Below are 45,699 nucleotides of genomic sequence, written 5' to 3'. Positions count from 1 at the left end.
ACGGTGGCAATAGCGGTAGGGTAACGCCCGGTCCCATTCCGAACCCGGAAGCTAAGCCTACCAGCGCCGATGGTACTGCACTTGAGAGGGTGTGGGAGAGTAGGACACCGCCGTCACCAAACTTGATAGGGGAGGGGGTCTGGTCATAATTGGCCAGGCCCCCTCTCCTTTTTCATACCCCGAGCCCGACGCAACTCGTGAGTATATCGGGCTACCTTTTTCTAATCGGGTCTGGCAGGTGCCAGAGTCACGAGTTGTATCGCGAAGTGGTTTGCGCTGGGCAGGATGCTTCTGGTGGTCGTCACGGCGCGGCGGAGGACTCAAGCTTGACCGTCCGAAGCGGCGCCGTGTACGCTGCCGCACCCGCCGAGCGTCTGATCTACCGTGCAGCCGGTGTCATGCGTCTTACAGCGATCGATCGGATTCGCAGGCGCTATCTCCGGTAGGCTAGAAGCGTTGAATGCTGTTGTTTGAAAACTTAAACCGTGAGGAATCTATGTCTCAATACGATAACTCCGACAACTCCCAGCGTGGCGAGCGCCGTTCCTCTGGGTGGAACTCGGCCTCGAAGCGTTCCGGAGGTCGGCAAGGCTTTAGGTCGGATCGTGACCGTCAGGGCTCGTGGAACCGCGACCGTAATGATCGCAATGATCGGCGTGGTTCGTGGGATCGCGACGACCGCCAGGGGCGGCGCGATGATCGTGGTAATTGGAATCGCGACCGTAACGACCGCCGCGAGGGTAACTGGAACCGCGACCGCAGCGAGCGTCGTAACTGGGACCGAGATGACCGCGGTAGCAAACGTGGCAACTGGAGCCGCAATGCCGACCGCAATGATCGTTGGGGTTCCTGGGATCGCAATGAGCGCTCCGAGCGCCGTAAGGATCGTCGTCCTTCCTACCGTGATGATCGGCGTGATGATCGTGGCAAATGGAACCGAGACCGTAACGACCGTCGTGATGGTAATTGGAGTCGGGATCGCAATGACCGCCGTGATGATCGACGGGGTAATTGGAATCGTGACCGGAACGATCGCAATGACCGCCGTGGGTCCTGGGATCGCGACGGCCGCCGGCACGGCAACTGGAATCGTGAACGAGACGAGCGCCGTGAGAAGCGTTTCGACGAGGCTGGCAATCAGGAGCAGGTCCGCCGCAATGTCGAGCAGGACAGGCTTGAGATCCCTGAATCCATCACGGCGGACGCGCTCGATGCCGGTGCACGCAAGCAGCTACGCTCGCTCAACAAGGACAACGCCGAGCGCGTTGCCCGCCACCTGGTTTACGCCGGCGAGATGCTTGATATCGACCCAGAGATCGCCTATGAGCACGCACGTGCCGCCTACAAGAGCGCGGCTCGCATCGATGTTGTGCGCGAGGCACTCGGCCTTACGGCCTACGCTACAGGGCGCTACTCGGAAGCGCTGCGCGAGCTACGCACCTACCGTCGCATGAGCGACGATTACACGCACGTTCCCCTTGAGGCCGATTCCGAGCGTGGCCTGGGCCGGCCCGAGAAGGCGCTGCGCTTCATCGAGGGCATCCCGCTGCAGCGACTTAAGGCGGAGGGACAGATCGAGTTGGCACTGGTGACGTCCGGCGCGCGTGCGGAGACCGGAAACTCTGAGGGCGGCCTGTCCGTCCTGGAGAAAATCATCGTGGAGAATCTGCCGGAGGAGCTTGCCGCGCGCGTCCAGCTGATCAAGGCCGACCGCCTTGAGGAGCTCGGCCGCGCGGACGAGGCCGAGGAGCTGCGCGCCACCTGGGCGCCGATTTACGAGGGCGAGGGTGGCGACATCATGGTTGACCTCGACGACGTGCTTGACGATGTCGAGCCCGTCGCCGGAGCTGACACCACCTCGGATTCCTCCAATGAGGCTGAGTCCGCCGATGTGGAGGATCCTGAGGCCGATGAGGACTCGGAGCTCTCAGAGGCCGTCGAGGTTAACGATGCGACCGACTTCGAGGCCGAGCTTGAGGAGGAACTCGCCCAGGAGCTAGCCGACGAGCTGGAGGATAACGCCGACGAGGTCGTGCGCGATGAGCTGGTCGATCCTGAGCTCGCACCTGTTGAGGCCGACGTCGTTGAGCCTGAGGCGCCCGCGGAAGAAGCCGAAGCGGAGGCAGAAGCGGACGAAGAGTTCGTCCAGGACGACCTTTTCGGTGACGCCCTTGACGTCGCGCTCGAGGAGGACCAGGAATTGGATCTGAATGAGGAGGACGCATGAGTCTGGGAAATACTGACAAGCCGCTGATTGACGCATTCGACTACCTGTTCCTCGACCTGGACGGGGTGTGCTACCGTGGCACGCTCCCGGTAGAGAACGCGGCGGCGAGCCTCGCGCAGGCGCGTGCCAAGGGCGTGGGCCAGGCGTTCATTACGAACAACTCGATGGCATCCCCACCGTCGGTCTCGAAGAAGCTTGAGGCCGTGGGGATCGAGGCGGCAGACGAGGAGATCTACACGAGCTCACGCACGGGCGTCGCCCAGCTGCTCGAGCACGTGGCGCCCGGTTCGAAGGTGCTGCCGCTCGGCACTGAGGGCCTCTTCTACGAGCTGGAGCGCACGGACCTGCAGGTGGTGGAGTCGGCCGACGATCAGCCCGACGCGGTGATCCAGGGCCTGTCGAAGGACCTGTCGTGGCGTGAGCTGTCCGAGGCCGCGCTGGCGATCCGGGCCGGCGCGCTGTACGTGGCCACCAACCTAGATGCGACGTTGCCGCTTGAGCGCGGGCAGTACCTGGGGTGTGGGTCGATGGTGGCGGCGGTCATCCATGCCACCGGGGTCCAGCCGTTGAGCTCGGGCAAGCCCGCACCGGACATGTACCGCCTGGCGATGAAGGAGACGGCGGCGGCCAACCCGCTGTGCGTGGGCGATCGCCTCAACACCGACATCGCGGGCGCGAACGCGGGCGGCCTGCCCTCCTTGCACGTACTTACGGGCGTGAGCCAGGCGCGCGACATCATGCTCGCCATCGACTCCGAGCGCCCCACCTACCTGGCGATCGACATGTCGGACCTGAGCGAGCCGGCCCCGGCCGTCGTCGCCGAGGGCGAGGACTTCGTGTGCCGCGGGGCACGGGCGCGCCTGGAGGCCGGCCGTCTGGTGATCAACGACGCCGATGCCGCGGCCACCGTCACGCTCGACGAGTACCGGGCGGCGGTGGCGGCCGTGTGGCACGCGATCGACGAGGGCACGCCGCGCGAGGAGCTGGCGTGGCTGCCGGAGCTGAAGGTCGTGCGCTGATGAGTACCCCGATGCCGCAGCGCATCAACGTGGCCCAAACCCTCGAGGCGCTCCCTAGCAAGGAGCGCGAGGAGCAGATCGCGGACCTGGAGAAGATTCACCAGGAGCTGACGATCCGGCTGAATCGGGCGCAGGCGTAGATGGCCAAGCTCATTCGGGTGGACGCCGAGTTGGTCCGCCGCAAGCTGGCGCGTTCGCGCTCGGAGGCGGCGGACCTCATCCATGCCGGCAGGGTGTATCTCGACGGGATGGAGGTGACGAAACCGGCCCGACAGATGGACCCGGCGTTGCCGCTCGTGGTCAAGGAGGGCGAGCGGGACGATTACGCCTCGCGCGGTGCCTACAAGCTCATCGGCGCGCTCGACTACCTGGGCGCGGACGCGCCACGGGTGAAGGGGGTGCGTGCGCTGGATGCTGGCGCCTCGACGGGCGGTTTCACTGACGTGCTACTGCGCCGCGGGGCGAGTGAGGTGCTCGCTGTCGACGTCGGCTACGGCCAGTTGCTGTGGCGGCTGCGGGAGGATCCGCGCGTCGTGGTGATGGAGCGGACGAACGTGCGCACGCTCCAACCCGAGGACGTGGCGCCGGCGCCGGACCTGGTGGTGGGGGACCTGTCGTTCATTTCGCTCACCCTGGTCATTCCGGCGCTTGCCCGCTGTGCGAGTGATACGGCGGACTTCCTGCTCATGGTCAAGCCGCAGTTTGAGATCGGCAAGGAACGCCTGGGCGCGGGCGGGGTGGTGCGCGACCCGGCCCATCATGTCGAAACGGTACTCAATGTGGCGCGCTCGGGGCGCGAGTCGGGCTTGGCGGTATGCGCGGTGGCGCCCTCCCCGCTACCCGGGCCGGCGGGGAATGTAGAATACTTCTTGCACATGAAAGCCGGTGGGACCGACCTGGGTGATCGGCTCGAGGCGGCCATCGAGGACGCGGTGGCCTCGGGGCCGGCCGGCGCGCGTTGGGAGGGCCAGTGAGTGTTTGCGTAGGAGTCGTCACGCACGAGCGCCGGGACGAGGCGCGCCACGAGGCGCGGGTCGCGCGTGACCGGCTCGCCGCCGCGGGCGCCGACTCTTTCTGGGTGGACGAGGACCTGGATCGCCTTCCCGACGCCGACCTCCTGCTCGTCATCGGCGGGGACGGCACGATCCTGCGGGCCGCCGAGCTGGCCCGCCCGTACGAGACACCGATCCTCGGCATCAACTTTGGCCACGTCGGCTTCCTCGCGGAGGAGGACCCGGAGGCCTTTGACCTGGTGGTCCAGGCGGTGGTGGCGCGCAAGTGGACGGTTGACTCCCGCCTCACGATCGACGTCACGGTCACCTTCCCCGACGGCTCCACGAAGACCGACTGGGCGCTGAACGAGGCCTCGGTGGAGAAGGGCCCGCACATGCGCATGATCGAGGCCGACATCGGGGTGGACCGCCGCGGGCTGTCCTCGTTCAAGGCCGACGCCGTGCTCCTGTCCACGCCCACGGGCTCCACCGCCTACAATTTCTCCGCCGGCGGCCCGATCGTGTGGCCGGACGTGGAGGCGCTCCTACTCACCCCGATCGCGGCCCACGCGCTCTTCGCCCGGCCACTGGTGGTGTCGAAGGAGTCGACGCTCGAGGTCTACATCCGCTCCGATAACGCCGTGGTGTGGTTTGACGGGCGGCGTAACATCGAGGCGCCGGAGGGCTCGCTCATCACGGCCGTCAAGGGCGGCCACCCCGTGCGGCTCGCCCGCCTCAACGATTCGCCCTTCTCCGGGCGGCTGGTGCGCAAGTTCCACCTTCCGGTTGAGGGCTGGCGCCGACCAAAGGATGAGGCGTGATCGACGAACTGCGTATCTCGAATCTGGGCGTCATCGAGTCCGCCCACGTTGATCTTTCGCGCGGGATGACCGCGATTACGGGCGAGACGGGCGCGGGCAAGACCATGGCGCTGACCTCGCTCGGCCTGCTCATGGGAGCCAAGGCCGAGCCTCACCGGGTGCGCCAGGGCGCCACGGCTGCGAGCGTCGAGGCCACCTTCGTGGTCCGCGCCGACTCGCCGGTGGTGGAGCTGGTGGAAAACGCGGGTGGCGTCGTCGACGTCGAGGGCGACGAGGCGGCCGTGATCTTGGCGCGGCACGTGCCGGCGAAGGGACGGTCGCGCGCGTATGCGGGTGGGCAGTCGGTGCCGGTCAAGCTGCTTGAGCAGATCGCCGAGCATCTCATCACCGTCCACGGCCAGGCCGACCAGCTCAAGTTGCGTTCGGAGGCCCAGCAGCGCCACGCGCTCGACGCGTTCGGCGGGCAGAAGCTCGCCGCGGCCCGCGCAGGCTACGAGACGGCGTGGGCGGCCTCGCGGGAGAGCGAGGAGCTGCTAGCGGACTTCAAGGCGGACATGCGCCAGGCGGCCGCCGAGCGGCTGGCGCTGGAGGCGTTGGTCAAGCGGGTGGATGCCGTCGAGCCGCGCGCCGGCGAGGAGGACGAGCTCAAGGCCCGCGCGCTCGTGCTCGAGAACGTTGAGGACCTGCGTTCGGCGATGGCGGGCTCGATCGCGGCGCTGTCCGGTTCCGACGACGCCGGGGCGCTCGGCGCGATCGACGCCGCGGCCGAGCTGCTGGCGCAGGTTCGCGACGCCGACGCTGAATTGGGCGCCCTATCGGATCAGCTGCGCGAGGTCTCGTTGCTGGCCTCGGACGTGACGAACGCGCTCGGCGTGAAGCTGTCGGGGCTGGACGCCGACCCGGAGGAGCTCGACTCCATCCACGCCCGGCGCGCCGAGCTGCGCTCCCTCCAGCGTGACCTCGGGATGACGGTCGAGGAGATCCTGGCCGAGCGCGGCGCGGCCGACGCCAAGCTCGCCCAGCTCGCGGCGCCCGAGGAGCACCTGGTACAGCTCGAGGAGCAGGTGCGCGCGGCACACAAGACGCTCATGGACGCCGGTCGCAAGCTCCGGGCCGCCCGCCGCACCGCGGGCGAGAAACTCGGGGCCATGGTCACGGCCGAGCTGCACGATCTGGCCATGAAAGACGCCACATTTAGCGTTGCGGTTGAGCCGCGAGAGGAGCCGGCGCGCCACGGCATCGATTCGGTGAGCTTCCTCCTGCGCGCCCACCGCGGAGCCCCGGACCTGCCGCTCAGCGTGGCCGCCTCGGGCGGCGAGGTCTCGCGCATCATGCTTGCCCTCGAAGTCACCCTCAATGCCGACCCGCGCCCCGACCACACCTTCATCTTCGATGAGGTGGACGCTGGAATCGGCGGAAAGACGGCGCTTTCGGTGGGTGAGCGCCTGGCGAAGGTGGGACGTGCCAGCCAGGTCCTTACCGTCACCCACCTGGCACAGGTGGCGGCGTACGCGAACCACCATGTCGTGGTCGCGAAGAAGAGCGAGGGCGTGACGACCTCCACGGACGTCGTGGTGGTCGAGGGCGAGGAGCGGGTGTCGGAACTGGCGCGAATGCTGTCCGGGCACGCCGAATCGGAGGTGGCGCGCACGCACGCGGCTGAGCTCATTTCGGGTGCTGTTGTGTCATGATGAAGGCATGATGTTTAAGCGTCGTCGTGTCGAGGAGATCGCAACGGGGGAGCTCACGGGAGTCGCCCGGGTCGATTCGCGCACGAAGAATCTAGTCAAACGCCTGCGCCCAGGCGAGATCGCGGTGATCGACCATGAGGATATCGATCGCGTGGCCGCCGAGGGCCTGGTGGAAAAGCAGCCGGCCGCGGTGCTGAACGCCGCCAAGTCCACCTCGGGCCGCTACCCCAACATGGGCCCGCAGATTTTGCACGACGCCGGCATCTGGGTGATCGATAACCTGGGTTCGGGGATCATGGACATCCACGAGGGCCACTCGCTACGCATTACGCCCGAGGGTGAGGTTTACCGCGGTACCACGCTTATCAGCCACGGCGACGTGCAGACCCAGGAGACCATCGACGCGAACCAAACCACGGCCCGGGCTGGGATGACCGTGCAGCTCAAGGCGTTCGCGAACAACACGATGGAGTACCTGGAAAAGGAACAGAGCCTCATCCTGGACGGCGCGGGAATGCCGGCCGTGCGCACACAGTTTGAGGGGCGCCACGTGCTGATCGTGGTGCGCGGGCACGATTACAAGGAAGACCTGCGCACGCTGCGCCCCTACATTCGCGAGTACCGCCCGATTATCGTGGGCGTGGACGGCGGCGCCGACGCCGTGCTCGAGGCCGGATACAAGCTCGATATGGTGATTGGCGACATGGATTCGGTGTCGGATGAGGCGATCCGCTCGGGCGCCGAGGTCGTGGTGCACGCCTACCGCGACGGGAACGCGCCGGGGGAGAAGCGCGTGGAGGACCTGGGCGTGGAGCACGTGATCTTCCCGGCGGCCGGCACGTCGGAGGATATCGCGATGCTGCTGGCCGACGGCAAGGGCGCCAGCATGCTGGTTGCCGTGGGCACGCACTCGAATCTCATGGACTTCCTGGACAAGGGCAGGCGGGGCATGGCTTCGACGTTCCTGACCCGTCTTCAGGTCGGTTCGAAGCTGGTTGACGCGCGCGGCGTGAGCCGGCTCTACAGGTCGCGCATCTCGAATTGGCAGATCGCGTTGCTAATCATCGCCGGGGTGGCCGGCGTGGTCGCGGCGGTGTCCGCCACGGAGCTGGGGCGGATCGCGTTCGACCTGAGTAACGTGTGGTGGTCTGATCTGATCATCTGGATCAAGAATCTATTTTAGGGTCTCATCGTGGTTGATTTTAGGTATCACTTAGTTTCGCTCATCTCCGTCTTCTTCGCCCTCGCGATCGGGATCATCCTGGGAGCAGGGCCGTTGCAGAACTCGATCGGCAACGTGCTGCAGGGCCAGGTGGCTGACCTGCGCGTGACGAACGAGAACCTCAAGCAGGAAAACGCGGACCTCGCCCAGGCCATCGACTCCCAGGACCAGGCATTCAATGAGATCGCGCCGAGCCTGGTGGAGGGCACGCTGACGGGCCGCACTGTGGCGATCGTCGTACTACCGGGCGTGGTGGAGGCCGATGTGAGCGCGGCGCGCGCCAAGCTTGAGCTCGCGGGCGCCAAGGTGACCGGCCAGGCGAGTGTGACGGAGGCATGGACGGCGGCGTCGACGACGTCGTTCCGCTCCACCTTCTCCGACCAGATCCGCTCCTACGTGCCGGGCGTGGCCGACGACGCCGATACAAACCTGGTGCTTGCGCAGGCGCTCAACGCGCTCGTGCGCGAGGGGGCCGCCAAGCACGACACGTTGGCCGGTCTCATGACGGGCACGGACACGCCGATGCTTGCGATTGACGGCCTGGGGGAGGCCGCTGACGCGGTGCTCGTCTTCGCGCCCGACGTCGACATGCCCGCCGACGCCGACGCCGACGCGGTGGCCCAGCAGCAGTACACCACCCAGACGTTGAGCGCGCTCGTCACCGAGCTCGGCACGCGCGGGCCTGCCGCAGTGGCGGGCGCGGCGAACTCGGACACGGACGTGGTGAAGGTGTTGCGCGAGGCCGGGGCGCCGGTGTCGACGATCGACTCGCCTGACACCGTGGTCGGCCAGATCAACGCGGCGATCGCGGTGGCGAACGAACTTCGAGACCAGCTGGTCCACCTTGGCCTCGACGCGGGCGCCCAGGCGATCATGGGAGCTCGCACGGAGGCCCCCGCCCAGGCGGCGCCTGCCGAACCTGCTGAGCCTGCCGAGGAGCCCGCGGCAGAGCCGAGCGAGGATTCGCAGCCTGCCGAGGAGCCCGCTGATGCGGGGGAGTCGGACGAAGCCGATAACGCATGATGGGTGTGGCCGGCGCGATAGCCGGTAGTGTCGTGGCGCGCCACGGGCTGGCGAGGCGGCTGCCGGGCTGGGAGCGGACGAACTTCGCCGGACGGAAGGTGTCGCTGACGGGCGGTCTGGAGACGGCGGCCGGCCTGCTGGCGGGCACGCTGGTGGCCGCGCTGCCCTGTCCCGTGACGGGGATGCGGGCGGGTGCGCGGCAGTCGACAGCTACGCTTGTTGCCACGCTCGCCGCGGCCGGCGCGGGCTACATCGATGACCATCTGGAGGATCGCTTTCCCGCCCAAGGCAAGGGTTTTCACGGGCACCTGGGCGCGCTGAAAGAGGGTAAGCTGACTTCGGGCCTGCTGAAGATTGCGGCGATCGGCGCGGGCGCGCTGGGCGCGGGGGCCCTTACGGGCACGCACTCGGGGGGGAAGGCGCTGGATGCCGCCCTCATCGCGCTCAGTGCCAACTTCATCAATCTGCTCGATTTGCGCCCGGGCCGCGCCCGCAAGGTTGCCTCACTTGCAGCCTGCGCCGCCCTTCCGGCCACGCCGTTGGCGCAGGTCTCACTTGGGGCCGCGCAGGCGGGCATCCGTGAGGACCTGCTGGGGAAGAAGATGCTCGGTGACCTGGGCGCCAACGCGATCGGCGCGCACCTCGGCGTGGCACTCACCGCGCTGCCGATGCGGAGCAAGTGCGCGGCCGTTGCCGGGCTCATCGCGCTGACCGCGGCCTCGGAAAAGGTCTCCTTCTCGGCTGTCATCGAGAACACGCCGGTGCTACGCGAGTTCGATAACCTGGGCCGGGCATGATGCGCTCGGGGCGGGCACTTGCCGGGGCGGCCGGGCTGGTGGCCGCCCTCACGCTTTTCTCGCGCGTCTTCGGCCTGCTGCGCAAGCTCTCCCAATCGTGGGCCCTGTCCGATTCCGCCATCGCCACCGCCTACGACACGGCAAACACCGTGCCGAACGTGCTGTTCGAAGTGGCTGCCGGCGGCGCGCTGGCCGGCGCAGTCATCCCCATCCTGTCCCGCTTCGTCACGCGCGGGGACAAGCGGTTGGTGGGGCAGACCGCCTCCGCGCTCGCCACGTGGATTTTGAGCGTGGGCACGGGCGTTGCGGTCGTCGTGGCGCTCCTCGCTGGCCCGCTCACCGCCCTGCTCCTGCCCCAGGCCGACCCGGCCACCCAGCACCTGGCCGCGCTCTTGCTACGTGTGTTCGCCGTCCAGGTGCCGCTCTACGGGCTGTCGGTGGTGGCCACGGGCGTGCTCCACAGCCACGACCGCTTTTTCTGGCCCGCGCTCTCCCCGCTCCTGTCCTCGCTGTCGGTTACCGCGATGTTCCTGCTCTACGCCACCCGGGTGCCGGCCTTCGCCGACCCCGGGGAGCTCACGGGCGCCGACGTCGCCCTGCTGGCCTGGGGGACGACGCTCGGGGTGGTGCTTTTCTCCCTGCCCCAGCTCGCGGTGGCAGGGCGGTACGTGCGCCTGCGGCCAACCTTCACGTTCCCGTCGGGTGTGGGACGCGAGACTCTGCGCCTCGGGGCGGCCGGCCTCGGGGCGCTCGCCGCCCAGCAGATCGCCATCATCGCGATCATGCTCAGCGCCAACCACTCGGGTGATTCGGGCACGTACGCCGCCTTCAACTACGCCTACGCCATCTTCATGGTGCCTTATGCCGTGCTGGCCGTTCCCATCGCCACCGTCACCTTCCCCCGGATCTCGGCCGCGATGGGGGATCAGCTGCAGCGGCTGGTGGCCCAGTCCACGCGCTTGGTGCTCGCCATGGGGATCGTCTGCGCGGCCCTTCTCATCGTGCTTGCGCGGCCGGCGAAGATCGTGCTCGAGGTGGGGCGCGACATCGCAGGGCTCGATGCCGCCATGCGGTCGATGGCCGTGGGCCTCATCGGCTTTTCGCTGCTCTACCACGGCGTTCGGGTGCTCTACGCGCGTGGAGAGGCGCGCCGTGTCATCCTCGCCAACTCGGTGGGCTGGGGCGCCGTGGTGGTCTGCCTCGCGATCATGCACGCGGCCGGGATGGGCGGACGCACGGGAATGCTCACCGGGATCGGGATCGCCATGTCAGTGGGGCTGACGGTCGGCGGCGTGGCGGTGCTCGCCATGATCCGGGCCTCGCTCGGCCCTCAGGCCCTCGCCGGGATTGCCCGCTCCCTGCTCCTCGCCCCGGTCGTGGCCCTCGCAGGAGCGGGTGCCTGGGCACTCGTCGATTGGGTCCTCGCCGGGAGCAGCTCGATACCTGCGGCGCTGGGCGCGGCGTGCGCGGGCGGCGTCGTGATCATTGGAGCCTCCGCCGCGGCCCTGTACGCCACCGACCGCCAGGCGCTCGCCAGTCTCACGCGCTAGGCTGGAAGAGTGAAACCTGAACTGCGCGATATTCCCGCCCCGGGCCACGTCCGCCTCACCGACCGTGTGGAGCGCTTCCGCGGCCCGATTTTCACCATCTTTGACGACGAGATCGAGTTCGCGGCCGGCGACCGGGCGCGCCGGCAGTGGATGAATCACGACGACGCCGTGGCGATTGTCGCGCTACGCCCCTCGGAGTCGCCGGGGGAGGACTGGGACGTGCTCCTCATTCGCCAGTACCGCCACGCGCCGCGGCGTATCATGTGGGAAATCCCCGCGGGCCTGCGGGATGCGGAGGGGGAGGCCGAGGTGCTGACGGCCGCCCGCGAGCTGCAGGAGGAGACGGATTACGTGGCCACCTCCTGGTACCGCGTGATCAACTTCGTCACCTCGCCCGGGGTGTCGGATGAGGACCTGGGGGTGTTCCTCGCCTTCGACCTCACCCACCGGCCCTCGCCGTCCTTTACGCGACGAGAGGAGGAGGCCGAGATCGTGGTCGAGTGGTTCGGGCTGAATGCGGTCACGAACGCCGTGCTACGCCAGGAGCTGTCCAGCCCCAGCCTGGTGGCGGGCATACTCGCCGCGAACGTCTCCCTCAGCCGCGGTCTCAAGGCCGACGACGAGGTTCGCCTCCCGCTGACGAACTAGCGCTCCGACGCCCCGAGGCGCGCGCCCGCTCTCGCATGAGGGCGGCTACTTGGCGCCTTCTTCGCGCACTGCGAATGTGAATATGTACGGTGTCGCTGCCCGCGGGTCGACTTGAGATTTCACATTAAAGCAACGATCATGTTTCTTAATGGCGCAAGGAGGTGAAGCGAGTGAATGACCAAGGAACGTACGGGCAGATTCTGCGTCTGATCGTCGAACGCGGGCCGATTACCGCCGGGGAACTTGCCAAGATCCTCGTCCTCACCCCCGCGGCCGTGCGTCGCCACATCGGAGTGCTCGTGGAGGACCGCTTCATCGAAGAATACGACGCCCCGGTGCGCGCTCACGCCCGGCGCGGCCGCCCGTCGCGCAAGTACGTCGCAACCGCCGAGGGTCAGAGCCAGCTTGGCCAGGGATATTCCGACCTGGCAGGTAACGCGCTCGAGTTCGTCCGCAACGCCATGGGCGAAGAGGGCCTGGAGGCCTTCATTCAGGCGCGCGCCGAATCGCTCGTCAAGCGCTACGGGCCGATCCTCGACGCCGCCGGCACCACCCCAGCTGTCCGCGCTGCCGCGCTCACTGACGCCCTCAACCGCGACGGGTACGTGGCCACCCTGCGCCGCGGCGGGCCGAACGCGCTGGCCATCCAGATCTGCCAGGGCCACTGCCCAATCCACGAGAGCGCCGAGGACTACCCGCTCTTGTGCGAGGCAGAAACCGAGGCCTTCGCGCGCCTCCTCGACGTCCCGATTCAACGACTGTCCACCATCGCCGCGGGCGGGCACGTGTGCACCACGAATATCCCGCTCGGGCTACCCAAGAATTTGCGAACTCGTTCGCGATCGTCGCGCTCTACGGAACGCGCAACAACTACACCGCCCCACGGCGGCGTCTCGGAAGGAAACTGATGACCCAAACCGCACCGGGTACAAACGAGGGTTTGACCCAGGAAGAAACGATTGCCTCCATTGGCAATTACCAGTACGGGTGGCATGACAAGGATCCGGCAGCTGAGTCCGCTCAGCGCGGCCTGAACGAAGATGTCGTGCGCAACATTTCCGCGCTGAAGAACGAGCCGGAATGGATGCTGAACAAGCGCCTGCGTGCGCTGAAGATGTTCGAGCGTCGGCCCATGCCCACCTGGGGTGCCGACCTGACCGGCATCGATTTCGACCAGATCAAGTACTTCGTGCGCTCCACGGAGAAGACCGCCACCACCTGGGAGGACCTCCCGGAGGACATCAAGCGCACCTACGACCGCCTGGGCATCCCGGAGGCTGAGAAGCAGCGCCTGGTGGCCGGCGTCGCCGCCCAGTACGAGTCCGAGGTGGTCTACCACAAGATCCGCGAGGACCTCGAAGAGCAGGGCGTCATCTTCCTGGACACCGACACGGGCTTGAGGGAATACCCGGAGATCTTCGAAGAATACTTCGGCACCGCGATCCCGCTGGGCGATAACAAGTTCGCCTCCCTCAACTCGGCCGTGTGGTCGGGCGGCTCGTTCGTTTACGTCCCCAAGGGAGTCCACGTTGAGATCCCGCTCCAGGCCTACTTCCGCATCAACACGGAGAACATGGGCCAGTTCGAGCGCACGCTCATCATCGCCGACGAGGGCTCCTCGGTCCACTACGTGGAGGGGTGTACCGCCCCGATCTACAAGTCGGACTCGCTGCACTCCGCCGTCGTTGAAATCTTCGTCAAGAAGGACGCGCGCGTGCGCTACACGACCATCCAGAACTGGTCGAACAACGTCTACAACCTCGTCACGAAGCGCGCGATGGTCGAGGAGGGCGGCACCATGGAGTGGATCGATGGCAACATCGGTTCGAAGGTGACGATGAAATACCCGGCTGTCTACCTCATGGGCGAGCAGGCGCGCGGCGAGACCCTCTCGATCGCGTTCGCCGGCGAGGGCCAGCACCAGGACACCGGTTCGAAGATGGTGCACAACGCACCGAATACGCACAGTTCGATCGTGTCGAAGTCCGTGGCGCGCAGCGGCGGGCGCTCCTCCTACCGCGGCCTGGTCCAGGTTAACGAGAACGCGCGCCACTCGAAGTCGAACGTGCTCTGTGACGCGCTGCTGGTCGACCAGATCTCGCGTTCGGACACCTACCCGTACGTGGACGTGCGTACCGACGACGTGGAGATGGGCCACGAGGCCACCGTGTCGAAGGTGTCGGCCGATCAGCTGTTCTACCTTATGAGCCGCGGAATCGAGGAGACAGAGGCGATGGCGATGATCGTGCGCGGCTTCGTCGAGCCGATCGCCCGCGAACTCCCGATGGAATACGCGCTCGAACTTAACCGCCTTATTGCTCTTCAGATGGAAGGATCCGTTGGCTGATGACTACCATTCAACCCGCAGCGTCTCGAGCGGAGCGTTTGCTCTCCTTTAACCTGGGGGACTTCCCGGTCCCGCAGGGCACGGAGGAGGAGTGGCGCTTCACCCCGCTCGAGCGCATGGAGGACTTCTTCGCCGACGAGGTCTCCGGCGAGCTCCCGGCCATCAGTGCCTCCGAGCCGTCGTTGCTGGAGAAGGTGACGCACGACGACGACCGCCTCGGCCGCATCATGCCCCCGGAGGACCGCGTGGCCGCCCTCGCCTGGAACAGCTCGAAAGATGCCTACGTCCTCACCCTTCCGAAGGACACGAAGCTGGAGCGCGAGGTCGTGGTGACCATCAACGGCTCCGGTTTGAAGGACGTGTCGGCCCTCCACTTGCTCATCGATGCCCAGCCGTTTTCCGAGGCCACTGTTGTGGTCAACCACGTCGGCTCGGCGCGGCTCGCCGAAGGTATCGAGATCGACGTCGAGTCCGGCGCGCACCTGACCTTCGTCACGATCCAGGATTGGGACGACGACGCCGTCCACACCTCCTCCAACCGCGCCCACGTGGCCCGGGATGGCAACCTCAAGCACATCGTGGTTTCGCTCGGCGGCGACCTGGTGCGCACCACCACGTCGGTGGACTTCGGGGGCGAAAACGGCGAGGTCAACCTGCTGGGCGCCTACTTCGTGGACGCCGGCCAGCACATCGAAAACCGCCTGCTCGTGGACCACAACCAGCCCAACTGCAAGTCGAACGCCACCTACAAGGGCGCGCTGCAGGGCGATGACGCGCACTCGGTGTGGATCGGCGACGTGCTGATCCAGCCCAACGCCGAGGGCACGGACACCTATGAGCTCAACCGCAACCTGGTCCTTACCGAGGGCGCGCGCGCCGACTCCGTGCCGAACCTGGAGATCGAGACGGGCGAGATCGAGGGCGCCGGCCACGCTTCTGCCACCGGCCGCTTCGACGATGAGCAGCTGTTCTACCTGCGCTCGCGCGGCATCCCGGAGGATCAGGCGCGCCGGCTGGTAGTGCGCGGTTTCTTCGCCGAGCTCATCAACCAGATCGGCGTGGAGTCGGTGCAGTCCAAGCTCATGGAGTCCATTGAGAAGGAACTCGACATCGTGCTGGAGCTTGCCGAATGAGCGAACGGCCAATCTGCTCCGTGTCGGATGTGGCACCCGGAACCGTGGAGGGATTCACCATGGATGGCAAGGACATCGCGGTGATCCACACGGAGGCCGGGCGCTGGTTCGCCATGGATGATCAGTGCTCGCACGGGCGTTTCAAGCTCTCCCTGGGCGAGGTCTTCGATGACGAAATCGAATGCACCCGTCATGGCGCGGCTTTCAGTGTGGAAACTGGCGAGCCGCTCTCCCCACCGGCCACCGTGCCGATCCAGACCTATCCGGTGCGGGTGGACGGCGAAAGCGTCCTCCTCACGCTGTAACTATTGATCCTCAAGAGAAAAGAAGAAAACTCGTGTCTACTCTCGAAATTAAGAACCTGCACGTGTCCGTTGAGACCGCCGAGGGCCCCAAGCCGATCCTCAAGGGCGTTGACCTGACGATCGAGCACGGCGCGATCCACGCCATCATGGGCCCGAACGGTTCGGGCAAGTCTACGCTCGCCTACGCGATCGCGGGCCACCCGAGCTACACCATCACCGAGGGCGAGATCCTCCTCGATGGGGAGAACATCGTTGAGCTCACCGCCGACGAGCGCGCCAAGGCTGGCCTGTTCCTCGCCATGCAGTACCCGGTGGAGGTGCCGGGCGTGACCGTCACGAACTTCCTGCGTTCGGCCAAGACCGCGATCGACGGCGAGGCCCCCAAGCTGCGCCAGTGGGTCAAGGAGCTGGATGAGGCGATGGTGAACTTCAAGGTGGAGAAGGAGTGGGCCGGCCGCGACGTCAATGTCGGCTTCTCGGGCGGTGAGAAGAAGCGCCTTGAGGTTCTCCAGATGGAGATGCTCAAGCCGAAGTTCGCCGTCCTGGACGAGACCGACTCGGGCCTCGACATCGACGCGCTGCGCCTCGTGTCCGAGGGCGTCAACCGTGTCCATGCCACCAACGGCAACGGCATCATGCTCATCACCCACTACACCCGCATCCTGCGCTACATCAAGCCCGATCACGTGCACGTGTTCGTGGACGGCCGCGTGGCGCTCTCGGGCGGCCCCGAGCTCGCCGATCAGCTTGAGGCCGAGGGTTACGAGCGTTTCGAGAAGTAATGCACTCTGTTGCTCCGCGAGAGGATTTCCCCGTCCTGCAACGTCGTATGCAGGGCGGGGAGGCCCTCGTTTATCTTGATTCTGGCGCCACGTCGCAAAAGCCGCAGGTGGTGATCGACGCCGTCGACCGCCAGGAGCTGCACCACAACGGCGCGGTCAAGCGCGGATCCCACCAGCTGGCCGCCGAGTCCACGGAGGCCTACGAAGGGGCCCGCGCGTCGGTGGCGCGCTTTGTCGGCGCCGATACGGATGAGATCGTGTGGACGAAAAACTCCACCGAGGCCCTCAACCTCGTTGCCTACGCGTTCGACGACATCTCGCGCGGGCGCGGGGAGTCCGTGATTCGCGGCGGGCGCAAGCACGCGGAGAAGCTGCGTCGGGCTCAGGAGCGGATGACGCTGCGGGAGGGCGACAACATCGTCATCACCCGCGCCGAGCACCACGCCAACCTCATCCCGTGGCAGGAGCTGTGCCTGCGCACCGGTGCCGAACTGCGCTGGTTCGAGCTGACGGAGGACGGGCGGATCGACGTCGACCGCGGGATTGCCGACGGGATCGTCGATGAGCGCACGAAGGTAGTTGCCTACGCCCACGTGGCCAACGTGACCGGCGTCGTCGCGCCCGTGGCGCGGATCGTGGAGCTGGCGCGGGGCGTGGGCGCGGTCGTCGTCATGGACGCGTGCCAGTCGGTGCCGCACATGCCGGTGGACTTCCACGCACTCGATGTGGACTTCGCCGTCTTTTCCGGGCACAAGATGCTCGGCCCCACCGGCATCGGCGCGCTCTACGGGCGTAAGGAGCTGCTCGAGGCACTCCCGCCGTTCCTCACGGGCGGGTCGATGGTGGAGATCGTGACCATGGACAAGACCACGTTCGCGATGCCGCCGGCGCGCTTCGAGGCTGGCACGCAGCCGGTTGCGCAGGCCGTGGGCATGGGAGTGGCCGCCGACTACCTCATGAATATCGGGATGGACAGGGTCGAGGAGCACGAGGCCGCCCTCACGGCCCGCGCGCTCGAGGGGATGGCGAAGATCCCGGGCGTGCGCGTGCTTGGCCCCACCGACGCCGGCGACCGGCTCGGTATCGTCAGCTTCGACGTCGACGGCGTCCACCCGCACGACGTCGGCCAGGTGCTCGACTCGAAGGGCATCGCGATCCGGGTGGGCCACCACTGCGCCCAGCCCGTCCACGCCCACTTCGGAGTTCACGCTTCCAGCCGCGCGTCGTTCGGGCCCTACAACACGGCGGAAGAAGTCGACGTGTTCCTCGAGGTACTTTCCGGTGTACGCTCGTTCTTTGGACTAAAGGATTGAGGCGATGAACGAACTCGAACAGATGTACCAGGAGATCATTCTCGACGCCGCGCGCGAACGCCACGGCGAAGGGAGCCTGACCGACCCGGCGGGGGAATCCTTCCAGGTCAACCCCACGTGTGGCGACCAGGTCACCATGCAGGTCAACATCGAGGACGGCAAGATCGCCCTGGCCTGGGACGGGCACGGGTGCTCGATCTCGCAGGCGTCAATCTCGATCATGGCCGAGCTCGTGGACGGCAAGACGGTGGAGGAATTCGACCTGCTCTACCACACCTTCCGCCACATGATGGACCAGCAGGGCGGGGCGATCTCGGACGAGGACGCCGACCTGCTCGAGGACGCCTCGGCCTTCCAAGGCGTGTCCAAGTTCCCCATGCGAATCAAATGCGCGCTGCTGGGATGGATGGCATTGCGCGACGCAACGGACCAGGCCCTCGAGTAGGGCCAAGAATAGGAGATGGCAGTGACTCAGACACCACCGAACGTCGCAGACATCGAAGAAGCGTTACGCGACGTCATCGACCCCGAATTGGGCATCAACATTGTTGACCTCGGCCTGCTGTACGGCGTCACGCTCGATGGCAACACCGCGATCGCGGACATGACCCTTACCTCAGCCGCATGCCCGCTCACTGACGTCATTGAGGAGCAGGCGCGCCAGGCGGTGGCCGGGCTCGTGGATGACCTCCGGATCAACTGGGTGTGGCTCCCGCCGTGGGGCCCGGAGCGCATCACCGACGACGGGCGCGACCAGCTGCGAGCCCTAGGCTTCAACGTATGAGACGCGTCGCGGCTCTTGCCGCTCTCATGTTGAGCCTGAGCGCCTGCTCGTCCAATTCGCCGATCACCTCGGAGGAGTTTTCGGGCGACGCCGTGGTGATCGACGTACGCACCCTCGAGGAGTACGACGCCGGCCACCTGGATGGCGCCCTCCACCTCGATTGGAATTCCGGGGAATTCGCGTCGGGGATCGCGGAGCTCGATAAGGACGAGCAGTACCTGCTCTACTGCCGCTCGGGCAACCGCGCCGGGCAGGCCAAGGCCCACATGGAGGAGCAAGGATTCACCGACGTGGTCAACCTTGGCTCACTCGAAGAGGCCGCCGAGGCGACCGGGATCTCGATCGTCAAGTAGACGCTTTACGGATGTGCGACGCTCCAGGTGTCGCACGTTTCGTATGTGCCCCCGTTGATACCGCGGGTGAGCCACTCCATGCGCTTCTCGGCAGAGCCGTGGGAGAAGTTGTCCGGGTTGGCCTGCAGGCCCGCGTTTTCGTAGATCCGGTCATCGCCCACGGCCTGGGCGGCGTTCAGCGCGGCACGCAACTCCTCCTGGGTGGGCTGCTTCATGAACGTATTGCCGTTGGCATCGGTGGTGGTGGCGGCGTTGTGGATCCAGGCGCCCGCCAGGCAGTCGGCCTGCAGCTCGGAGCGGACCATAGAGGAGTCCTCGCCACTGGAGCGATGATCGATCTTGTTCAAGTCGCCCGTCAGCAGCTGCATGTGGTGGCCGTATTCGTGGGCAAGGATGTAAAGCTGGGCCAGCGGGGCGTTGTCCGCGCCAAGGCTTTCGAGCTGGTCGAAGAACGTGACGTCGATGTAGATCGTCTGATCGCCCGGGCAGTAGAAGGGCCCGGTTTGCGATGATCCCGCGCCGCACGCGGTGGAGACCTGGCCGGAGAAGAGGTTGAGCGAGGCCGGGCGGTAGCGGATACCCAGCTCCTCGGGGGTCTGGCGGCCCCAGAAGTCGTCGATGGAGTTCTTCCCGCCCACCATGCGGCACTCCACGTACTTGTTGGCGTCTGCGCCCGTTTGGCACATCTGCTCCAGGCTTGCCGACGTGTCTTCGCTCTGGACGGGTGCCTGGTAGGACTGGCCGAAATCGGGCAGGGTGCCGGTGAGGAGGAAGTAGATGACCACTCCCACCAGGCCAAAGCCTCCGATTCCGCCAACTGCGGCGCCGCGTCGGCCCCTGCTCACCCCGGACGTGTTGAGCTGAGCGTTGTCATTGAAGGTCATGCCAGGCCCCTTTCGTGTTCTTTGCCACGAGTCTATCCTGCCCATCCGACAAGTACTGACTCGGGCGCGCAAGCCCGCTCCCGTTAGACTGGGGTAATGATTCAGGGACTCAACGTTCACATGCGCATCGGCGAGCGCGTCCTCCTCAACGAGGTCTCCCTCAACGTCGACCGCGGCAAGCGGATCGGGCTGGTGGGGCGAAATGGCGCCGGAAAGACCACGCTGCTGCGCCTGCTGGCTGGCGAGGAGGCGAGTTCCGACGTCGTCGAACGCGGGGGAGCGATCCACCGGCGCGGCAAGGTCGGCTACCTGCCCCAGGACACCCGCGAGGGGGACCTTACGCAGATCGCGCGCGAACGGATCCTGTCGGTGCGCGGGATTGAGAAGATGATCGCCCGGATCAACCGTGCCGAGCGCGAGATGTCCACCCTCACCGGCCCCAAGCAGCAAAAGGCGATGGAACGCTACGTGCGCCTGGACGCGGAGTTCACCGCCGCCGGGGGATGGGCCACCAACTCGGAGGCCGCCCGCATCACCGCCGCCCTCGGGCTTCCCGACCGCGTGCTCGACCAGCCGCTCGAGACCCTCTCGGGCGGCCAGCGCCGGCGCGTCGAGCTCGCCCGCGTGCTGTTTTCCGACGCCGAGACCCTGCTGCTCGACGAGCCGACCAACCACCTCGACCATGATTCCATCTTATGGCTGCGCGACTGGCTCAAGGCCTATAGTGGCGGCTACGTCATCGTCTCCCACCACGTCCAGCTGCTGCAGGAGACGGTGAACACGGTGTGGTACCTGGACGCGAACCGCTCCACGCTCGACATCTACAACATGGGCTGGGACAAGTATGTGCTCCAGCGCGAGACGGACGAGAAGCGCCGGCGTCGTGAACGGCAAAACGCGCAGAAGAAGGCCGCGGCCCTCATGGCCCAGGCCGACAAGATGCGCTACAAGGCCACGAAGGCCGTGGCGGCGCAGAACATGGAAAAGCGCGCCGAGCGCATGCTCGAGGGCCTGGAGGCCGAGCGCGCGGCGGAGAAGGTGGCGAACCTGCGCTTCCCCACGCCAGCGCCGTGCGGGAAGACCCCGCTGCGCGGCGAGGGGCTGAGCAAGTCCTACGGCTCGCTCGAGGTGTTCGCGGGCGTGGACCTCGCGATCGACCGCGGCTCGCGCGTGGTGATCCTCGGCCTCAACGGCGCCGGCAAGACCACGCTGCTGCGCCTGCTCGCCCGGGTCGAGCAACCCGACACAGGCGAGGTCCAGGACGGCCACGGCCTCAAGCTCGGCTACTACGCCCAAGAACACGAGTTCATCGACACCGGCGCCAGCGTGTACGAGAACATGCGCCGCGCCGCGCCCACCGAGTTCACGGACACGGACGTGCGCACGGTGCTCGGCTCCTTCCTCTTCTCCGGCGACGACGCCGACAAGCCCGCCGGCGTCCTCTCCGGCGGCGAGAAGACGCGCCTGGCCCTCGCCACGATCGTGGCCAGCGGCGCCAACGTCTTGCTCCTCGACGAGCCGACCAATAACCTCGACCCGGCCTCCCGGGAGAAGATCCTCGACGCGCTGCGCAAGTACGAGGGCGCGGTCGTGCTCGTCACCCACGACGAGGGCGCCGTCAGCGCGCTCGAACCCGAGCGCGTGCTCCTCCTGCCCGACGGGGATGAGGACCTGTGGTCTGATGACTACATCGACCTCATGTCCTTGGCTTAGGCTGGAGCCATGCTCATCATCATGCGCCACGCTAAGGCCGGACACGGCTCGCCCGATCACGCCCGCCCGCTCACCGACCACGGACGCCGGCAGGCCGGCTTCGTCGGGGAGCGATCGACCGCGCCGTGGGTGAGGTCGACCAGCTCTTCGTCTCCGATGCCGCCCGCACCCTCCAGACCCTCGAGTCGTTGACCTCGGGCGGACTGGTCGTCAAGGAACGCTTCGTGGAGCCGAGCCTGTATTCGGCCGGCGGGGACGACGTCGTGGAGCTGCTACGCGTGGCGGCAAATGGGCGGGTGGTCATGGTGGTCGGGCACGAGCCGACCATGTCCGCCGTGTCCTACCAGCTGTGGGACCGGGTGGGCGAGGCCGGCTTCGCTTCGGGCTTCCCGACGGCGGGGGCGGTGATCTTCGGTGGCGGTCACGCGTGGGAGGAGCTATCCCTTGGTTCGCTCCCGCTGCAGGCCTTCATCCGGGCGCCGATGTAGCAACGCAAGGCGTAGCCCTGAGAGCTACGGGACGGGCGTATGCATCGTCACGAGCGTGGGCGGTATTCAGGCTCTACAGATGATTCGGTGTGCCATGGAATCACGCTAACAAGCCGCCCCTTACACGTCTGGATAGGACGCCATCATCGACTGTGGTCGGTAGATCTTCGGGCACGTTCCATACCGATTGGCTCTGGTGTAATGCCACCTCAAGATGGCAGGCCATTGAACTTCGCAATACGCACACTTCTCAGTTCAATGGGGCACATTGGGTATCATTTTGGCAAAGCCGCGCTTGTCCCGGCACGCATATGGCGACGGCATCAAAGACCAGTAGTTCTAGTACGTGGTGAAGGGCGATACTATGAAACTCAACGTCGCTCTCGCAATCGCCTTCCTCTTCGGGCTCGGCGGTGTTGCCTACGGCACGTACGTCGCATTTATTTACCAGGGCGGAACCACCGAACTCTACCCGTTCGTTATCGCGGCTGTTGCCGGCGCGATCACAGTATGTGCAGGGTGGATCAAGAGCGCGCCGTGGGCAATGGTCGTCGGTTTTAGCATCATGGCCTTGGCGCCCACGGGATTCCTGTGGATCTTCAACCTCGGGGCTGCGATCGGCGCTGGGCTGTCCGTTGTGTCATGCCGCAGAGAGTCTCCAGTGTCCTGCGGCAATAGCTAAACGCTGGGCAGATCGGTACCGAGGTAGGGCGGGTCGCGGCGCGACAGTTTTCTGGAATATACCGGTTGCCGATTGCTATATGGGTCTGGGTGGGTCCACGTTCCGGGGTTGTGTCGAGCCTCCCCGCTTGGCGCGGTTGTATTCGGCCCGGCGCGCCGCCCACTCCGCGCGCAGCTCCGGATCCTCCATGACGAGCTTGACGGTCTGGCAATCCTCCGGGCCCGTCACGTAGAGCTGGCACAGGGTGCACGGCTCCCCGAAACGCAATGGACACATGGGACTAGGCATCGATGTCCCACCCCACGAGGGCCGCGATCGCATCCAGGCGCGGGAAGCTGACCGCGCAGTCGGCCTGCTCGCGCACGATCGGCTTGCCCTGGAAGGCCACGCCGAGCCCCGCGCGTCGCATCATCGGCAGGTCGTTCGCGCCGTCCCCGGCACACAGCACCATATCCTGTTCGATGCCCCACTCGCGATCCCAGCCCTCGATCGCGGCGACCTTGGCGGCGCTGTCGATGACCGGGCCGTAGGTGCGCCCAGTGAGAGCGCCGGATTCGACCTCGAGGCCGTTCGCGACGAAGCGGTCGATCCCCTCGCGCTCCGCGAGCGGACCGACCACCTCGGTAAAGCCGCCCGAGACCAGGCCGAACCTGCCCCCGCGGGCGTGGACGGCCCTGACGAGCCTCTGCGCGCCCGGGGTCAGCTGCACCTCGGCCAGCACGTGGCCGAAAACCCCCTCGCTCACGCCGGCGAGCTTGGCCACCCGGTGGGCCAGGGACTCGGCAAAGTCGAGTTCACCGCGCATCGCGGCCTCAGTCACCGCCCGGACCTCCTCCTCGGCGCCGGCATGGGCCGCCAGCATCTCAATGACCTCGGTGGTAATGAACGTGGAGTCAACATCAGTGACGATCGCCGCCGGGCCGGCCTTCGCCATCGGGCCGGCGATGAGCGCCGAATCGATCGCAAGCGCGATCGCCGGGCCGCGCAGCTCGTCGTAGAACTCGGCACGGGAAGCGTAGCGCGAACCGTAGCTACCCGGGGCGTCCTCGTCTGGGCCGTCAAAGAGCCAGGTGTGGGCGTGCAGGCCAACTGTGGCGACCGGCCGCGCGTCGTAATCGGAGGTCACATCCTCAATCGCCAGCCGCACATGATGGCACAACGATGCCGGGATGGGGTGCGGGGCCACGAGCGAGAAACGATGCAACATGCCTCTAGGCTAGTCGCCGCGCCACATCTACGTCTCGCCATGTCACTAACAGCGAAGTGGGGGCGCCCGAGGCTACCCCCACTTTCTGCCGATGTGCTTAGTGCATCGTGACGCGCATGCCCTTCGGGACCACCACGATTCCGCCGTCGGAAATGTGGAAGCCACGAGCCCGGTCGTGTTCGTGATCGATACCCACCTGGGCGCCCTCGTCCACCTGGACATACTTGTCCAGGATTGCGCCGACCACGGTGGCGTTGCGGCCAACGTTGACGCCGTCGAACAGCACCGAATCGCGTACCGAAGACCACGAATTCACACGCACATGCGGGGAGAGCACCGAGCCGAGGACCTCGCCGCCGGAGATGATGACGCCGGGGGCGATGATCGAATCGAGCGCGTGGCCTAGGCGTTCGCGGTGACCGTAGACGAACTTGGCCGGCGGAAGGCCGGTGTAGCCGGTGTAGAGCGGCCACTTGTCGTTGTACAGGTTGAAGATCGGGTTGACCGAGATGAGGTCCATGTTCGCTTCGTGGAACATGTCGATCGTGCCGACGTCGCGCCAGTAGTTGCGATCGCGTTCGGTGGAGCCGGGCACGTCGTTGAACGTGAAGTCGTAGACGCCGCAGTCGCCGTTCTCCACGAACTTCGGCACGATGTCGCCGCCCATGTCGTGCTTGGACTCGAGGTTGTCCGCGTCCTCGTGCAACACCTGGTAAAGCGCGTCAGCGGTGACGACGTAGTTACCCATCGATGCGAGGATCTCGTTCGGGGAATCCGGCAGGCCGTCCACCTGAGCGGGCTTCTCAAGGAACTGGCGGACCATCTTCGAGTTGTTCGGATCGGTATCGATCACGCCGAAAGACGTGGACATCTCAATCGGCTGGCGAATACCGGAAATCGTCATCCCCACGCCCGTGTCGATATGCTGGCGGACCATCTGGGAGAAGTCCATGCGGTAGATGTTGTCCGCGCCCGTGATAAGGACGTAATCGGGCCGCTCGTCGTCGAGGATATTGAGCGACTGGAAGATCGCGTCCGCCGAGCCGGAGAACCACTCCTTCGACACGCGCTGCTGAGCCGGGACCGGGGAGACGTAGTTGCCCAGCAGGCTCGACATGCGCCACGTCTTGGAAATGTGGCGGTCAAGCGAGTGCGACTTGTACTGCGTCAACACCACGATCTTCAGGTAGCCCGAGTTGACGATGTTGGACAGCGAAAAATCGATGAGGCGGTACGTGCCGCCGAAAGGGACCGCCGGCTTAGCGCGATCCTGCGTAAGCGGCATGAGGCGCTTTCCTTCGCCTCCCGCAAGGACAATGGCAAGTACACGTGGATTTGATCTCATATTCCTAACCATATCCGGTTGGGCCGACGAATTTGTCCGTTCTAACGAATTGCCCAAGCTTTGACGATAGGCTTAAAGAGGCGTTCATCTTTAGGAAAGGAAACCCGATGAGAGTCGATCTGCTCACTCGCGAATACCCGCCTCACGTGTATGGCGGAGCGGGCGTACACGTCACCGAATTGGCGAAGGTTCTTCGCGCACACGCAGAGGTTCACGTCCACGCTTTCGATGGCCCGCGCGAGGAGGAGGGCGTCCACGGGTACACCAATGTGGTTGAGCTGGCCGACGCGAACGGCACGCTCAAGACGCTGGGAGTGGATCTTCTGATCGCCGACAAGACGGGGGAGGCGGACCTCGTCCACTCCCATACGTGGTATGCCAACATGGCCGGCCACCTGTCCAAGCTCATGTACGGTATCCCGCACGTCATCTCAGCCCACTCCCTCGAACCGCTGCGCCCCTGGAAGCGTGAGCAGCTCGGTGGCGGCTACGAGGTCTCGTCCTGGATCGAGAAGACCGCCTACGAGGCGGCTGACGGCATCGTGGCCGTCTCCAACGGCATGCGTGACGACATCCTGCGCGCCTACCCGAACGTGGATCCGGACAAGGTGCGGGTGATCCACAACGGCATTGACCTCGATGACTGGAAGGCCCCGCAGACGCAGGAGGAGTGGGACAAGGCCCGCGAGTACTTCCGCTCCTACGGCCTGGATCCTGATCAGCCCACGATCATCTTCGTCGGCCGCATCACGCGCCAGAAGGGCGTGCCGGGCCTGTTGCGCGCCCTGCGCTACGTGCCGGAGGAGGTGCAGGTGATCCTGTGCGCCGGCGCCCCGGATACCCCGGAGATCCTGGAAGAGACCCGGGCGCTCGTGGAGGAGCTGCAAAAGACGCGCGCCGGCGTGGTCTGGATCGACGAGCACCTACCGCATGACAAGATCGTGGCCCTCGAATCGTGCTCGACCACCTTTGTCACCCCCTCCGTTTACGAGCCGCTCGGCATCGTCAACTTGGAGGCGATGGCGGTGGGCCTGCCGGTGGTTGGCACGGCCACCGGTGGCATCCCGGACTGCATCGATCACGGCGTGACGGGCACTCTCGTCCCGATCGAGCAGAAGCAGGACGGCACGGGCACGCCGCTTTATCCGGACAAGTTCGAAAAGGACCTGGGCCAGGCGCTGGCGGACATGGTCGCTGATCCGGAGCGCGCCAAGGAGATGGGTAAGGCCGGGCGTAAGCGCGTGGAAGACCACTTCTCGTGGGAATCCATTGCGGTGAAGACCATGGCCTTCTACGACGACATCCTCGGCCGCTAAGAGTCGGACCAATCGCGAGGAGGGTCGGCGTGCGACGAGCGCGCCGGCCCTTCCGTAAACTAGGCTGGTTGATATGGGAGACGTACTTCAGGTAAGCAACGTGGTTGTCCGCCGCGGCGGGCGCCACATCATCGATGGCATTGATTGGTCGGTCAACGAAGGCGAGCGCTGGGTAGTGCTCGGCCCGAACGGCGCGGGCAAGACCACGCTCATCCGCCTCATTTCCGGGCGGATGCACCCGACGTCGGGCAAGGTGACGATCATCGGCGAACAGCTGGGGCACACCGACGTCTCCGAACTCTACCCGCTCGTGGGACTTGCATCCTCGGCGCTCGACCAGCGCATCAACGACGCCGAAACCGTGCTCAACGTCGTGCGCAGCGCGGCCTATGGCATGGTGGGCACGTGGCGCGAGTCCTACGAGGAGCTCGATGACGAGCGGGCGCTCGGCCTGCTCGATGCCCTCGGTGTTGCGGGGCTTGCCGATCAGCGGTGGGGCACCCTGTCCTCGGGGGAGCGCAAGCGCGTGGGCATCGCCCGCGCTCTCATGCCTGACCCGGAGGTGCTGGTCCTGGATGAGCCTGCCTCCGGCCTCGACCTTGGCGGGCGCGAGCAGCTGCTCACCTCGCTGTCCCAGCTGGCGGGCGGCATCTACGCGCCGGTCATCGTGCTCGTCACCCACCACGTGGAGGACATCCCGCAGGGCTTCACCCACGGCCTCCTGCTCAAGGACGGGCAGGTGGCCGCCGCTGGAGAGCTCGAGGAGGTCATGACCTCGGAGACCCTGTCGTCCGTGTTCGGTGTCGACGTCGATCTCTCACTTGACGCCGGCCGTTACACCGCACGGGCGCGGCAGTCGTAGCTCGACGGGCGCGAGCGTCAGCCTTGCACGTATACTGGAGTTGACCAAGGAGGTTATCCATGGCCTGGGGTATTTGGGCGATTATCACGGTAGCTTTGCTCATCGTTGAAACGATCACCGTTGATTTCCTGTTCATGATGTTTTCGGCCGGAACGCTCGCGGCGCTTTTCGTCTCCCTCGCGTCGCCGTCGGCCCTTGCGTTACAGATCGTCGTCTTTGGCATCATCTCTACGCTCGGTATCGCCTTCGTGCGCCCGTGGGCGCGCAGGCACGTCAACGATTCCTCGCGCGGCGAATCCAACGTTTACGCCCTCGCGGGTAGGACCGGTCAGGCCCTGTCGGATATCACCGCTAACGCCGGACGCGTCAAGATCGGCGGTGAAGTTTGGAGCGCGAAGTGCGCCGGCGAACCGATCGATGAGGGCTCGGCCGTTGTCATCCAGTCCGTGGAGGGCGCCCGCGTGGTCGTTACACCTGTCCGCAACGAGTCCTAGAAAAGAAAGTAGGAATCATGTCAGAAAACACGATTCTGCTCGCATTCCTCGCGATTCTGGCGCTGCTTGTCGTCGTCGGCATTGCGAAGTCCGTCATTCAGGTCCACCAAGGTTTCACGGTCATCATCGAGCGTCTTGGAAAGTACAACAAGACCCTCCGGCCCGGCCTTCACTTCCTCATCCCGTTCCTTGATTCGGTCCGCCAGCGTATCGACATGCGTGAACAGGTTGTGCCGTTCCCGCCGCAGCCCGTGATTACGTCGGACAACATCGTGGTCAACATTGACACGGTCATCTACTACCAGGTCACGCAGCCGGAGGCCGCCACCTACGAGATCGCCGACCCGATGTCGGCCATCGAGCAGCTGGCCGTGACCACGCTGCGAAACATCATCGGTTCGATGGATATGGAGCAGGCGCTCACGGGCCGTGACCAGATCAACGGCCAGCTACGCGGCGTTCTCGACGAGGCCACCGGCCGTTGGGGCATCCGCGTCTCGCGCGTGGAGCTGAAGGCGATCGACCCGCCGGCCACCGTCCAGTCGGCCATGGAGCAGCAGATGAAGGCCGAGCGCGACCGCCGCGCCGCGATCCTCACGGCCGAGGGCGTCAAGCAGTCTGCGATCCTCACCGCTGAGGGTGAGAAGCAGTCGGCCATCCTGCGTGCCGAGGGCGCGGCCCAGTCGGCAATCCTCGAGGCCCAGGGTGAATCCCGCGCGATCCTCCAAGTGTTCGACGCCATCCACCGCGGCAACGCCGATCCAAAGCTGCTGTCCTACGAGTACCTGAAGATCCTGCCGCAGATCGCCGATTCGCAGTCCTCGAAGCTGTGGATCGTCCCCACCGAACTCACCGCCGCTCTCGACGCCGTCACCAAGGGCTTCACCGGCCGTGGCGGGGACGAGCCGGTCACCGTGAACTTCGAGGGCCTGGACGAGGACATCGCCGATTCGCTTGCCTCCACGAGCCTGCAGGACGTGGATGAGGCGCTGGCGAGCGCCCGCGGCGAGGCGACCCGGGCGTCGTCGGAGGCGGAGGAATCCGGCACCCACTCGGGTAAGCCGTTCGATCCGCGCGCCGAGCTCGGCCAGCACCCGGATATGCCGGAGCAGAGAGGCGAGTAAGCAACAGCGAAAGGTGGCCGCCGAGAGGTGGCCACCTTTTGTGTACCCGGGCGGTGTGGCAAAGTATGATCCGTGCTCACTTACGTTGATGACCTGACCGATCCGCGCCTCGATGACTTCTTTCGCCTCACGGACGTGGCGTTGCGCAAGAAGCTGGAGACCGAGCGCGGTCTGTACCTGGCGGAGGGGGACAAGGTTATCCGGCGCGCCGTGGCCGCAGGCCATACGCCGCGCGCCGCTGTCATGACCGAAAGGTGGATCGAGTCCCTGGCCGATTTCTTCCCGGGCGACGTGCCGCAGTTCATCGTGCCCGAGGATCTGCTGACCGAGCTCACGGGCTTCCAGGTACACCGCGGCGCGATCGCCTCGATGAACCGGCCCGCGCTGCAGGGGCTGGGGGAGTTCCTCGCGCAGTGCCCGGACGCCCGGCGGATTTTTATCTTGGAGGACCTGGTCAACCATACGAACGTGGGTGCGATCTTCCGTTCGGCGGCCGCGCTCGGGGTCGACGCCGTGCTGGTCACCGACCACTGCGCCGATCCGCTCTACCGGCGCTCGGTCAAGGTGTCGATGGGCACGGTCTTCCAGGTGCCGTGGACCCGGATCGAGGGCTGGCCTCACGCGATGGCCGCGCTTGCCGACGCGGGGTGGGTAACAGCGTCGTTGGCGCTGTCGGATAACGCGGTGACGCTCGATCAGTTCGCAGCGGATATGGGCGCGGAGAAGGTGGCGATGATCTTCGGCGCGGAGGGTGACGGGCTCGCGCATGCGACGCTGGCGAAGAGTGACTACGTGGTGACGATCCCTATGGCCGGCGGGGTGGACTCGCTTAACGTGGCGGCCACGAGCGCGTTGGCGGCCTGGGCGCTACGGCCCTAGCTGCGATCCTCGACTGCCTGGTAATCGGCGAGGGCGGCCTCGAGGAGGTCGGGTACGGAGCAGTCGAAGACCTTGGCGAGTTTGATGAGCGTACTCATGCGCGGGTTGGCCGGGCTGTTCGTGCGCCGGTCGGCGCGGGCGTGCTCCATGAGCTGGTAGTGATTGCGGTTGATATCCGCCGCGAGCGCCACCTGCTCCTGGGTGAGCCCCATGCGCCTGCGGCGCTCGATGAGAGTCTTGGCGAAGGTGGAGGCAAAGGCGCGTTCGGCGGGGGAATACTCGGTCACGCGAACATGGTCCGTGTTTACCCGGCGCAGGTCAGCGGGGTATACCCGGCGTGGGTTTTCTTCAAAAAAGTTATGCACAATTCCGTTCGTGCACGCTCTATCCACATTTGGGCACTTTGCAAAAACGACGTCTTGCGATTCTCGACATGATGGTCTCGTCGAAGGGAGAAACATGGACACCATCATTCGTCGATCATTTATTTTTATCCTCGCAGCCGCACTTTTCGCTTTCGTTCCGTTCGCCGTCGCAGGCGAGCAGAGCTGGACGCGCGTGGCAACCGAACCGAGCCGGTGGGGAGCGCTGTCGAGCCCGCACGTGCCGATCGCCATCTGCACCGGTGACACCCAGCTGAACTTCAGCTACCAGCCCGGCATGGAGAAGGCCGACTTCGAATCCCGAAGCCTCACCCGCGCCGGGGAGCCCTACACGCAGCAGGGCACTGAGGTGGGGTGGAAAACCTCGATCAGTGCCTCCGACACCGGCAAGGTCGCCGCGATGTTCGACCTATGGGGCACCGAGGCCGTGGCGGGGATCGCGCCCGAGGCCTTCACCCTTGCCGTCCACGAGCTGACCGCCGATTCGCGCGGGATCGCCTCGACGTCGAAGAAGGCGTGGCAGGATCAGGCACGCAGGCTACTGGAGATAGCGGCAAAGATCGCCGGGCCGCACAAGGCCGGAGAGCTGACCTTCGCCGACGGCAAGTTGAGCGGCTTTACGGTGATCGGCCAGGCTGGCGTGCCGCTCGTGGGCGTGCCGTTTAGCGCTGAGCTTTCGGGCGCCACGTGGGAATCGACGGGAGAGGCCGTGCTCACGGGCACCACGGGCGCCGAGCAGCAGAGCTTCGCGGTCACGGCGCCGGCCTTCGGTGAGGTAACGCTCAAGGTCACCTACTCGAAGATCCCCGGCCACTCGTTCGCCACTGGCCACCACTCCGTGGCCCAGGACCTGCATATGCGCGGCGAACGCGGCGCGATCGAGCAAAACGCGGTGCTGCGCAACACGCCGAGCCAGACGAAGGTGAGCATCTCGACCAAGGCGGCCATCAAGGACTCGGGCGCAATCCGCGATCTTGTGACCGTGAGCGCCGATGAGTGGCCCAAGGTCGAGCGCATCCCCGCCACCTTTGACCTCACCGCGCGCCTCTACGGGCCGTTCGAGGAGCAGCTCGAAGAGCAAGAGGTCGTGCCGGACGGCGTGGAGGCTGCGGAAACCGTGAGCTTGAGCGTCATCGAGCCCGGCACGTACGAGGTGGTCTTCGACCACGAGCCCAGCCCCGGCTGGTACACCGTGGTGGTGGACGGCCATTTCCGCGACGACGGCGACTTCGCCGGCCTGCCGCAGGATAACGTAGCCATGCCGTTCTTCGAGCCCGATGAGACGGTGTTCGTTGAGCCCGAACCGGAACCGGAGCCGACACCCGAGCCCATGCCGGAGCCCACGCCGGAGCCGACACCTGAGTCGACACCTGAGCCGACACCTGAGCCGACACCGACTCCCGCTCCGCAGCCGAAGCCAGAACCGACTCCGGTACCGGCGCCCGAGCCGAAGCCGAGCACCCCGCCGGCCGTTCTGGCCAACACCGGCGCCTTCTCGCTGCCCTTCGCGGCGATGGCTGTGGGGCTGGCCGGCCTGGGAGTGACGCTCGTTGCGGGGGCGCGCTCTACATCGAAGCGGAGGTAAATCCTAGCTGACGCCAGGCCTCGTACACCGCGATCGAGGCGGCGTTGGCCAGGTTGAGGGAGCGCCGGCCGGGTAGCATTGGAATTCGGAGCCACTTGGTGACCCGCGGATCATCAAGCACCAATTCTGGCAGCCCGGTCGGCTCCGTGCCGAACAGGAGCACGTCGTCGTCGCGGTAGGATTCGTCGGCGAAGTTGTTGGACGTGTGGCCGGTGAAGGCGAAGATCCGCCGGTCGGGCCCGAAGTAGGCCTTGGCGTCCTCCCATGACTTGTGGATGACGAGGTCGGCCAGGTCATGGTAGTCGAGCCCGGCGCGCTTTAGGTGCGCGTCGTCGAAGGTGAAGGCGAGCGGCTCAATAAGGTGCAATCGCGCGCCCGTGCAGGCGGCCAGCCGAATGGCGTTGCCGGTGTTGCCGGGGATCTTAGGTTCATGGAAAACGAAGTTGAGCACCCGCCCAGTGTAGCGCGGGTGTTCAACTGGTCGAACCTAACGCTGGTAGGTCACCGTGAGGCGAGCGCGCGCCAGCGTATGGAAGACGGTGTGGAAGGCCGCGGCAGCCGGCGTCGTGTCCTCCGGGTCAAGCTCGAGCGAAGGCACATCGAGGGCATGGACCACGAAGATGTAACGGTGCGGGTGCACGTCGCCCGGCGGGGGAGCGGCCCCGTAGTAGGCGAACTCGCCTGCATCGTTGCGGATGTGGCTCGCCGCGCCGGGGAGCGTCAGGTCATGCTGGCCGGCGCCCTCCTCCAGGCAGGTGATGTCCGCGAGGTCGAGCACGATCCAGTGCCAATAACCCGAGGGCGTGGGCGCGTCGGGGTCAAAGCACGTGACGGCGAAACCTTGGGTCTCTGGCGGGAAGCCGGACCACTCGAGGGCGGGCGAGACGTTGTCCGCGAAGCCGAGGTGGAATTCTGGCATGACGCCGCCATCGGTGAGCGTGGGGCTTGTCAGCGTGAACGAGGGGACTGCGGGAAGAAGCTCGTAGGGATCTGGCGCGAGGGGTCGTTCAAGGTTCATGGCCCCATCATATGCGAAGTAGGTCACAGGTGGGCAGGTTCTGGCCCGTGCGTGCGGCTTGGGACTTCCCGGCGGCTAGTTTTTGTCGGGGGCCGCTCCTAAGATGAGTATCGAACATGTGTTCGAAGGGGGTGGCTGATGGATAAGCTTGCAACCGCGCGCAAAGCGCTGGCTGCGGCAGAGATGCGCGCGGGCCTGCGCGTCGTGCGCGCGCAGGAGGTGCAGGCGCAGGAGGTGCAGGCGGGAGGAACGCTGAGCGGGGAGGTGGCCTCCGATGCCTTTTCCGTTCCATCCCACCTCGTAGCCGCCCTGCCGCACGGCCTCATCCGGCGCGGGGTAGTCAGCGTGGAAGGCTCGCCCTTCCTTCTGACCTTCCTGGCCGCTCTCCTCTCTGGGCAGGAGGCCTGGATCGCCTTCCTCGGCGCTCCGGACGTGGGGTGGGCATGCGCGGAACGGCTGGGCCTGGATATGGGCCGGGTCGTTGCCGTTCCACGGATCGAGGCGCAGGGGGCCCGTGTGGTCAGCGCCGCGATCGACGGCTTTGACGCGGTGGTGCTGGGGGACGTGTCGCTTGACGCCCGCGAGCGCCGCGTGCTCCATCGGCGTGCGATGTCCAAGGGCGCGCTGTTGCTGGCGATGAACTGGCCGCAGGCCTCCGTGGGTATGCGCTGCCGGCTGGTCGGGGTGCGGGGTCTGGAGGAGGGCCACATCAGCGGCGTTGACTATGAGATCGCCACGCGCTGGGGGAGTGCCTCCGTGCGCTACGAGCGGGACGGCTGGGAGCCGGCGCGCTATGAGGGCGACCTAAGAGCGGTGGGAGGCCGGGCCTCATGATGCGGGGCAGTGTCTGGGTTCCGGACTGGCCGGTGGCCAGTGCCATCATGGCCGGCCGCGCGCTGCCGGAAGAACCGGTGGCGATCTACGCCAACCGCGTGGTCGCCGTCAACGGGGTGGCGTACGCGGAGGGCGTGCGTGAGGGGATGAAGCGGCGCCAGGCGCAGTCGGTCGCCTCCGGGTTGCATCTCATCCGGCAAGATCCGGATCTGGAGGTAGCTAGTTTCGAGCGGGTTGTGCGGGTGTGCGAGGAACACATCGCCTACCTCAGCGTGCTCGAACCCGGCCTCATCACCTTCCTCGCGCGTGGGCCGGTGGGAGCGGCTGGTAGCGTGCGGGCGCTGTCGGAGAACCTGGTGGGGGACATCGCGCTTCACACCGGTCTAGAAGCCCACGTCGGATTCGGGGACGGGTTACTCACCTCCATCCTGGCCGCGCGGACGGATGCCCACGTCCGCCACGCGCCCCCGTTCCTCGACGCCCACCCGGTCGGGGCGATCCTTCACGGGGCGGCCACGGCGCGATCGCGGGAGCAGATGCGCGCCTTCGTCGGCGCGATGGAGAACCTAGGAGTGCTTACCATCGGGGATCTTCGCCGGCTGGACCGGGCCGCCCTGCTCACCCGTTTCGAGGTGGCCGGGAGGGTCCTGTCGTTGATTGACGGGGGAGAGCCGGAGCGGGACGGGGCAAGCTACGGCGTGCAGGAGCTGGTGGTGGAACGGGAGGCGGATCCGCCGTTGGCCAACCTCGACCAGGCGGCCTTCCTGGCACGTCAGATGGGGGAGGAGCTGGCCGAGGCCCTCACCCTCCGGGGCGTGATCGCCCGCGAGCTGACGATCTACACCCGCAGTAGCGTGGAACGCCGACGTGCCTGGTCGCTCGACGCGGCCAGCGCTAAGGACATCTCTGACCGCGTGCGCTGGCAGCTGAGCGCCTGGATGTCCGAGGAGCAGCACGGGATTTCCCGCATTTCGATCGCCGCCAGCGCGATTCTGCCCGCGGGCCGTGCCCAGGGCGCGCTGTGGGGTTCGGATCGTGCCAGTGCGGATGCGGCCGCGCGGGCGGTGAGCCGCATTCAGAGCCTACTGGGGGAGGATTCCGTGTTGGCTCCGGAGCACGTGGGTGGGCGCCACCCCCTGGAGGCGCATCAGATGCGGCTGTGGGAGCAGGCGCCCTCCGATACCCTGCGGGCCGATCCGTGGCCGGGCCGTCTCCCTGAACCCTGGCCCAGCTTCGTCAAGGCAGCGCCGGAGAAGATCGCGGTGCTTGACGCGCGCGGGCACGACTGCGCGCTCACCGCGTTGGGGACTTTCTCCTGCGCTCACGGGTGCGCCCATCCACGCCCCGCAGCGCTGGTGGCAGGCGGGGCGCCGGAGCCGCTCGTCACGGCGGCTGGGCCGTGGTTGCAGGCCACGGGGTGGTGGGTGCCGGCCTCGGAGCAGCGCAAGGCGTGGATGGAGTTCGCCGATTTACGCGGGCGCGGCTACCTCGCCTATCGGGAGGGTGGGCAGTGGTGGCTGGCGGGGGTGTACGAATGATTCCCTACGCCGAACTTCACGCGCACTCGGCCTACAGTTTCCTCGACGGGGCCTCGATGCCGGCCGATCTGGTCGAGCGGGCGGTGGAACTCGAGCTGAGCGCCCTGGCGCTCACGGACCACGACGGGCTGCCCGGTGTCGTGCAGCTGGCGAGCGCGGCGCGGCGGCACGGCCTGCCCACGGTGATCGGCTCCGAGATCACGGTGGGTGGCCGGCCCCGGCCGGGGCAGAAAGATCCGGACGGGGATCACCTCATCGTCCTGGCGCGCGGCGCGGAGGGCTATCACGCCCTGTCGCGCACGATCGGCGAGGCGATGCTGGCCTCGGGGGAGAAGGGCCACGCCGCTCACACCCTCGAATCGCTCGCGGCGGGGGCGACGGACTGGCAGATTCTCACCGGATGCCGCAAGGGTGGGGTACGCCGAGCGCTTGAGCGGGAGCCGGGGGTGTGGGCGGTGGATGCCGCCCGCGGGTACCTTTCCACCCTCACCGCGCTCTTCGGCGCGGAGTCCGTGGCGGTGGAGATCACGCACAATAACCAGCCCTACGATCGCGAACGCAATCGGCTCCTTGTTTCCCTGGCCAAGGAGGCGGGACTGCGGGTGGTGGCCACGGGCAACGTCCACGCCGCCCGTGCGTCGGACGCGGTGCTCGCTGACGTGCTGGCCTCCACGCGTGCGAACCGGCCACTCGAGGAGTACCGGAGCTGGCTGCCGGCCTGGCCTGCCTACCTCAAGTCGGGCGAACAGATGCTTGCCCTGCACGCCGAACATCCCGGTGCTATCGCGGCGGCCGCGGAGATTGGGGAGGAGTGCTCCTTTGACCTCACCCTCGTGGCACCGGACCTACCGCCGTTCCCCACCCCACCGGGTCACACCGAAGCCACCTGGCTGCGCCACCTCACGGAGCAGGCGGCGCTTAGCCGGTACGGGAGCCGGCAGGCCCACCCGCGTGCCTGGCGGCAGATCGACCACGAACTGGGGGTGATCGAGCAGCTGCACTTCCCCGGATACTTCCTCATCGTCCACGAGATCGTCTCTTTCTGCCACGAGCAGGAGATCTGGTGCCAGGGGCGCGGCTCGGCGGCGAACTCGGCGGTCTGCTTCGCGCTCGGGATCACGGCGGTGGACGCCGTGCGCCACCGCATGCTCTTCGAACGCTTCCTCTCGCCCGGGCGCTCTGGGCCGCCGGATATTGACCTGGATATTGAGGCCGGTCGGCGCGAGGAGGTCATCCAGCACGTCTATGCCCGCTACGGACGCAGGCACGCAGCTCAGGTGGCCAACGTCATCACCTATCGGCCACGTTCGGCTATTCGCGACGCGGCGCGCGCCCTGGGGTATGACGCGGGGCAGGCGGACGCGTGGGCGAAGTCGGTCGAGCGCCGGGCGTCCGATGCCCGCTCGCGGGCGCCGGAGCTGGCCGGGAGCCCGAAGCGGCGGCCGGGATCGGAGCCGGAGGTAAAAGAGCGCGCGCCGGAGGCAGAAGAGCGCGCGCCGGGCTCACAGGTGGAGGGAGAAGAGATCACGTCGGAGGCCGGGGCGCGGTTCGCGCTGCGCTGGGGGATCGAATCCGAGGTGCCGGAACGGGTGGTGCAGATCGCTGGTCGGCTCCAGCGCCTGCCTCGCCATCTCGGCATCCACTCGGGCGGGATGGTGCTGTGCGATAGGCCGGTGATCGAGGTGTGCCCGGTGGGCTGGGCGCGCATGGAGGGCCGGAGCGTCCTGCAGTGGGATAAGGATGACTGCGCCGAGGCGGGGCTGGTGAAGTTCGACCTGCTCGGGCTGGGGATGCTCAGCGCCCTACGCATCTCCTTCACCGAGCTCACCGAGCGCGGCGTGCGGGCTGCGGATGGTCAGCCGCTGGGCTTGCACAACATCGACCAGGAGGACGGGCGGGTCTATGACTTGCTGTGTGCGGCGGACACGATCGGGGTGTTCCAGGTGGAGTCACGGGCGCAGATGGCCACCCTCCCGCGCATCCAACCGCGCACGTTCTACGACATCGTGATCGAGGTAGCCCTCATTCGGCCCGGCCCGATCCAGGGCGGCTCGGTCAACCCCTACATCAACCGCCGCCGCGGGCGCGAACCGGTCACCTACGCACACCCGCTCCTCAAGGGCGCGCTGGAAAAGACGCTCGGCGTGCCCCTCTTCCAGGAGCAGCTCATGCAGATCGCGATCGACGCGGCCGGCTTCACCCCGGCACAGGCCGACCAGCTGCGCAAGGCGATGGGAGCCAAGCGCAGTCATGACCGGATGCGGGATCTGCGCGGGGATCTCATGGCCGGGATGGATGAGCGCGGGATCGGCCCGCGGGTGCGCGAGGAGATCTACACCAAGCTGGAGGCCTTCGCCGAGTTCGGCTTTCCCGAGTCGCACTCCTTTTCCTTCGCCTACCTTGTCTACGCGAGCGCCTGGCTCAAGGTTCACCACCCCGAAAACTTCTACGCGGGCATCCTCGCGGCCCAGCCCATGGGCTTCTACTCGCCGCAGACCCTGGTGGCCGACGCGCGGCGGCACGGCGTGCTCGTCTTGCCGGTGGACGTGTGCTTTTCAGAAGAGCACTCGTGCGTGGAGGTCACCCCGGAGCGGAAGGTGAGAGCCCACCCGTTGGTGAGCGTTGATCCGCGCCGGGGCCTGCGGCTAGGCCTATCGAACATCAAGGGTTTGAGGGCCACTGAACGCATCCTCGCCGCCCGCGCGCAGCGCCCGTTTGATTCGGTGGCGGACCTGGCCCGCCGGGCCAAGCTCACCACGCCGGAGCTGGAGAAGCTCGCGGCGGCCGGCGCGCTGACCAGCCTGGGGATGACACGCCGGGAGGGAATCTGGGCGGCCGGGGCCCTGGCCTACACGGGCAAGAGGCTCGGCGATTCCTTCCAGCCCAGCCTGCCCGGGCTGCACGTGGGCGCCACGCCGCCGCGCCTGCCCCGCATGAGCCCGGTGGAGGAGAATATGGCCGAACTGCGATCCACGGGTATCTCAGTGGGCACTCACCCCATGGACTTCCTGCGCCCATCGCTGACCGAACGTGGGGTGGTGCGTATCGCGGACCTATCCCGCTACGAGCCGGGGGAGCGGATCCGCGTGGCGGGGATTGTCACCCACCGCCAGCGCCCGCACACGGCCTCCGGCATCACCTTCCTCTCCCTGGAGGACGAGTCGGGCTTGCTCAACGTGGTGTGCTCGGTGGGGCTATGGGAGAAGCACCGCAAGGTGCTACGCACCTCCCAAGGCCTGATTATCCGCGGCGTGGTGGAGCGGGCGGATGACGTGATGAACTTCGTTGCCGACGGGGTCGAACGCCTCGAGCTGGCGGTCCCGCTCCCGTCGCGGGACTTCCGCTAACGCGAACGCGGGTGAGCGTCGGCAGAGAGGAAAGGAGAAAAGCATGAATGCGATTGACGTATAGTCCGAGGCATGGGTCAACTTGTTCGCCGCGGAACACCCGACTACGGGCGCGCGCTCGGCGCGCTGTTCTGCATTGGGATCGGGGCGTATGCCCTGACGTATGCGCCCCAGCCGCTGCTGCGCGTGATTGGCGACGAGTTCGGGGTAGGAGCCTCGCAGTCGGCCCTGCTGCTCTCGGCCGCCACGTTCGGCCTGGCTATATCCGTGCTGTTCTGGGGAGCGGTCTTAGCGCGCGTGTCCGAGCGGCGCCTCATCATCGGGGGTCTGGCGGGTGCCGTGCTCGTCTCGCTCGCCATCCCGCTCACTCACGCGTGGGGCGTGATTGTGGCGCTGCGCGTGGCGCAGGGGATCGCGCTCGGCGCGCCTTTCACCGCGGCACTCGCCTGGGTGGGCCGCCACGTTGAGCTGTCATCGGTTGCCCAGGTCTCCGGTCTCTACATTGCCGGCACCACCGTGGGTGGGATGGCAGGCCGCCTCCTGTCCGGATTCGTCAACGAGGTGACGGACAACTGGCGCATCGGCCTGGCCGCTGTCTCGCTCGTCTCCGCCGTGATGGGCGGGCTAGCCCATCTCCTCCTTCCAGCAACGAAGGGACGCGCGGCGGGGGAGTTGCCGCCCCCGCGCCCGGAGAGTCCGTGGCGAAAGCGCCAGCGGCTGCTGGCCTACCTGTTCGCGTTCGTCGGCATGGGCACGTTCGTCGGCCTGTACAACGTGGTGGTCTACCGGGTCTCCGAACCGCCGCTGAGTTTGGGCACGTCGGTCACATCGCTCCTCTTCCTCGGCTACCTCGCCGGAACGGTGACCTCAGCACGGGCGGGCCGCCTCATCGCGCGCGTTGGTGCCCGCGGGGCGATGATCGCGGGCACGGCCACCATGGCGCTGGGGATCGCGCTGCTCATCCAGCCCACGGTCTACACTCTGTGGCCGGGCCTGTTCATCATATGCGGAGGCTTCTTCGCGATGCACTCGATCCAGTCCGGGCGCGCCACGAGCCTGCACCCGAAACCGGGGATCGGATCGGGCCTATACCTCACGCACTACTACGGCGGTTCCTCGCTAGGTGGAATCTTGTTCGGCCTGGCGTGGGACTTGGGCCGCTGGCCGGCCGCGCTGGGATTGGCGTTCGCTTGCCTTGGCGTCGTGGCACTGTTTGCCTTGCTGAGCTCGAACGCGGAGCCTGCCTCACGCTAGAATGTGAGGCAGACGAAAGGGGCCAGGCATGGGCAAAATGAAGATGCTTTTGAAGATCGCGACGACGGCGGGGCCGGTGGTCTTCGAGGTTGTTCGCAAGTACGGCCCGCAGATCCGCAAGCTCATGGATGACAACCCGGACTTCTTCGATAGCCTCAAGGGCCGCCTCGGCGCGCTGGCGGGGGTGTCAAAGGTGAAGCGGGGAGCGCCGCGGTTGCAGACCCGCATCGAGGTGCTCCGCCAGCAGACCACCTACCTTTACGGCACGGCGAACAACGCCTCCGTGGCGGAGCAGGCCACGGCGTGGCGGCGCGAGCTGGACGGGTTGGAGAACTCCCTGCCGGTCGTGTCCTCGATGAAGGGCAAGGTGCGCCGGGGTAACATGCGCCACCTCGAGGAACGCCTCGATTCTCTCTCGGCCAAGATCCTCGCCCTCACGCTCGAAGACGACATCGAGGACGCCGAGGTCATCGACGACGCCCGCTAGGTTCACGACACCTCCCGCTGCTGACGATCTGCACCGCGGGTCACGGGGAGATCGGCCCGTGAGTTTTGACGCCGATCGGTACCGGGGCTGGAATCGGGTTTGGTGACGCTGCTGTTTGAGTGGGGAGCAACTGATAGGATGCCCAAAACGATTGTGGCGTTCATTGACCGGATGCGCGCCGAGCGGGGGAGGTCTTGATGGCCAACGTGGTGGTGCGTCGACTCCGTGCTACGGATGCGCCCGCGGTGTTTGAAGCATTCACAGCGTCCCCTGACATGGCTAGGCAGGGGGATGTTGCGTCACTGGAGGACGCTGAGCGCTACATCGATCGGCTCATCGCGGCGGATTCACCGCACGAGGCGTGGGCAATCGCTGAACGTGACGTGCTGGTTGGACTCGTGTGTGTCACCGTTGACGAGACCAATCTCAGCGGCTGGTTCTGGTACTGGATGACGAAGTCTGCGCGTGGCCGTGGTTGGACAAGCCGCGCTGCGGTAGCTGTTGCGCAGTGGGCGCTGAACGCGCGCGGTCTTGAGCGTCTGGAACTGGGACACCGAGTGAACAATCCGGCTTCCGGGCATATTGCGAGGGCTGCTGGATTCGTTCGAGAGGGAACGGAGCGTGGGAAGTTCCTCGTCGACGGCGAACGGATCGACGTTTGCACATACGGTCGGTTGCGCAGCGATCCCGTTCCCAGTGGTGCTCCACTCGCTTTGATCGAAGAGGCGTAACCGACGCAGGGATCCCACTTGCCAAGATCTCGTGGCTGCTGAGCAGCAGGAGGAATATCAGGGAATCATAGTTGATGACGCTGTGCAGTGCGTCGACTATGAAGGAACCTTGTGGCAAGCAGTGCAGCGGTGCGTGGACTTAGGCTTCAGCCGTCGTTCGACTCCCGCACGACGCCGTCGCCCGGCTTTCGAGCAGGACCCGCGCCTTGCCCGGGCGCCGCTACAGCCCGAGCGCTCCCGCGATGTCGGGGTCGAAGAAGCCGGGTCCCTTCAACACCTTGCCGTCCTCGCGGTAGATGGGCTTGCCGTCGGCGCCGAGTTTGGACATGTTAGATGCCTGCACCTCGCGCAGCACGTCGCCGAGCGGGATGCCGAGTTCGAGGGCCATGCCGTAAATGACGTAGGTGAGGTCGGCGAGCGCGTCGGCAGTTTGGACGGTGTCGCGCGTGTGGTCGTCGGCGGCGCGGGCGGCGTCGTAGGCCTCCTCAATGAGGGCCCGGGCCTTCGCGCCGTAGATGGCTCCCACGAGTTCGGAGAACTCTTCGGCCACGAGGCTCATGCGCATGTGGACCCGGTCGCGGTCGGCGTTCGGGGTGCCCGTGACGATGGGCAGGCCGTAGGTTTCGTGGAACTGGCGGACGAGGTCTTCGGGGCGATTCGGATCAGGTACGTAATTCATGCCTCCAATTTACCCTGTCGCTCAACTTGGCTCAGATCACATAAGAATTGTGAGCGGCAGATTTTGCGCAGGTGACCTTCGGTGATAGATTCTTACCTGTTGCAAACGCACACCTGCGCGGGTGGCGGAATAGGCAGACGCGCTAGCTTGAGGTGCTAGTCCACGTATAGTGGGTGGGGGTTCAAGTCCCCCTCCGCGCACAGATGAGGCCGGTAGAGATACCGGCCTTTTTCGTGCCCGTGTGGCATGGTAGAGCCATGGACGCTCGCACCCAGGTTTTCGCAATTATTGGCAACCCGGCTCGTCATTCGAAGTCGCCGGAGTTGCACAACGCGGTCTTCGCCCACCTCGGCATTAACGCGGTTTACGTGGCGCACGAGGTGGACGACGCCGGGGTGGCGGTCGCGTCCATGCGCGCGCTGGGCTATGCGGGGGCGAACGTCACGATGCCGTTCAAGGCGGACGTGATCGAGCACCTGGATTCGGTGAGCGAAGTGGCCCGGGAGATGAACGCGGTTAACACGATCACGTTCCGAGGTGGCCGCGCGCACGGGGATAATACCGACGGCGCAGGGTTGCTGAGCGAGATCGAGGCGGAGGGCACACCCGTGACCGGTAGCCGGATCCTGCTGCTGGGGACCGGGGGAGCGGCGTCGTCGATCTGGACCCAGGCGGCGCTCGATGGGGCGGCGGCGGTGAGCGTGTTCAACCGTGCCAAGCCCGAGCTCGAGTCGATTGGCGCCACCCTTTCGCGGCTCTCCGAGCGCACGGGTTGCGCTCTGTCGCTGCAGACGTTCGAGGGTGGCGGCCTGGAGGCGGCGTGCGCCGAGGCGGACATCATCATCAATGCCACCTCGGTGGGCATGGATCGCCTTGCGGACGACACGCTTGTGGATGCGAGATGGATCACGCCGCGCCACACGGTGGCCGACGTCGTCTACCACCCGCGCATCACCCGCCTCATCGCCGAGGCTCGCGAGGCCGACGCGAAAACGGTGGAAGGCCTGCGGATGCTGCTGGGCCAAGCGGCGATCGCGGAGAAGATCTGGCTGGGGATCGACATGCCGATGGAGGTGGCCTACCGGGCCGTAACTTCCTAAACTGCGCCACACCTTCGCTACGCTGTCCCTATGAAACCGTTTGCCTTCCTTGCGGCGCGCCCAGCCTTCGCGGCCGACATCCGCCGCGACGAGTTCGCCGTCGTCAAACGCGACGGGCGCCTGTCCGACGCCGAGATCGTCTACCTTCCCCTTGCCGAGCGCCCGCAGATCGACCCGGAGGACTATGCGGGGATCATCGTGTCGGGTTCGCAGTACGGTTTCGGCGTGGTAGACGAGGCCAAGACGCCCGATCAGATCGCCACCGAGGAGGTCCTGTTCGACGTGGTGAAGCAGGTGCTCGCCAAGGACCTGCCCTTCCTCGGCCTGTGCTACGGTCACCAGGCGGTAGCGCTCTCGCTCGGCGGCACGCTCAGCGCTGAGTACGGCGAGGAGCTGTCCACTGTCTCCATTCATCTCAACGACGACGGCCGCGCCGACCCGATCTTCTCCCAGCTGCCCGATTCGTTCCCGGCGATTGTGGGGCATGACGACGCGATCGGCGTGGTGCCTGCGAACACCACGGTGTTGGCCTCCTCGGAGCTGTGCCCGGTGCAGGCGATCCGATACGGGGACAACGTGTATGGCGTGCAGTTCCACCCCGAGATCGACGCGGATGGCGTGGGGCTGCGCCTCGATTACTACGGGGACGTGTACTTTGCCGCCGAGCAGGTGGAGCGGGTGCGGGCCCAGACCACCAGCCATGACTATGCGGCGTGCGCGGTGCTCATTGGCGCGTTTGTGGACAGGTACAGGAGTTGACCATGGAATTTGCGTCCTCGCCCCGCTCGACCGTGGGCATCGAGTGGGAGCTCCAGCTCATCGACCGTGATTCGAACGACCTGCGCCAGGCGGCCGACACAGTACTCGCCGAGGTGTGCCGGCTCGATGCGGATACCTCGATGATCCACGGGGAGATGTTGCTCAACACGATCGAGCTGGTCTCGCGCCCGCACGAGCGTGTGGGCGAATGCGTGGCGGACCTGCGTCAATGCCTCGATATCCTCGAGCCGGTGCTGGAGCCGATGCGCATCACGCTCGCTTCCTCGGGTACCCACCCGTTCGCCAACCCGGTCTACCAGCGCGTGACGGACAGCGAGCGCTACGCCGAGCTCGTTAACCGCACCCGGTACTGGGGGCGGCAGATGTTGCTGTTCGGCACCCACGTGCACGTGGGCATCGAGGACCGCGCCAAGGTGCTGCCGATCCTACGCGCCGTACTCACCCGCTCCGCCCACATCCAGGCCCTCACGGCGTCGTCCCCGTTCTGGAGCGGGAAGAACACCGGCTATGCGGACAACCGGGCGATGGTCTTCCAGCAGCTGCCCACCGCCGGCGTGTCGCACCAGTTCACGAACTGGGCCGACCTCGAGGGCTACTACGAGGGCATGGTCAAGACGGGCGTGATCTCCAATTTCGACGAGGTGCGCTGGGACGTGCGGCCCTCGCCCAAGTTCGGCACGCTCGAGTTCCGCGTGGCGGACGCGGCCACGAATCTGTCCGAGGTGGGAATGGTCGCCGCGCTGTCGCAGTGCCTGGTTGAGTACTTTTCGCGCGAGTACGACGCCGGCCGCGCGCTTCCCGCCCTACCCTCCTGGTTCGTGGTGGAGAACAAGTGGCGGGCCGCCCGCTATGGCATGGACGCGATCCTTATCCTTGATGAGGAGGGCAACGAGGAGCTGGTGGGGACCACGCTGGCGCGGATGGTCGAGGAACTCACCCCGATCGCGCGGGACCTGGGCTGCCTCGAGGAGCTGCAGATGGTGAGCCGCGTGCTCGAACTTGGCGCGCCCTACCAGCGCATGCTGCGCGCAGGCTCCCACTTCGAGCGAGCGCGGGAGGCGATCGTGGACTTCATGATCGCGGAGATGGAGGTGGGCCACCCGCTCGATCCGGACGCCCGCGAGCTCGACGGGATTGCTGCCGCCGAGGAACAGCACGCCCAGGCCTACGACCCGGAACAAAAGACCGTGAAGGACCCCCAGTGAACGCCTACTCCGAAACCCTCGAGATTGCCCAGACCCTCATCCGTTTCGACACGTCCAATGACGGCCGGGACGTGATCGAGAAGCCGGCGGCCGACTACGTCATGGACCTGCTGGGCGAGGTCGGCCTCGAGCCGGAGTACCTCGGGCCGACGCCTGGCCGGCCGTCGGTGGTGGTGCGCATCCCGGGCAAGAAGCGTGAGGTCGAGGTTGATCCTGTCACGGGCGAGCGCCGGGGCGCCGTCGTCATCCATGGGCACACTGACGTTGTGCCAGCGGTGGCGAGGGACTGGTCGGTGGACCCGTTCGGCGGCGTCGTGAAAGACGGCTTCCTGTGGGGTCGCGGCGCGGTGGACATGAAGAACATGGACGCAATGATCCTGGCCGTGGTGCGCGAGATCGCCCGCACCGGCTACGTCCCTCCGCGCGACCTCATTATCGGCATGTTCGCCGACGAAGAGGCGGGCGGCCACCAGGGCTGCCGCTGGCTAGTGGAGCACCACCCCGAGCTGTTCGAGGGCGCCACGCACGCGATCTCGGAGGTCGGCGGTTACAACACGTACGTCAACGGCGAGCGTGTCTACCTGCTACAGACGGGGGAGAAGGCGCTGACCTGGTACACCTTCCGCGCCGAGGGCAAGGCGGGCCACGGCTCCCAGATCAACAACGACAACGCGATTGCCAAGCTCTCCCGCGCGCTCGTGGCGCTCGACTCCGAGCCCTGGCCGCTCACGCTCACCGACACGGTCACGAAACTGCT

46 protein-coding genes, 1 tRNA gene, 1 rRNA gene and 1 pseudogene (1 of these 49 cut by a window edge) are annotated in these 45,699 nt (G+C 66.4%); 41 read left to right on the top strand and 8 right to left on the bottom strand.

Features of this window, described 5'->3' with window-relative positions:
* The 21 genes from rrf to AQZ59_RS01960 all read left to right on the top strand — a co-directional run bounded on the left by rrf (position 1) and on the right by AQZ59_RS01960 (position 19,007).
* A 5S ribosomal RNA gene (gene rrf, locus AQZ59_RS02055) occupies positions 1-116 on the top strand.
* 380 nt (positions 117-496) lie between these two features.
* On the top strand, positions 497-2,227 hold the full coding sequence (locus AQZ59_RS09670; RefSeq protein WP_201783127.1) for a tetratricopeptide repeat protein: 1,731 nt from the start codon (positions 497-499) through the stop codon (positions 2,225-2,227).
* A complete protein-coding gene (locus AQZ59_RS02045) occupies positions 2,224-3,246 on the top strand; it encodes an HAD-IIA family hydrolase (RefSeq protein WP_062612671.1) in 1,023 nt (340 codons plus the stop codon). The genes AQZ59_RS09670 and AQZ59_RS02045 overlap by 4 nt, the downstream gene beginning before the upstream one ends.
* Entirely contained in the window at positions 3,246-3,386 is a 141-nt protein-coding gene (locus tag AQZ59_RS09540) for a hypothetical protein (RefSeq protein ID WP_160326857.1), read from the top strand. Before AQZ59_RS02045 ends, AQZ59_RS09540 begins: the two co-directional genes overlap by 1 nt.
* The gene (locus AQZ59_RS02040; RefSeq protein WP_062612670.1) at positions 3,387-4,220 is read left to right on the top strand and encodes a TlyA family RNA methyltransferase; all 834 of its coding nucleotides are present in this window, start codon (positions 3,387-3,389) and stop codon (positions 4,218-4,220) included.
* Entirely contained in the window at positions 4,217-5,059 is an 843-nt protein-coding gene (locus AQZ59_RS02035; protein WP_062612668.1) for an NAD kinase, read from the top strand. Before AQZ59_RS02040 ends, AQZ59_RS02035 begins: the two co-directional genes overlap by 4 nt.
* A complete protein-coding gene (recN, locus tag AQZ59_RS02030) occupies positions 5,056-6,750 on the top strand; it encodes a DNA repair protein RecN (RefSeq protein WP_062612666.1) in 1,695 nt (564 codons plus the stop codon). Before AQZ59_RS02035 ends, recN begins: the two co-directional genes overlap by 4 nt.
* Before the next feature lie 7 nt (positions 6,751-6,757).
* Positions 6,758-7,933, top strand: a complete 1,176-nt coding sequence (gene steA, locus AQZ59_RS02025) for a putative cytokinetic ring protein SteA (protein ID WP_062612664.1) — start codon at positions 6,758-6,760, stop codon at positions 7,931-7,933.
* A gap of 9 nt (positions 7,934-7,942) precedes the next feature.
* Complete coding sequence (locus AQZ59_RS02020) at positions 7,943-8,995, top strand: copper transporter (protein ID WP_062612662.1); 1,053 nt, start codon at positions 7,943-7,945, stop codon at positions 8,993-8,995.
* Positions 8,992-9,792, top strand: a complete 801-nt coding sequence (locus AQZ59_RS02015; protein WP_062612660.1) for a hypothetical protein — start codon at positions 8,992-8,994, stop codon at positions 9,790-9,792. The genes AQZ59_RS02020 and AQZ59_RS02015 overlap by 4 nt, the downstream gene beginning before the upstream one ends.
* Positions 9,789-11,342, top strand: coding sequence for a murein biosynthesis integral membrane protein MurJ (gene murJ / locus AQZ59_RS02010; protein WP_070808033.1), 1,554 nt, complete (start codon positions 9,789-9,791; stop codon positions 11,340-11,342). The genes AQZ59_RS02015 and murJ overlap by 4 nt, the downstream gene beginning before the upstream one ends.
* A 9-nt stretch (positions 11,343-11,351) precedes the next feature.
* On the top strand, positions 11,352-11,990 hold the full coding sequence (locus tag AQZ59_RS02005) for an NUDIX domain-containing protein (RefSeq protein WP_062612658.1): 639 nt from the start codon (positions 11,352-11,354) through the stop codon (positions 11,988-11,990).
* A 170-nt stretch (positions 11,991-12,160) separates the two neighbouring features.
* Positions 12,161-12,898 carry a helix-turn-helix transcriptional regulator gene (locus AQZ59_RS02000; protein ID WP_236698635.1) on the top strand — a complete coding sequence of 246 codons (738 nt, stop codon included), beginning with the start codon at positions 12,161-12,163 and terminating at the stop codon, positions 12,896-12,898.
* A complete protein-coding gene (sufB, locus tag AQZ59_RS01995; RefSeq protein ID WP_062612654.1) occupies positions 12,898-14,337 on the top strand; it encodes a Fe-S cluster assembly protein SufB in 1,440 nt (479 codons plus the stop codon). Before AQZ59_RS02000 ends, sufB begins: the two co-directional genes overlap by 1 nt.
* Positions 14,337-15,470, top strand: coding sequence for a Fe-S cluster assembly protein SufD (gene sufD, locus AQZ59_RS01990; protein WP_062612652.1), 1,134 nt, complete (start codon positions 14,337-14,339; stop codon positions 15,468-15,470). The genes sufB and sufD overlap by 1 nt, the downstream gene beginning before the upstream one ends.
* A complete protein-coding gene (locus tag AQZ59_RS01985) occupies positions 15,467-15,775 on the top strand; it encodes a Rieske (2Fe-2S) protein (RefSeq protein ID WP_062612650.1) in 309 nt (102 codons plus the stop codon). Before sufD ends, AQZ59_RS01985 begins: the two co-directional genes overlap by 4 nt.
* A gap of 32 nt (positions 15,776-15,807) precedes the next feature.
* Positions 15,808-16,557, top strand: a complete 750-nt coding sequence (gene sufC, locus AQZ59_RS01980; RefSeq protein WP_062612649.1) for a Fe-S cluster assembly ATPase SufC — start codon at positions 15,808-15,810, stop codon at positions 16,555-16,557.
* Complete coding sequence (locus AQZ59_RS01975) at positions 16,557-17,870, top strand: cysteine desulfurase (protein WP_062612647.1); 1,314 nt, start codon at positions 16,557-16,559, stop codon at positions 17,868-17,870. Before sufC ends, AQZ59_RS01975 begins: the two co-directional genes overlap by 1 nt.
* A gap of 4 nt (positions 17,871-17,874) precedes the next feature.
* Positions 17,875-18,315, top strand: coding sequence for a Fe-S cluster assembly sulfur transfer protein SufU (sufU, locus tag AQZ59_RS01970; RefSeq protein ID WP_062612645.1), 441 nt, complete (start codon positions 17,875-17,877; stop codon positions 18,313-18,315).
* A 15-nt stretch (positions 18,316-18,330) separates the two neighbouring features.
* Positions 18,331-18,654 carry a metal-sulfur cluster assembly factor gene (locus tag AQZ59_RS01965; RefSeq protein ID WP_062612643.1) on the top strand — a complete coding sequence of 108 codons (324 nt, stop codon included), beginning with the start codon at positions 18,331-18,333 and terminating at the stop codon, positions 18,652-18,654.
* Positions 18,651-19,007 carry a rhodanese-like domain-containing protein gene (locus AQZ59_RS01960; RefSeq protein ID WP_062612641.1) on the top strand — a complete coding sequence of 119 codons (357 nt, stop codon included), beginning with the start codon at positions 18,651-18,653 and terminating at the stop codon, positions 19,005-19,007. Before AQZ59_RS01965 ends, AQZ59_RS01960 begins: the two co-directional genes overlap by 4 nt.
* Positions 19,008-19,012: 5 nt before the next feature.
* On the opposite strand, the gene ypfJ is transcribed toward AQZ59_RS01960, so the two are convergent.
* The gene (gene ypfJ, locus AQZ59_RS01955) at positions 19,013-19,891 is read right to left on the bottom strand and encodes a KPN_02809 family neutral zinc metallopeptidase (RefSeq protein ID WP_062612639.1); all 879 of its coding nucleotides are present in this window, start codon (positions 19,889-19,891) and stop codon (positions 19,013-19,015) included.
* Positions 19,892-19,987: 96 nt separating this feature from the next.
* Here ypfJ and AQZ59_RS01950 point away from each other — a divergent pair, with 96 nt between their 5' ends.
* From AQZ59_RS01950 to AQZ59_RS01940, 3 genes are all read left to right on the top strand, one after another.
* Positions 19,988-21,604, top strand: a complete 1,617-nt coding sequence (locus tag AQZ59_RS01950) for an ABC-F family ATP-binding cassette domain-containing protein (RefSeq protein ID WP_062612637.1) — start codon at positions 19,988-19,990, stop codon at positions 21,602-21,604.
* Positions 21,605-21,729: 125 nt separating this feature from the next.
* Positions 21,730-22,092 (top strand): SixA phosphatase family protein, encoded by a 363-nt coding sequence (locus AQZ59_RS01945; RefSeq protein WP_062612634.1) that lies wholly within the window; start codon positions 21,730-21,732, stop codon positions 22,090-22,092.
* Positions 22,093-22,456: 364 nt separating this feature from the next.
* Positions 22,457-22,774 (top strand): hypothetical protein, encoded by a 318-nt coding sequence (locus AQZ59_RS01940; protein WP_062612632.1) that lies wholly within the window; start codon positions 22,457-22,459, stop codon positions 22,772-22,774.
* 75 nt (positions 22,775-22,849) lie between these two features.
* Here the strand turns inward: AQZ59_RS01940 and AQZ59_RS09045 are convergent, their stop codons facing one another.
* The 3 genes from AQZ59_RS09045 to glgC form a co-directional block, all read right to left on the bottom strand.
* The gene (locus AQZ59_RS09045) at positions 22,850-23,050 is read right to left on the bottom strand and encodes a DUF6767 domain-containing protein (protein ID WP_101923495.1); all 201 of its coding nucleotides are present in this window, start codon (positions 23,048-23,050) and stop codon (positions 22,850-22,852) included.
* 4 nt (positions 23,051-23,054) lie between these two features.
* Positions 23,055-23,981: a phosphoserine phosphatase SerB gene (gene serB, locus AQZ59_RS01935; RefSeq protein WP_236698634.1), complete on the bottom strand. Its 927-nt coding sequence runs from the start codon at positions 23,979-23,981 to the stop codon at positions 23,055-23,057.
* 97 nt (positions 23,982-24,078) lie between these two features.
* Positions 24,079-25,326 (bottom strand): glucose-1-phosphate adenylyltransferase, encoded by a 1,248-nt coding sequence (gene glgC, locus AQZ59_RS01930; protein WP_062612629.1) that lies wholly within the window; start codon positions 25,324-25,326, stop codon positions 24,079-24,081.
* A 107-nt stretch (positions 25,327-25,433) separates the two neighbouring features.
* On the opposite strand from glgC, the gene glgA reads away from it, so the two are divergent.
* The 5 genes from glgA (at position 25,434) to AQZ59_RS01905 (ending at position 30,001) form a co-directional block, all read left to right on the top strand.
* On the top strand, positions 25,434-26,642 hold the full coding sequence (gene glgA / locus AQZ59_RS01925; protein ID WP_062612627.1) for a glycogen synthase: 1,209 nt from the start codon (positions 25,434-25,436) through the stop codon (positions 26,640-26,642).
* Positions 26,643-26,715: 73 nt separating this feature from the next.
* Positions 26,716-27,504, top strand: coding sequence for an ABC transporter ATP-binding protein (locus AQZ59_RS01920; protein ID WP_062612623.1), 789 nt, complete (start codon positions 26,716-26,718; stop codon positions 27,502-27,504).
* 59 nt (positions 27,505-27,563) lie between these two features.
* Positions 27,564-27,998 carry an NfeD family protein gene (locus AQZ59_RS01915; RefSeq protein ID WP_062612621.1) on the top strand — a complete coding sequence of 145 codons (435 nt, stop codon included), beginning with the start codon at positions 27,564-27,566 and terminating at the stop codon, positions 27,996-27,998.
* A gap of 17 nt (positions 27,999-28,015) precedes the next feature.
* Positions 28,016-29,122, top strand: coding sequence for an SPFH domain-containing protein (locus AQZ59_RS01910; RefSeq protein WP_062612618.1), 1,107 nt, complete (start codon positions 28,016-28,018; stop codon positions 29,120-29,122).
* Between the two features lie 72 nt (positions 29,123-29,194).
* Positions 29,195-30,001, top strand: a complete 807-nt coding sequence (locus tag AQZ59_RS01905; protein WP_062612615.1) for a TrmH family RNA methyltransferase — start codon at positions 29,195-29,197, stop codon at positions 29,999-30,001.
* Here the strand turns inward: AQZ59_RS01905 and AQZ59_RS09535 are convergent.
* A complete protein-coding gene (locus AQZ59_RS09535) occupies positions 29,998-30,288 on the bottom strand; it encodes a helix-turn-helix transcriptional regulator (RefSeq protein ID WP_062612613.1) in 291 nt (96 codons plus the stop codon). The genes AQZ59_RS01905 and AQZ59_RS09535 overlap by 4 nt on opposite strands.
* Positions 30,289-30,460: 172 nt before the next feature.
* Here AQZ59_RS09535 and AQZ59_RS09665 point away from each other — a divergent pair, with 172 nt between their 5' ends.
* On the top strand, positions 30,461-31,969 hold the full coding sequence (locus AQZ59_RS09665; RefSeq protein WP_062612611.1) for a hypothetical protein: 1,509 nt from the start codon (positions 30,461-30,463) through the stop codon (positions 31,967-31,969).
* On the opposite strand, the gene AQZ59_RS01890 is transcribed toward AQZ59_RS09665, so the two are convergent.
* Both AQZ59_RS01890 and AQZ59_RS01885 read right to left on the bottom strand, forming a co-directional pair.
* Positions 31,950-32,420 (bottom strand): tRNA (cytidine(34)-2'-O)-methyltransferase, encoded by a 471-nt coding sequence (locus tag AQZ59_RS01890; RefSeq protein ID WP_062612608.1) that lies wholly within the window; start codon positions 32,418-32,420, stop codon positions 31,950-31,952. The two genes, AQZ59_RS09665 and AQZ59_RS01890, sit on opposite strands and share 20 nt — an antisense overlap.
* Before the next feature lie 36 nt (positions 32,421-32,456).
* Positions 32,457-32,987, bottom strand: coding sequence for a YbhB/YbcL family Raf kinase inhibitor-like protein (locus AQZ59_RS01885; RefSeq protein ID WP_062612606.1), 531 nt, complete (start codon positions 32,985-32,987; stop codon positions 32,457-32,459).
* Positions 32,988-33,125: 138 nt separating this feature from the next.
* Between AQZ59_RS01885 and AQZ59_RS01880 the strand changes: the two genes are divergently transcribed.
* From AQZ59_RS01880 to AQZ59_RS01855, 6 genes are all read left to right on the top strand, one after another.
* Positions 33,126-33,821 carry a hypothetical protein gene (locus AQZ59_RS01880; protein WP_062612605.1) on the top strand — a complete coding sequence of 232 codons (696 nt, stop codon included), beginning with the start codon at positions 33,126-33,128 and terminating at the stop codon, positions 33,819-33,821.
* Positions 33,818-35,359 (top strand): DNA polymerase Y family protein, encoded by a 1,542-nt coding sequence (locus AQZ59_RS01875; protein ID WP_062612603.1) that lies wholly within the window; start codon positions 33,818-33,820, stop codon positions 35,357-35,359. Before AQZ59_RS01880 ends, AQZ59_RS01875 begins: the two co-directional genes overlap by 4 nt.
* A complete protein-coding gene (gene dnaE, locus AQZ59_RS01870) occupies positions 35,356-38,706 on the top strand; it encodes a DNA polymerase III subunit alpha (RefSeq protein ID WP_062612602.1) in 3,351 nt (1,116 codons plus the stop codon). Before AQZ59_RS01875 ends, dnaE begins: the two co-directional genes overlap by 4 nt.
* A 72-nt stretch (positions 38,707-38,778) precedes the next feature.
* Positions 38,779-39,960 (top strand): MFS transporter, encoded by a 1,182-nt coding sequence (locus AQZ59_RS01865; RefSeq protein WP_062612601.1) that lies wholly within the window; start codon positions 38,779-38,781, stop codon positions 39,958-39,960.
* A 28-nt stretch (positions 39,961-39,988) separates the two neighbouring features.
* Positions 39,989-40,447: a hypothetical protein gene (locus AQZ59_RS01860; protein WP_062612600.1), complete on the top strand. Its 459-nt coding sequence runs from the start codon at positions 39,989-39,991 to the stop codon at positions 40,445-40,447.
* A gap of 197 nt (positions 40,448-40,644) precedes the next feature.
* Positions 40,645-41,178 (top strand): GNAT family N-acetyltransferase, encoded by a 534-nt coding sequence (locus AQZ59_RS01855; protein WP_062612598.1) that lies wholly within the window; start codon positions 40,645-40,647, stop codon positions 41,176-41,178.
* A 220-nt stretch (positions 41,179-41,398) separates the two neighbouring features.
* On the opposite strand, the pseudogene AQZ59_RS01850 reads toward AQZ59_RS01855, so the two are convergent.
* A pseudogene (locus AQZ59_RS01850) lies at positions 41,399-41,830 on the bottom strand (pyrophosphohydrolase domain-containing protein); the annotation flags it as partial.
* Positions 41,831-41,972: 142 nt separating this feature from the next.
* Here AQZ59_RS01850 and AQZ59_RS01845 point away from each other — a divergent pair.
* The 5 genes from AQZ59_RS01845 to AQZ59_RS01825 form a co-directional block, all read left to right on the top strand.
* Positions 41,973-42,057 (top strand) — tRNA-Leu (locus AQZ59_RS01845).
* 57 nt (positions 42,058-42,114) lie between these two features.
* Positions 42,115-42,957: a shikimate dehydrogenase gene (gene aroE / locus AQZ59_RS01840; protein WP_062612595.1), complete on the top strand. Its 843-nt coding sequence runs from the start codon at positions 42,115-42,117 to the stop codon at positions 42,955-42,957.
* 30 nt (positions 42,958-42,987) lie between these two features.
* The gene (locus AQZ59_RS01835) at positions 42,988-43,716 is read left to right on the top strand and encodes a glutamine amidotransferase-related protein (protein WP_062612593.1); all 729 of its coding nucleotides are present in this window, start codon (positions 42,988-42,990) and stop codon (positions 43,714-43,716) included.
* Positions 43,717-43,718: 2 nt separating this feature from the next.
* The gene (locus AQZ59_RS01830; RefSeq protein ID WP_062612592.1) at positions 43,719-44,942 is read left to right on the top strand and encodes a glutamate--cysteine ligase; all 1,224 of its coding nucleotides are present in this window, start codon (positions 43,719-43,721) and stop codon (positions 44,940-44,942) included.
* Positions 44,939-45,699, top strand: the 5' portion of a protein-coding gene (locus tag AQZ59_RS01825; protein WP_062612590.1) for a M20/M25/M40 family metallo-hydrolase. 565 nt of this gene lie beyond the right edge of the window; 761 of the gene's 1,326 nt are visible here — the first part of the coding sequence; it begins with the start codon at positions 44,939-44,941; its stop codon lies off the right edge, out of view. The genes AQZ59_RS01830 and AQZ59_RS01825 overlap by 4 nt, the downstream gene beginning before the upstream one ends.

It is taken from the genome of Trueperella bernardiae (assembly GCF_001469025.1).
In the GTDB taxonomy this organism is placed as follows: domain Bacteria; phylum Actinomycetota; class Actinomycetes; order Actinomycetales; family Actinomycetaceae; genus Trueperella; species Trueperella bernardiae.
This window is presented reverse-complemented; position numbering and strand designations above follow the sequence as displayed.

Coding starts and splice junctions, on each gene's coding strand:
- AQZ59_RS09670 (WP_201783127.1), top strand. CDS start 497: ATGTCTCAATACGATAACTCCGACAACTCCCAGCGTGGCGAGCGCCGT.
- AQZ59_RS02045 (WP_062612671.1), top strand. CDS start 2,224: ATGAGTCTGGGAAATACTGACAAGCCGCTGATTGACGCATTCGACTAC.
- AQZ59_RS09540 (WP_160326857.1), top strand. CDS start 3,246: ATGAGTACCCCGATGCCGCAGCGCATCAACGTGGCCCAAACCCTCGAG.
- AQZ59_RS02040 (WP_062612670.1), top strand. CDS start 3,387: ATGGCCAAGCTCATTCGGGTGGACGCCGAGTTGGTCCGCCGCAAGCTG.
- steA (WP_062612664.1), top strand. CDS start 6,758: ATGATGTTTAAGCGTCGTCGTGTCGAGGAGATCGCAACGGGGGAGCTC.
- AQZ59_RS02015 (WP_062612660.1), top strand. CDS start 8,992: ATGATGGGTGTGGCCGGCGCGATAGCCGGTAGTGTCGTGGCGCGCCAC.
- murJ (WP_070808033.1), top strand. CDS start 9,789: ATGATGCGCTCGGGGCGGGCACTTGCCGGGGCGGCCGGGCTGGTGGCC.
- sufB (WP_062612654.1), top strand. CDS start 12,898: ATGACCCAAACCGCACCGGGTACAAACGAGGGTTTGACCCAGGAAGAA.
- sufD (WP_062612652.1), top strand. CDS start 14,337: ATGACTACCATTCAACCCGCAGCGTCTCGAGCGGAGCGTTTGCTCTCC.
- AQZ59_RS01985 (WP_062612650.1), top strand. CDS start 15,467: ATGAGCGAACGGCCAATCTGCTCCGTGTCGGATGTGGCACCCGGAACC.
- AQZ59_RS01975 (WP_062612647.1), top strand. CDS start 16,557: ATGCACTCTGTTGCTCCGCGAGAGGATTTCCCCGTCCTGCAACGTCGT.
- sufU (WP_062612645.1), top strand. CDS start 17,875: ATGAACGAACTCGAACAGATGTACCAGGAGATCATTCTCGACGCCGCG.
- AQZ59_RS01965 (WP_062612643.1), top strand. CDS start 18,331: ATGGCAGTGACTCAGACACCACCGAACGTCGCAGACATCGAAGAAGCG.
- AQZ59_RS01960 (WP_062612641.1), top strand. CDS start 18,651: ATGAGACGCGTCGCGGCTCTTGCCGCTCTCATGTTGAGCCTGAGCGCC.
- ypfJ (WP_062612639.1), bottom strand. CDS start 19,891: ATGACCTTCAATGACAACGCTCAGCTCAACACGTCCGGGGTGAGCAGG.
- AQZ59_RS01950 (WP_062612637.1), top strand. CDS start 19,988: ATGATTCAGGGACTCAACGTTCACATGCGCATCGGCGAGCGCGTCCTC.
- AQZ59_RS01940 (WP_062612632.1), top strand. CDS start 22,457: ATGAAACTCAACGTCGCTCTCGCAATCGCCTTCCTCTTCGGGCTCGGC.
- AQZ59_RS09045 (WP_101923495.1), bottom strand. CDS start 23,050: ATGTGTCCATTGCGTTTCGGGGAGCCGTGCACCCTGTGCCAGCTCTAC.
- serB (WP_236698634.1), bottom strand. CDS start 23,981: ATGTTGCATCGTTTCTCGCTCGTGGCCCCGCACCCCATCCCGGCATCG.
- glgC (WP_062612629.1), bottom strand. CDS start 25,326: ATGAGATCAAATCCACGTGTACTTGCCATTGTCCTTGCGGGAGGCGAA.
- glgA (WP_062612627.1), top strand. CDS start 25,434: ATGAGAGTCGATCTGCTCACTCGCGAATACCCGCCTCACGTGTATGGC.
- AQZ59_RS01920 (WP_062612623.1), top strand. CDS start 26,716: ATGGGAGACGTACTTCAGGTAAGCAACGTGGTTGTCCGCCGCGGCGGG.
- AQZ59_RS01915 (WP_062612621.1), top strand. CDS start 27,564: ATGGCCTGGGGTATTTGGGCGATTATCACGGTAGCTTTGCTCATCGTT.
- AQZ59_RS01910 (WP_062612618.1), top strand. CDS start 28,016: ATGTCAGAAAACACGATTCTGCTCGCATTCCTCGCGATTCTGGCGCTG.
- AQZ59_RS09665 (WP_062612611.1), top strand. CDS start 30,461: ATGGACACCATCATTCGTCGATCATTTATTTTTATCCTCGCAGCCGCA.
- AQZ59_RS01885 (WP_062612606.1), bottom strand. CDS start 32,987: ATGAACCTTGAACGACCCCTCGCGCCAGATCCCTACGAGCTTCTTCCC.
- AQZ59_RS01880 (WP_062612605.1), top strand. CDS start 33,126: ATGGATAAGCTTGCAACCGCGCGCAAAGCGCTGGCTGCGGCAGAGATG.
- AQZ59_RS01875 (WP_062612603.1), top strand. CDS start 33,818: ATGATGCGGGGCAGTGTCTGGGTTCCGGACTGGCCGGTGGCCAGTGCC.
- dnaE (WP_062612602.1), top strand. CDS start 35,356: ATGATTCCCTACGCCGAACTTCACGCGCACTCGGCCTACAGTTTCCTC.
- AQZ59_RS01865 (WP_062612601.1), top strand. CDS start 38,779: ATGGGTCAACTTGTTCGCCGCGGAACACCCGACTACGGGCGCGCGCTC.
- AQZ59_RS01860 (WP_062612600.1), top strand. CDS start 39,989: ATGGGCAAAATGAAGATGCTTTTGAAGATCGCGACGACGGCGGGGCCG.
- AQZ59_RS01855 (WP_062612598.1), top strand. CDS start 40,645: ATGGCCAACGTGGTGGTGCGTCGACTCCGTGCTACGGATGCGCCCGCG.
- aroE (WP_062612595.1), top strand. CDS start 42,115: ATGGACGCTCGCACCCAGGTTTTCGCAATTATTGGCAACCCGGCTCGT.
- AQZ59_RS01835 (WP_062612593.1), top strand. CDS start 42,988: ATGAAACCGTTTGCCTTCCTTGCGGCGCGCCCAGCCTTCGCGGCCGAC.
- AQZ59_RS01830 (WP_062612592.1), top strand. CDS start 43,719: ATGGAATTTGCGTCCTCGCCCCGCTCGACCGTGGGCATCGAGTGGGAG.